The 54,514-nt window shown below is 67.2% G+C and carries 60 protein-coding genes and 1 tRNA gene (2 of these 61 only partly in view); 37 read left to right on the top strand and 24 right to left on the bottom strand.

The window, feature by feature from the left end; translation table 11 throughout:
• From ybgF to D6850_RS12065, 4 genes are all read left to right on the top strand, one after another.
• Positions 1–694 carry the 3' portion of a tol-pal system protein YbgF gene (ybgF, locus tag D6850_RS12080; RefSeq protein WP_121167265.1) on the top strand. The gene continues 140 nt to the left of window position 1, outside the view, so the window shows 694 of its 834 coding nt (coding positions 141–834); the start codon falls outside the window, past its left edge; the stop codon is at positions 692–694.
• Positions 681–1,928, top strand: coding sequence for a tRNA lysidine(34) synthetase TilS (tilS, locus tag D6850_RS12075; RefSeq protein WP_121167263.1), 1,248 nt, complete (start codon positions 681–683; stop codon positions 1,926–1,928). Before ybgF ends, tilS begins: the two co-directional genes overlap by 14 nt.
• A gap of 78 nt (positions 1,929–2,006) precedes the next feature.
• Positions 2,007–3,929 (top strand): ATP-dependent zinc metalloprotease FtsH, encoded by a 1,923-nt coding sequence (gene ftsH / locus D6850_RS12070; protein WP_121167261.1) that lies wholly within the window; start codon positions 2,007–2,009, stop codon positions 3,927–3,929.
• Positions 3,930–3,985: 56 nt separating this feature from the next.
• The gene (locus tag D6850_RS12065) at positions 3,986–4,711 is read left to right on the top strand and encodes a methyltransferase domain-containing protein (RefSeq protein WP_121167259.1); all 726 of its coding nucleotides are present in this window, start codon (positions 3,986–3,988) and stop codon (positions 4,709–4,711) included.
• A 60-nt stretch (positions 4,712–4,771) separates the two neighbouring features.
• Here the strand turns inward: D6850_RS12065 and D6850_RS12060 are convergent, their stop codons facing one another.
• On the bottom strand, positions 4,772–5,554 hold the full coding sequence (locus tag D6850_RS12060; RefSeq protein ID WP_121167257.1) for an EF-hand domain-containing protein: 783 nt from the start codon (positions 5,552–5,554) through the stop codon (positions 4,772–4,774).
• A 309-nt stretch (positions 5,555–5,863) separates the two neighbouring features.
• Here D6850_RS12060 and D6850_RS12055 point away from each other — a divergent pair, with 309 nt between their 5' ends.
• The 3 genes from D6850_RS12055 to D6850_RS12045 all read left to right on the top strand — a co-directional run bounded on the left by D6850_RS12055 (position 5,864) and on the right by D6850_RS12045 (position 8,970).
• Complete coding sequence (locus D6850_RS12055) at positions 5,864–7,540, top strand: formate--tetrahydrofolate ligase (RefSeq protein ID WP_121167255.1); 1,677 nt, start codon at positions 5,864–5,866, stop codon at positions 7,538–7,540.
• A 119-nt stretch (positions 7,541–7,659) separates the two neighbouring features.
• Complete coding sequence (gene folD, locus D6850_RS12050) at positions 7,660–8,550, top strand: bifunctional methylenetetrahydrofolate dehydrogenase/methenyltetrahydrofolate cyclohydrolase FolD (protein ID WP_121167253.1); 891 nt, start codon at positions 7,660–7,662, stop codon at positions 8,548–8,550.
• 105 nt (positions 8,551–8,655) lie between these two features.
• A complete protein-coding gene (locus D6850_RS12045; protein ID WP_121167251.1) occupies positions 8,656–8,970 on the top strand; it encodes a DUF1244 domain-containing protein in 315 nt (104 codons plus the stop codon).
• A gap of 1 nt (position 8,971) precedes the next feature.
• On the opposite strand, the gene D6850_RS12040 is transcribed toward D6850_RS12045, so the two are convergent.
• The 4 genes from D6850_RS12040 to D6850_RS12025 all read right to left on the bottom strand — a co-directional run bounded on the left by D6850_RS12040 (position 8,972) and on the right by D6850_RS12025 (position 13,235).
• A complete protein-coding gene (locus D6850_RS12040; protein ID WP_121167249.1) occupies positions 8,972–9,835 on the bottom strand; it encodes a D-amino-acid transaminase in 864 nt (287 codons plus the stop codon).
• A gap of 12 nt (positions 9,836–9,847) precedes the next feature.
• On the bottom strand, positions 9,848–10,813 hold the full coding sequence (gene dgcA / locus D6850_RS12035) for an N-acetyl-D-Glu racemase DgcA (protein ID WP_121167247.1): 966 nt from the start codon (positions 10,811–10,813) through the stop codon (positions 9,848–9,850).
• A 46-nt stretch (positions 10,814–10,859) separates the two neighbouring features.
• A complete protein-coding gene (gene dgcN, locus D6850_RS12030; RefSeq protein WP_121167245.1) occupies positions 10,860–11,861 on the bottom strand; it encodes an N-acetyltransferase DgcN in 1,002 nt (333 codons plus the stop codon).
• Positions 11,862–11,978: 117 nt separating this feature from the next.
• Entirely contained in the window at positions 11,979–13,235 is a 1,257-nt protein-coding gene (locus D6850_RS12025) for an MFS transporter (RefSeq protein WP_245964171.1), read from the bottom strand.
• Between the two features lie 191 nt (positions 13,236–13,426).
• Here D6850_RS12025 and D6850_RS12020 point away from each other — a divergent pair, with 191 nt between their 5' ends.
• The gene (locus D6850_RS12020) at positions 13,427–14,386 is read left to right on the top strand and encodes an L-malyl-CoA/beta-methylmalyl-CoA lyase (protein WP_121167241.1); all 960 of its coding nucleotides are present in this window, start codon (positions 13,427–13,429) and stop codon (positions 14,384–14,386) included.
• A 108-nt stretch (positions 14,387–14,494) separates the two neighbouring features.
• On the opposite strand, the gene D6850_RS12015 is transcribed toward D6850_RS12020, so the two are convergent.
• From D6850_RS12015 to D6850_RS11995, 5 genes are read right to left on the bottom strand one after another with little or no spacing between them, the layout of a single operon-like run.
• The gene (locus D6850_RS12015) at positions 14,495–15,427 is read right to left on the bottom strand and encodes an alpha/beta fold hydrolase (protein WP_121167239.1); all 933 of its coding nucleotides are present in this window, start codon (positions 15,425–15,427) and stop codon (positions 14,495–14,497) included.
• Positions 15,427–16,341, bottom strand: coding sequence for an ornithine cyclodeaminase family protein (locus D6850_RS12010; protein WP_121167237.1), 915 nt, complete (start codon positions 16,339–16,341; stop codon positions 15,427–15,429). The genes D6850_RS12015 and D6850_RS12010 overlap by 1 nt, the downstream gene beginning before the upstream one ends.
• Positions 16,338–16,958, bottom strand: coding sequence for an HAD family hydrolase (locus tag D6850_RS12005; RefSeq protein WP_121167235.1), 621 nt, complete (start codon positions 16,956–16,958; stop codon positions 16,338–16,340). The genes D6850_RS12010 and D6850_RS12005 overlap by 4 nt, the downstream gene beginning before the upstream one ends.
• Before the next feature lie 3 nt (positions 16,959–16,961).
• Positions 16,962–17,921 (bottom strand): DMT family transporter, encoded by a 960-nt coding sequence (locus tag D6850_RS12000; RefSeq protein WP_121167233.1) that lies wholly within the window; start codon positions 17,919–17,921, stop codon positions 16,962–16,964.
• 10 nt (positions 17,922–17,931) lie between these two features.
• Complete coding sequence (locus tag D6850_RS11995; RefSeq protein WP_121167231.1) at positions 17,932–18,378, bottom strand: YaiI/YqxD family protein; 447 nt, start codon at positions 18,376–18,378, stop codon at positions 17,932–17,934.
• Positions 18,379–18,774: 396 nt separating this feature from the next.
• Here D6850_RS11995 and D6850_RS19300 point away from each other — a divergent pair, with 396 nt between their 5' ends.
• The gene (locus D6850_RS19300; RefSeq protein WP_147438900.1) at positions 18,775–19,803 is read left to right on the top strand and encodes a gp17 family tail completion protein; all 1,029 of its coding nucleotides are present in this window, start codon (positions 18,775–18,777) and stop codon (positions 19,801–19,803) included.
• Positions 19,804–20,159: 356 nt separating this feature from the next.
• Here the strand turns inward: D6850_RS19300 and sthA are convergent, their stop codons facing one another.
• The 3 genes from sthA to D6850_RS11975 form a co-directional block, all read right to left on the bottom strand.
• Positions 20,160–21,584 (bottom strand): Si-specific NAD(P)(+) transhydrogenase, encoded by a 1,425-nt coding sequence (gene sthA, locus D6850_RS11985; protein WP_121167227.1) that lies wholly within the window; start codon positions 21,582–21,584, stop codon positions 20,160–20,162.
• A gap of 3 nt (positions 21,585–21,587) precedes the next feature.
• Positions 21,588–22,421, bottom strand: coding sequence for an S-formylglutathione hydrolase (gene fghA, locus D6850_RS11980; protein WP_121167225.1), 834 nt, complete (start codon positions 22,419–22,421; stop codon positions 21,588–21,590).
• A gap of 89 nt (positions 22,422–22,510) precedes the next feature.
• On the bottom strand, positions 22,511–23,443 hold the full coding sequence (locus D6850_RS11975; RefSeq protein ID WP_121167223.1) for an AEC family transporter: 933 nt from the start codon (positions 23,441–23,443) through the stop codon (positions 22,511–22,513).
• A 619-nt stretch (positions 23,444–24,062) separates the two neighbouring features.
• Between D6850_RS11975 and D6850_RS11970 the strand changes: the two genes are divergently transcribed.
• A complete protein-coding gene (locus D6850_RS11970) occupies positions 24,063–24,413 on the top strand; it encodes a hypothetical protein (protein WP_121167221.1) in 351 nt (116 codons plus the stop codon).
• Positions 24,414–24,423: 10 nt separating this feature from the next.
• On the opposite strand, the gene mbfA is transcribed toward D6850_RS11970, so the two are convergent.
• Positions 24,424–25,401 carry an iron exporter MbfA gene (gene mbfA / locus D6850_RS11965; protein ID WP_121167219.1) on the bottom strand — a complete coding sequence of 326 codons (978 nt, stop codon included), beginning with the start codon at positions 25,399–25,401 and terminating at the stop codon, positions 24,424–24,426.
• A gap of 176 nt (positions 25,402–25,577) precedes the next feature.
• Here mbfA and D6850_RS11960 point away from each other — a divergent pair, with 176 nt between their 5' ends.
• From D6850_RS11960 to D6850_RS11950, 3 genes are all read left to right on the top strand, one after another.
• The gene (locus D6850_RS11960; RefSeq protein ID WP_121167217.1) at positions 25,578–25,760 is read left to right on the top strand and encodes a hypothetical protein; all 183 of its coding nucleotides are present in this window, start codon (positions 25,578–25,580) and stop codon (positions 25,758–25,760) included.
• 73 nt (positions 25,761–25,833) lie between these two features.
• Positions 25,834–26,451 (top strand): TetR/AcrR family transcriptional regulator, encoded by a 618-nt coding sequence (locus tag D6850_RS11955; protein WP_121167215.1) that lies wholly within the window; start codon positions 25,834–25,836, stop codon positions 26,449–26,451.
• 38 nt (positions 26,452–26,489) lie between these two features.
• Complete coding sequence (locus D6850_RS11950; protein ID WP_121167213.1) at positions 26,490–27,137, top strand: pseudouridine synthase; 648 nt, start codon at positions 26,490–26,492, stop codon at positions 27,135–27,137.
• A 7-nt stretch (positions 27,138–27,144) separates the two neighbouring features.
• Here the strand turns inward: D6850_RS11950 and D6850_RS11945 are convergent, their stop codons facing one another.
• Entirely contained in the window at positions 27,145–27,885 is a 741-nt protein-coding gene (locus tag D6850_RS11945) for a glutamine amidotransferase (protein WP_121167211.1), read from the bottom strand.
• A gap of 212 nt (positions 27,886–28,097) precedes the next feature.
• Here D6850_RS11945 and D6850_RS11940 point away from each other — a divergent pair, with 212 nt between their 5' ends.
• From D6850_RS11940 to lpxK, 3 genes are read left to right on the top strand one after another with little or no spacing between them, the layout of a single operon-like run.
• A complete protein-coding gene (locus D6850_RS11940; protein ID WP_121167209.1) occupies positions 28,098–28,340 on the top strand; it encodes a DUF4170 domain-containing protein in 243 nt (80 codons plus the stop codon).
• Positions 28,341–28,350: 10 nt separating this feature from the next.
• Positions 28,351–29,544 carry a 3-deoxy-D-manno-octulosonic acid transferase gene (locus tag D6850_RS11935; RefSeq protein ID WP_121167207.1) on the top strand — a complete coding sequence of 398 codons (1,194 nt, stop codon included), beginning with the start codon at positions 28,351–28,353 and terminating at the stop codon, positions 29,542–29,544.
• Positions 29,544–30,560: a tetraacyldisaccharide 4'-kinase gene (gene lpxK / locus D6850_RS11930; protein WP_121167205.1), complete on the top strand. Its 1,017-nt coding sequence runs from the start codon at positions 29,544–29,546 to the stop codon at positions 30,558–30,560. Before D6850_RS11935 ends, lpxK begins: the two co-directional genes overlap by 1 nt.
• A gap of 12 nt (positions 30,561–30,572) precedes the next feature.
• On the opposite strand, the gene D6850_RS11925 is transcribed toward lpxK, so the two are convergent.
• From D6850_RS11925 to D6850_RS11915, 3 genes are read right to left on the bottom strand one after another with little or no spacing between them, the layout of a single operon-like run.
• Positions 30,573–31,694 (bottom strand): CaiB/BaiF CoA transferase family protein, encoded by a 1,122-nt coding sequence (locus tag D6850_RS11925; protein ID WP_121167203.1) that lies wholly within the window; start codon positions 31,692–31,694, stop codon positions 30,573–30,575.
• Positions 31,691–32,434, bottom strand: coding sequence for a DsbA family protein (locus tag D6850_RS11920; RefSeq protein ID WP_245964170.1), 744 nt, complete (start codon positions 32,432–32,434; stop codon positions 31,691–31,693). Before D6850_RS11920 ends, D6850_RS11925 begins: the two co-directional genes overlap by 4 nt.
• A gap of 20 nt (positions 32,435–32,454) precedes the next feature.
• Complete coding sequence (locus D6850_RS11915) at positions 32,455–32,964, bottom strand: DUF721 domain-containing protein (RefSeq protein ID WP_121167201.1); 510 nt, start codon at positions 32,962–32,964, stop codon at positions 32,455–32,457.
• Positions 32,965–33,045: 81 nt separating this feature from the next.
• On the opposite strand from D6850_RS11915, the gene mutY reads away from it, so the two are divergent.
• Both mutY and D6850_RS11905 read left to right on the top strand, forming a co-directional pair.
• Positions 33,046–34,122: an A/G-specific adenine glycosylase gene (gene mutY, locus D6850_RS11910; RefSeq protein ID WP_121167198.1), complete on the top strand. Its 1,077-nt coding sequence runs from the start codon at positions 33,046–33,048 to the stop codon at positions 34,120–34,122.
• Between the two features lie 37 nt (positions 34,123–34,159).
• Positions 34,160–35,293 carry an alkane 1-monooxygenase gene (locus D6850_RS11905; protein WP_121167196.1) on the top strand — a complete coding sequence of 378 codons (1,134 nt, stop codon included), beginning with the start codon at positions 34,160–34,162 and terminating at the stop codon, positions 35,291–35,293.
• A 17-nt stretch (positions 35,294–35,310) separates the two neighbouring features.
• Here the strand turns inward: D6850_RS11905 and D6850_RS11900 are convergent, their stop codons facing one another.
• The 4 genes from D6850_RS11900 to D6850_RS11885 all read right to left on the bottom strand — a co-directional run bounded on the left by D6850_RS11900 (position 35,311) and on the right by D6850_RS11885 (position 38,501).
• Positions 35,311–35,910, bottom strand: coding sequence for a hypothetical protein (locus D6850_RS11900; RefSeq protein WP_121167194.1), 600 nt, complete (start codon positions 35,908–35,910; stop codon positions 35,311–35,313).
• A gap of 268 nt (positions 35,911–36,178) precedes the next feature.
• Positions 36,179–37,294 carry a site-specific DNA-methyltransferase gene (locus D6850_RS11895; protein WP_121167192.1) on the bottom strand — a complete coding sequence of 372 codons (1,116 nt, stop codon included), beginning with the start codon at positions 37,292–37,294 and terminating at the stop codon, positions 36,179–36,181.
• A gap of 102 nt (positions 37,295–37,396) precedes the next feature.
• Positions 37,397–38,017 (bottom strand): ribonuclease HII, encoded by a 621-nt coding sequence (locus D6850_RS11890; RefSeq protein WP_121167190.1) that lies wholly within the window; start codon positions 38,015–38,017, stop codon positions 37,397–37,399.
• A 73-nt stretch (positions 38,018–38,090) separates the two neighbouring features.
• On the bottom strand, positions 38,091–38,501 hold the full coding sequence (locus D6850_RS11885; RefSeq protein WP_121167188.1) for a hypothetical protein: 411 nt from the start codon (positions 38,499–38,501) through the stop codon (positions 38,091–38,093).
• Positions 38,502–38,686: 185 nt separating this feature from the next.
• On the opposite strand from D6850_RS11885, the gene D6850_RS11880 reads away from it, so the two are divergent.
• The 3 genes from D6850_RS11880 to truA all read left to right on the top strand — a co-directional run bounded on the left by D6850_RS11880 (position 38,687) and on the right by truA (position 40,522).
• On the top strand, positions 38,687–38,926 hold the full coding sequence (locus D6850_RS11880) for a hypothetical protein (RefSeq protein WP_121167186.1): 240 nt from the start codon (positions 38,687–38,689) through the stop codon (positions 38,924–38,926).
• Positions 38,927–38,939: 13 nt separating this feature from the next.
• Entirely contained in the window at positions 38,940–39,644 is a 705-nt protein-coding gene (locus D6850_RS11875; RefSeq protein WP_121167184.1) for a hypothetical protein, read from the top strand.
• A 110-nt stretch (positions 39,645–39,754) separates the two neighbouring features.
• The gene (truA, locus tag D6850_RS11870) at positions 39,755–40,522 is read left to right on the top strand and encodes a tRNA pseudouridine(38-40) synthase TruA (protein ID WP_121167182.1); all 768 of its coding nucleotides are present in this window, start codon (positions 39,755–39,757) and stop codon (positions 40,520–40,522) included.
• Positions 40,523–40,570: 48 nt separating this feature from the next.
• Here the strand turns inward: truA and D6850_RS11865 are convergent.
• Positions 40,571–40,645 (bottom strand) — tRNA-Thr (locus tag D6850_RS11865).
• A gap of 83 nt (positions 40,646–40,728) precedes the next feature.
• Between D6850_RS11865 and D6850_RS19510 the strand changes: the two genes are divergently transcribed.
• From D6850_RS19510 to D6850_RS11800, 14 genes are all read left to right on the top strand, one after another.
• Positions 40,729–40,884: a hypothetical protein gene (locus tag D6850_RS19510; protein ID WP_166434059.1), complete on the top strand. Its 156-nt coding sequence runs from the start codon at positions 40,729–40,731 to the stop codon at positions 40,882–40,884.
• A 5-nt stretch (positions 40,885–40,889) separates the two neighbouring features.
• Positions 40,890–42,161, top strand: a complete 1,272-nt coding sequence (gene murA / locus D6850_RS11860; protein WP_121167180.1) for a UDP-N-acetylglucosamine 1-carboxyvinyltransferase — start codon at positions 40,890–40,892, stop codon at positions 42,159–42,161.
• The gene (locus tag D6850_RS11855; RefSeq protein ID WP_121167178.1) at positions 42,158–42,631 is read left to right on the top strand and encodes a DUF2948 family protein; all 474 of its coding nucleotides are present in this window, start codon (positions 42,158–42,160) and stop codon (positions 42,629–42,631) included. The genes murA and D6850_RS11855 overlap by 4 nt, the downstream gene beginning before the upstream one ends.
• 43 nt (positions 42,632–42,674) lie before the next feature.
• On the top strand, positions 42,675–43,976 hold the full coding sequence (gene hisD, locus D6850_RS11850; protein ID WP_121167176.1) for a histidinol dehydrogenase: 1,302 nt from the start codon (positions 42,675–42,677) through the stop codon (positions 43,974–43,976).
• A gap of 174 nt (positions 43,977–44,150) precedes the next feature.
• Positions 44,151–44,630, top strand: coding sequence for a UPF0262 family protein (locus D6850_RS11845; protein WP_121167174.1), 480 nt, complete (start codon positions 44,151–44,153; stop codon positions 44,628–44,630).
• Positions 44,631–44,634: 4 nt separating this feature from the next.
• Positions 44,635–45,099 carry an arsenate-mycothiol transferase ArsC gene (locus D6850_RS11840; protein WP_206019254.1) on the top strand — a complete coding sequence of 155 codons (465 nt, stop codon included), beginning with the start codon at positions 44,635–44,637 and terminating at the stop codon, positions 45,097–45,099.
• Entirely contained in the window at positions 45,096–45,488 is a 393-nt protein-coding gene (locus tag D6850_RS11835) for a ketosteroid isomerase-related protein (protein WP_121167172.1), read from the top strand. Before D6850_RS11840 ends, D6850_RS11835 begins: the two co-directional genes overlap by 4 nt.
• On the top strand, positions 45,485–46,087 hold the full coding sequence (locus D6850_RS11830) for a GNAT family N-acetyltransferase (protein ID WP_206019252.1): 603 nt from the start codon (positions 45,485–45,487) through the stop codon (positions 46,085–46,087). Before D6850_RS11835 ends, D6850_RS11830 begins: the two co-directional genes overlap by 4 nt.
• A 198-nt stretch (positions 46,088–46,285) precedes the next feature.
• On the top strand, positions 46,286–47,203 hold the full coding sequence (locus D6850_RS11825) for a lipid A-modifier LpxR family protein (RefSeq protein ID WP_121167170.1): 918 nt from the start codon (positions 46,286–46,288) through the stop codon (positions 47,201–47,203).
• An 88-nt stretch (positions 47,204–47,291) separates the two neighbouring features.
• Complete coding sequence (locus D6850_RS11820) at positions 47,292–48,356, top strand: Hint domain-containing protein (RefSeq protein WP_121167168.1); 1,065 nt, start codon at positions 47,292–47,294, stop codon at positions 48,354–48,356.
• Positions 48,357–48,590: 234 nt separating this feature from the next.
• Complete coding sequence (gene rpsD / locus D6850_RS11815) at positions 48,591–49,211, top strand: 30S ribosomal protein S4 (RefSeq protein ID WP_121167166.1); 621 nt, start codon at positions 48,591–48,593, stop codon at positions 49,209–49,211.
• Between the two features lie 124 nt (positions 49,212–49,335).
• On the top strand, positions 49,336–50,421 hold the full coding sequence (gene hisC / locus D6850_RS11810) for a histidinol-phosphate transaminase (RefSeq protein WP_121167165.1): 1,086 nt from the start codon (positions 49,336–49,338) through the stop codon (positions 50,419–50,421).
• Positions 50,418–51,335: a prephenate/arogenate dehydrogenase family protein gene (locus D6850_RS11805; protein WP_121167163.1), complete on the top strand. Its 918-nt coding sequence runs from the start codon at positions 50,418–50,420 to the stop codon at positions 51,333–51,335. The genes hisC and D6850_RS11805 overlap by 4 nt, the downstream gene beginning before the upstream one ends.
• Complete coding sequence (locus D6850_RS11800; RefSeq protein ID WP_245964169.1) at positions 51,332–52,297, top strand: extensin-like domain-containing protein; 966 nt, start codon at positions 51,332–51,334, stop codon at positions 52,295–52,297. Before D6850_RS11805 ends, D6850_RS11800 begins: the two co-directional genes overlap by 4 nt.
• Before the next feature lie 7 nt (positions 52,298–52,304).
• Here D6850_RS11800 and D6850_RS11795 read toward each other — a convergent pair whose 3' ends face one another.
• Positions 52,305–53,312 (bottom strand): DUF2125 domain-containing protein, encoded by a 1,008-nt coding sequence (locus D6850_RS11795; RefSeq protein ID WP_121167161.1) that lies wholly within the window; start codon positions 53,310–53,312, stop codon positions 52,305–52,307.
• A gap of 142 nt (positions 53,313–53,454) precedes the next feature.
• Between D6850_RS11795 and D6850_RS11790 the strand changes: the two genes are divergently transcribed.
• A complete protein-coding gene (locus tag D6850_RS11790) occupies positions 53,455–53,985 on the top strand; it encodes a gamma-glutamylcyclotransferase (protein ID WP_206019251.1) in 531 nt (176 codons plus the stop codon).
• A 79-nt stretch (positions 53,986–54,064) separates the two neighbouring features.
• A protein-coding gene (locus D6850_RS11785; RefSeq protein WP_121167159.1) for an AAA family ATPase crosses the window boundary here: on the top strand, positions 54,065–54,514 show its beginning. The gene runs 765 nt beyond the window's last position; only the first 450 of its 1,215 coding nucleotides appear in the window; it begins with the start codon at positions 54,065–54,067; its stop codon lies off the right edge, out of view.

Here is a 54,514-nt window from a genome sequence, read left to right as displayed (position 1 = left end):
GAGCACCACCGGCGGGGCGGGCGAGCTTTCGACAGCCGGATCGGTTCTCGAGCGGGTGGCGGCGATCGAGAGCGAATTGCAGCACCTGACCGCCAAGACCGAGGAGCTCGAGCTGCGAATCGACCGGATCGTCACCGATGGCACCAACCGGATCGGCGATCTCGAATTCCGTCTCGTCGAGCTCGAGGGCGGCGACGTGAGCAAGCTTGGCGAGACCAGCACGCTGGGCGGCGGCGAGCTGCCGCAGACGGGCGGCGTCTCGGCGGTGCCGGGCACCACCTCGCCCGAACCGGACGACGGCCCCGAAATGGCCGAGCAGGAGCGCGCCGATTTCGAGGCGGCCGAGGCGGCGATGGCGGCGGGCGATCACGTCGAGGCGGCCGAGAAATTCGCCCGTTTCCGCGAAGCCTATCCCGGCGGGCCGCTCACCGATCGCGCCGGTCTGAAACAGGGCGAGGCGTATGAGGCCGCGGGCGACATGGCCAAGGCCGCGCGCGCCTACCTGGACCTGTTCTCGGCCGCGCCCGAGGGGCCGCTCGCCGCGGATGCGCTGTTCCGTCTCGGACGCGCGCTGGGCGAACTGGGCCAGACCGAAGAGGCCTGTCTGACGCTGGCCGAGGTCGAGACGCGCTATCCCGGCGCGTCCGCCGTGGCTGAGGCGAAGGGCGCGATGCAGACCATTGGATGCCAGTGATCCGCGCCTCGCGGAAGGCGTCGCCGGCCATTTTGCTGCACAGGCGCCGGCCCGGCTGGGCGTCGCCGTATCCGGGGGCAGCGATTCGCTGGCCCTGCTTCACCTTCTGCATGACTGGAACGGCGCCGCGCTGCATGCGGTGACGGTGGACCACGGGCTGCGCCCCGAGGCGCCAGCCGAGGCCGTGGAGGTCGCGCGCATCTGCGCCAGCCTGAACGTGCCGCATGCCACCTTGCGCTGGGAGGGCTGGGACGGGCGGGGCAACCTGTCGGACCGCGCCCGGCGCGCGCGCTATGCGTTGATGGCGGATTGGGCGCGGGGGCAGGGCATCGGCGACATCGCGCTGGGCCATACGGCGAACGATCAGGCGGAAACGCTGCTGATGCGGCTGGCGCGCGCTTCCGGCATCGACGGGCTGGCCGCGATGACGCCGCGCCGCATCGTGGAGGGCGTGACCTTTCACCGCCCGCTGCTGGACATGACGCGGGCCGATCTGCGCGCCGACCTCGCGCGGCGGGGCGTGGCCTGGATCGACGATCCGACCAACGTGGACACTGCTTATCGCCGGGCGCGGGCGCGTGAGGCGCTGGCGCAGCTTGCGCCGCTGGGGCTGGACGCCGAAGGGCTGGCCCGTTCCGCCCGGCATCTGGCAGAGGCGCGCGCGACCCTGGCGCATTACGCCGCGCAGGAGGCCGCCCGCGCGGTGACGTTCCAGGCGGGCGACATCCTGCTCGACCGGACCCGCATGGACAGCCTGCGCCCCGACATCGCGCGGCGCATCCTTCAGGCGGCCCTGCACTGGATTGCCGGGCCGGGCTACGGCGCGCGCGGCCGCGAGGTGGATCGCGCGCTGGAGGCGATCCGCACGGGCGGGAAGACCACGCTTTTCGGCTGCGTGATCCTGCCCGAGCGGGAGGTTGCGCGCGTCACGCGCGAATACGCCGCAGTGCGCGATCTGCGCGCGACGCCGGGCGAGGCATGGGACGCGCGCTGGACCCTGACCGGCCCGCGACGCGCGGACGGGGCCGAGGTGCGCGCGCTCGGGCCGGAAGGGCGGGCGGCCTGCCCCGATTGGCGCGAAACGGGTTTGCCGCTTGCCTCGATCGAGGCCGGCCCGGCGGTCTGGCGGGGCGCCTCGCTGGTCGCCGCGCCGCTGGCGGGGCTGGCGAACGGGTGGTCGGCGGCGCTGACCCGCGACGCGGATGATTTCCGCGCATTCCTATTATCGCATTGAAGTGGGGGTCATGATCTCTATTTAAGACAGGTGATCGCTGTGATAGGCAGCAGCGACCGGATTTTTGGGAGAACTTCCTTGGGCAACGCACGCAACATCGCATTCTGGCTGGTCCTGTTCCTGCTGATCCTCGCGCTGTTCAACCTGTTCAGCGGGGCTGGCAACACGCTCCAGAGCAAGCAGGTCAGCTATTCCGATTTCGTGGCGGCCGTGCAGGATGACAGCGTCGCCAAGGTGACGCTTGACGGGGAAAACGTGCGTTTCCGCGGCACGGACGGGCAGGATTACGTCGCGATCAAGCCCGAGGACGCCGAGATCACCCAGACCCTGATCGACAAGGGCATTCCCGTCAGCGCCGAGAGCCAGCAGCAATCCGGCTTCCAGACCTTCCTGGTGTCGCTGTTGCCGTTCCTGCTGCTGATCGGGGTGTGGATCTACTTCATGAACCGCATGCAGGGCGGCGGTAAGGGCGGCGCTATGGGCTTTGGCAAGTCCAAGGCCAAGATGCTCACCGAGAAATCGGGCCGCGTGACCTTTGACGACGTGGCCGGCATCGACGAGGCCAAGGAAGAGCTTGAGGAAATCGTCGAATTCCTGCGCAACCCTCAGAAATTCTCGCGCCTCGGCGGGCAGATTCCGAAGGGCGCGCTGCTGGTCGGCCCTCCGGGCACCGGCAAGACGCTTCTGGCGCGCGCCATCGCCGGTGAGGCGGGCGTGCCGTTCTTCACCATTTCGGGGTCGGACTTCGTCGAGATGTTCGTCGGCGTCGGCGCGAGCCGCGTGCGCGACATGTTCGAGCAGGCCAAGAAAAACGCGCCCTGCATCGTCTTCATCGACGAGATCGACGCCGTGGGCCGTCACCGCGGCGCGGGCTATGGCGGCGGCAATGACGAACGCGAACAGACCCTGAACCAGCTTTTGGTCGAGATGGACGGGTTCGAGGCCAACGAGGGCGTGATCATCGTCGCGGCCACGAACCGCAAGGACGTGCTCGACCCCGCCTTGTTGCGCCCCGGCCGGTTTGACCGTCAGGTGACGGTGCCCAATCCCGACATCAAGGGCCGCGAGAAGATCCTCGCCGTTCACGCCCGCAAGACGCCGCTCGGACCGGACGTGGACCTGCGCATCATCGCGCGCGGCACGCCGGGTTTCTCTGGCGCGGACCTCGCCAACCTCGTCAACGAGGCCGCGCTCATGGCGGCGCGCGTGGGCCGGCGGTTCGTGACGATGGAGGATTTCGAGCAGGCCAAGGACAAGGTGATGATGGGGGCCGAGCGCCGCTCGATGGTGCTCACCCCCGAGCAGAAGGAGAAGACCGCCTACCACGAGGCCGGGCACGCCATCGTCGGCCTCGCGCTGCCGAAATGCGATCCCGTCTACAAGGCGACGATCATCCCGCGCGGCGGCGCGCTCGGCATGGTGGTGTCGCTGCCCGAGATCGACCGGCTCAACTGGCACAAGTCCGAATGCGAGCAGAAGCTCGCCATGACGATGGCGGGCAAGGCCGCCGAGATCATCAAGTACGGCCCCGACGAGGTCAGCAACGGCCCCGCCGGCGACATCCAGCAGGCCAGCGGCCTTGCGCGGGCGATGGTGCTGCGCTGGGGCATGTCCGAGAAGGTCGGCAACATCGACTACGAACAGGCGCACGAGGGCTACATGGGCAACGCCGCCGGCGGGCTGTCGGTGTCGGCCAGCACCAAGGAGCTGATCGAGGAAGAGGTGAAGCGCCTGATCGACGAAGCCTACGAAACCGCCCACAAGATCCTCATCGAGAGAAAAGAGGAATGGGAGCGGCTCGCGCAGGGCTTGCTGGAATACGAGACGCTGACCGGCGACGAAATCGACCGGGTGGCGCGCGGAGAGGCGCCGCGCCCGGATGACGACGACAGCAGCGATCCGGGCGAGGGCAGCGCGCCCTCGGTCACCGCGATCCCGAAAACCAAGCCCAAGCCGCCGCGCGCGGGGGACGGCGGGATGGAGCCCGAACCCTCGACGTGACGACCGAAATGCGAAAGACGGACTGGAACCCCGGAGCCTATAACAGGTTCCGGGATATGCGTTTGCGCCCCGCGATGGACCTGCTGAACGCGGTCGGGCAGATGGGGGCCGGCGATGTCGTCGACCTCGGCTGCGGCGCCGGGCAGATGGCGCAGGCGCTGACGGCCCGCGCCGCCGGGCGTGCGCTGATCGGCGTGGACGCCTCGCCCGCCATGCTGGAGAAGGCGCGCCAGGCCAAGAGCTACGACAGCCTGCAACAGGGCGATATCCGCGACTGGCACCCGCGCCGCGCGCCGGGGTTGATCTATTCCAACGCGGCGCTGCACTGGCTGGGCGACCACGCCACGCTGATGCCGCGGCTGGCGTCGATGCTGGGCCAGGGCGGCACGCTGGCCGTACAGATGCCGCACCAGAACAATGCGCCCTCGCACCGGGTCTGGCTGACCCTTGCCGAGGAACTGCTGCCCGAACGGGCGGACGCCTTTGGCACGCCGGGTATCCTGACCCCGATCGAGTATGATGAACTGCTGGCCCCGCTGGGCAATTTTCGCATGTGGGAAACCGAGTATTACCAGCGCCTGACCGCCGAGGCCGGAAGCCATCCGGTGCGCCGCTACACCGAAAGCACCTATGCCCGGCCCATCCTGTCAGCGCTTGAGCCTTCGCAGAAGGCCAGGCTGATCGAGCGCTACGAGGACGTGATGCACAAGGCCTATCCGGTGCGCGACGACGGCACCGTGCTGTTTCCCTTCCGCCGGCTGTTCTTTACCCTGACGGTCTGAACCCGCAAGGGGCGTCGTCGCGGGTCCCGGCCCCTTGCGGGGCCGGGCGCCGGTGATGGATCAGTAGGTCAGGATATAGTAGCGGATGACCGGGATTCCGCCGTTCGCGGCCGCTTCGTCATCCGTTTGGGACGCCGTGTTACCGGTGCTCGTGCCGGTTTCGCCGCCATCCGTGTCCGCGCCCATCGCGCTCGTGCTCCAGGCCGCGGCGCCGCTGTACTCCATCGGCGAGACCGCGCCCGAATTGTCCGCATCCATTTCCTGGAACTGCGCGTCGAGGCCCTTGGGATCGAACTCTTCCTTGCGCGCGGGCGTCTCGAACTCCTCCTGCGAGAGGACGCCGTCGCCATCGGTGTCGGTCGCCTGGAAGCGGTTCACCGCCGCCTGCGCGAAACGCTCATGCGCGCTCGGGCCGCCCTCGGCCTCATCCTCGGCGGCGGCGCCGTCGGCCTTGTCGCTGCCGCCCCTGTCCCAGACCTCCTGCGCCCAGGCGGCATAGTCCTCGCGCGTCATCTCGGTCTGGCCTTCGCGAGCCACGTCCTCCCATTTGGCGGACATGTCATCCTCTCCGTCCGCGACCGCCTGGTTGGCCGCCTTGCGCTGGCTCGCCATGCAGGTCGCGAATTCCTCGCGGTCGATCGAGCCGTCCTCGTTCAGGTCGAGGTTGGCGAACTCGGCGTCGCGGGTCTTTTCGATCTCGGCCTGCGAAAGCCGGCCATCGCCGTCCTGGTCGCCGTGGTAGAAGGCGTTGTTGCAGATGCCCTGCATGTCGCCCTCGGCGGCCAGGGCCGTCGTGGCGGTCAGCGCCGTGGTGGTCAGGATCGCGGTGAAAATGCGTCTCATGGTATTCTCCCTTATCAATCGAGTCGGCCGTCGCGCTCTGCGGCTTGTGCACCCTTGCGGGCGTCACCGGGCGCGCGCCGCGTGATGCCGATTCAACCGAACCCCCCGACCACAGGTTCCGGGCTTTCCAGGATAACGCCGCCGAGCGCGCTTCACGGTTTCGCGACTGGGGTGGCCACCTGAATTCGACAAAGCGCCGCACGCCGCAACACGGGCGGAAAATGTCGGATTCACTTGCCGTTTGTTCTGCCGAACCCGATAAGACCAAGTGAGTGAAATCGTGACCGGCATCTCGGGGAGAGGGAATTCATGGGTTATAAATCCGACATCGAAATCGCGCGCGAAGCTAAGAAGAAACCGATCCAGGAAATCGGCGACAAGCTGGGCATCCCGCACGAGCACCTTCTGCCCTACGGTCATGACAAGGCCAAGGTGAGTCAGGATTACATCAACTCGGTCCAAGGCAACAAGGACGGCAAACTGATCCTCGTGACCGCGATCAACCCGACCCCGGCGGGCGAAGGCAAGACGACCACGACCGTGGGTCTTGGCGACGGTCTGAACCGGATCGGCAAGAAGGCGATGGTCTGCATCCGCGAGGCTTCGTTGGGGCCGAACTTCGGGATGAAGGGCGGGGCCGCGGGCGGCGGTTACGCGCAGGTCGTCCCGATGGAAGACATGAACCTGCATTTTACCGGCGATTTCCACGCGATCACGAGCGCGCATTCGCTGCTCGCGGCGATGATCGACAACCATATCTACTGGGGCAACGAGCTCGAGATCGATATCCGCCGCGTGGTGTGGCGCCGCGTGGTGGACATGAACGACCGCGCGCTGCGCCAGATCACCGCGTCGCTGGGCGGCGTGTCCAACGGGTTCCCGCGCGAAACCGGGTATGACATCACCGTCGCCTCCGAGGTCATGGCGATCCTGTGCCTCGCGACGGATCTGAAGGATCTGCAACGGCGTCTCGGCGACATGATCGTGGCCTATCGCCGCGACAAATCCCCGGTGTTCGCCCGCGACATCAAGGCCGATGGCGCGATGACCGTGCTGCTGAAGGATGCGATGCAGCCGAACCTGGTGCAGACGCTGGAAAACAACCCGGCCTTCGTGCATGGCGGCCCCTTCGCCAACATCGCGCATGGCTGCAACTCGGTGATGGCGACCTCCACGGCGCTGAAACTGTCGGATTACGTGGTGACGGAGGCCGGATTCGGGGCCGACCTCGGCGCCGAGAAATTCATGAACATCAAGTGCCGCAAGGCCGGGCTCGCCCCGTCGGTGATCGTGGTCGTCGCCACCGTGCGCGCGATGAAGATGAACGGCGGCGTCGCCAAGGCCGACCTTGGCCCCGAGAACGTGGAGGCGGTCCGGAAGGGCTGCCCCAACCTCGGCCGACATATCGAGAACATGAAGGGTTTCGGCGTGCCGGTGGTCGTCGCGATCAACCATTTCGTCCACGACACGGATGCCGAGGTGGAGGCGGTCAAGGCCTATGTCCGCGAACTGGGATCCGAGGCGATCGTGTCGCGGCACTGGGAACTTGGCTCGGAAGGGGCGGTCGATCTCGCGACCCGCGTGGCCGAGGTCGCGGATGGCGATTCGGCCAACTTCTCGCCGATCTATCCCGACGACATGCCGCTCTTCGAGAAGATCGAAACCATCGCCAAGCGCATTTACCGCGCCGACGAGGTGCTGGCAGATCAGAAAATCCGCACCCAGTTGAAGGAATGGGAGGCCGGCGGTTACGGCAACCTGCCGATCTGCATGGCCAAGACGCAATACAGCTTCACCACCGATCCCACCCGCCGGGGCGCGCCCACCGGTTTCGGCGTGCCGGTGCGCGAAGTGCGGCTGAGCGCCGGCGCCGGGTTCGTCGTGGTGATCTGCGGCGAGGTCATGACCATGCCCGGCCTGCCGAGCGTGCCGTCGGCCGAGAACATCCGGCTCAATGACGCGGGCGAGATCGAAGGCCTGTCCTGACGGGCGCGGCGGCTTGCGCCCCCGTCCGGCGCGTGGTTCACAGGGCGGGGTTCCCCTCGCCGCCCCGCCTGCCGCGGCGCACGGATTGAGTATTTGCAGAAAGATGAAAGGGCCAGGGCATGAGTGCGACGATAATTGACGGCAAGGCCTTCGCGGCGCGCGTGCGCGAGAAGGTCGCGCAGCACGTGACGCGCCTCAAGGAAGAGCACGGCGTCACCCCCGGTCTCGCCGTGGTGCTGGTGGGCGAGGACCCGGCGAGCCAGGTCTACGTGCGCTCCAAGGGCAAGCAGACCGTCGAGGTCGGCATGAAATCGGTCGAGCACAAGCTCGACGCCGACACCTCCGAGGCCGATCTGCTCGCACTGGTCGATCAGTTGAACGACGACCCCGAGATCCACGGCATCCTGGTGCAGTTGCCGCTGCCGGATCATATCGACGAAGACCTGGTCATCAACTCCATCAGCCCGGCCAAGGATGTGGACGGGTTCCACATCTCGAACGTGGGCCTGCTCAGCACCGGGCAGAAAAGCATGGTGCCCTGCACGCCGCTTGGCTGCCTGATGATGCTGCGCGACCATCACGGGAGCCTGTCGGGCAAGGACGCGGTGGTGATCGGGCGCTCCAACATCGTGGGCAAGCCGATGGCGCAGCTTCTGCTGGGCGACAGCTGCACCGTGACCATCGCGCACAGCCGCACCAAGGACATCGAAGAGGTCGTGCGCCGCGCGGACATCGTCGTCGCCGCCGTGGGCCGCCCCGAAATGGTGCCCGGCGACTGGATCAAGCCCGGCGCGACGGTGATCGACGTGGGCATCAACCGGATCGAGCGGGACGGCAAGAACAAGCTCGTCGGCGATGTCGATTTCGGCAGCGCGAGCGAGGTCGCGGGCGCGATCACGCCGGTGCCGGGCGGCGTTGGGCCGATGACCATCGCCTGCCTGTTGGCCAACACCCTGACCGCCTGCGCGCGTGCGAACGGCCTGCCCGAGCCCGAGGGGCTCACCGCCTGACAGGTGCGCAGCGATCGGGGGCGCGTGCGGGGCGACGGGCTTAAAACCCAGGGGGCGGGGTGTTATCTTGCGCCTTGAATGCAGTGCAATTCGAGGAGAGCGCAGATGGACGAGCAGACACGAACCGAACTCGAGGCGGCCGCCTTTCGCGCGCTGCGCGAACACCTGATGGAAAAGCGCACGGATGTGCAGAACATCGACATGATGAACCTTGCCGGGTTCTGCCGCAACTGCCTGAGCCGCTGGTACCAGGAAGCGGCGAACGCGCGCGGCATCGAGATGGGCAAGGAAGAGGCGCGCGAGATCTTCTACGGCATGACGATGGACGAGTGGAAGGCCAACCACCAGACCGAGGCGAGCGCGGAGAAGCAGGCGGCGTTCCAGACCGCGTTCAACGAGAACGTGGGCGACAAGGGCTGAGTCAGACCGCCGTTTTCAGGCTTTCGTCGATGTAGATCTCGCGCAGGCGACGGGCGACGGGGCCGGGCGCGCCGTCGCCCAGCGTCACGCCGTCGATCTCGACCACCGGCATGACGAAGGCGCTTGCCGAGGTGACGAAGGCCTCGTCCGCGCCCTGCGCTTCGGCGATGGTGAAGCTGCGCTCCTCGACCTCCATCTGCGCCTCGCGGGCGAACCGCAGCACGGCGGCGCGGGTGATCCCGTGCAGGATGTCGGCGCCGAGCGCGCGGGTGACGATGCGCCCGTTCAGGACGATGTAGGCGTTGTTGGACGTGCCTTCGGTCACGCACCCGTCCTCGACCAGCCAGGCGTCGTCGGCGCCGGCCTTCTTCGCCATCATCTTGCCCATCGACGGATAGAGTAGCTGAACCGTCTTGATGTCGCGCCGGCCCCAGCGGATATCCTCGACCGAAATCACCTTCAGGCCCGTTTTGGCCTGCGCCGAGTCGGCGAGGCCGGGCTTGGACTGGGTGAAGAGCACGACGGTCGGCTCGGTTGCATCCGGGTCGGGAAAGACGAAATCGCGGTCGCCGGGGCTGCCGCGCGTCACCTGGAGATAGATCAGCCCGTCCTCCAGGCCGTTGCGCGCGACAAGTTCGCGGTGAATGTCGAGCAGCGCGTCGAAACAGGCGGGTTTGCGCATGTCCAGTTCGGCCAGCGAGCGTTCGAGCCGCGCACAGTGGCCTGCGAAATCGATCAACCTGCCGCCCAGCACGCTGGTGACCTCGTAAACCGCGTCAGCCATGAGGAAGCCGCGATCGAAGACCGAGACCACGGCCTCGGTCTCGGGGAGGTAGGCGCCATTCACGTAAACGGTGCGGGTCATGTCAGCTTCTCCTCAGCCCCAGAGCGCGGAATCGGGCGGGTGCACGCCCTTGTCGTCGAATTTCAGCGGCGTGTCACGGTCCTCGGCCAGCAGGAGCGGGCCGTCAAGGTCGGTCACCAGCGCGCCTTGCGCCACCAGCGTCGCGGGCGCCATCGCGAGCGAGGAGCCGATCATGCAGCCCACCATCACGTCATAGCCTTCGGCAAGGGCCGCAGCGCGCAGTTCCAGCGCCTCGGTCAGCCCGCCGGTCTTGTCGAGCTTGATGTTGACCACGTCGTACTTTCCCCTGAGCGCGGGCAGGCTGGCGCGGTCGTGGCAGCTCTCATCAGCGCAGACGGGCACCGGGCGGTCCATGCCGATCAGCGCGTCGTCATCGGCGGCGGGCAGCGGCTGTTCCACCAGAGCGACGCCGAGGCGCAGAAGATGCGGCGCGAGGTCGGCGTAGACCTCGGCCGACCAGCCTTCGTTCGCGTCCACGATGATGCGCGCGTCAGGCGCCCCGGCGCGCACCGCCTCGAGCCGGGGCATGTCGTCGGGTGTGCCGAGCTTGATCTTGAGCAGGGGGCGATGCGCGTTTCTGGCGGCTTGCGCCTGCATCGCCTCGGGCGTGTCGAGCGACAGGGTGTAGGCGGTGATTTCGGGGTGTGGCGCCGGCAGTCCGGCAAGCTCCCAGGCGCGTTTGCCGCTGCGCTTGGCCTCGAGATCCGAGAGCGCGCAGTCGAGCGCATTACGCGCCGCCCCGGCGGGCAGCGCCGCCTGCAACGTCGCGCGATCCACCGGCAGCGCGACGCTTTCGATCTGCGCGGTTACGCTCTCAAGCGTTTCGCCATAGCGCGCGTAGGGCACGCATTCGCCCCGGCCGACATGGGCGCCGTCGGTGACGCGCACGGTCAGCACCTCGGCCTGCGTGCGCGACCCGCGCGAGATCGTGAAGACCTGCGCCAGCGCGAACGTATCCTTCGTGATCTCGATCTTCACGCGCCCGTCCTTCTTCTTGCTCCAAATATCCCCGTTGGAGGCGTCCTCACATCGCCGCGAGCGCGTCCACCAGCGGCTTTGATCCGAACCGATAAGGGTCCGTCGCCGGCAGGTCCATCCGTTTCGATGTCTTCTCGAGGTAGTCGCGCGCGTCCGCCTCATCCATGTGTTGCGTGTTGACGGATATGCCGACCACCTTGCAGGCGGGGTTGGCCACCTGCGCAAGCGGCAGAGCGGTGTCGCGCAGCGTCTCCAGCGAGGGCGGCGTGTAGTCCGGCAGGCCGCGCATGTGGGCGCGCGTCGGTTCATGGCAGAGAATCAGCGCGTCGGGCTGACCGCCATGGATCAGCGCCATCGTGACGCCCGAGTAGGAGACGTGAAAGAGACTGCCCTGCCCCTCGATCAAGTCCCAATGATCGGCGTCATTGTCCGGCGACAGGTATTCGATTGAACCGGCCATGAAATCCGCGATCACCGCGTCAAGCGGCACGCCGCCGCCGGTAATGAGGATGCCGGTCTGCCCGGTGGCGCGGAAGGTGGCCTTCATGCCGCGCGCAACCATGTCGCGCTCCATCGCCATGGCGGTATACATCTTGCCGACCGAACAGTCGGTGCCGACGGCAAGGCATCGCTTGCCCGTGCGCTTTACGCCGTTGGCGATGGGGTATTGCACCGACGGCACCCGCACGTCATGCAGCGCCCGGCCATGTTCATTCGCGGCCGCGACGAGTTCGGGTTCGTCGCGCAGGAGGTTGTGCAGCCCCGAGGCGATGTCGTAGCCCATCCCGAGCGCCTCGATCAGCACGTCCTTCCAGGCGGCGCTGATGACGCCGCCGCGGTTGGCGACGCCGATGACCAGCGTTTTCGCTCCCGCCTCGCGCCCTGCGCGCAGGTCCATCTCGGCAAGCCCGAGATCGGCTCCGCAGCCGGCAAGCCGCAACTGTCCGACGGCGTGATCGGGCCGCCAATCGCGGATGCCGATGGCCACCTTCGCGGCGAGCATGTCGGGCGCGTCGCCCAGGAAAAGCAGGTAGGGGGTTTCGATCATTTCCGGGAGTCCTTGGCGGGAATCAACGTTTTGGCAAGTTTGCAAGGTCTTCTATGCGAAGTCCTGTCGAATCCGAAGAGGATAAGGAAGAGCGCGCAAGAATATTCGATGAAAATTCTAGGTGGCGGGTGAATCTTCCGGGCGCGCTTCGGCAGAGGCTTGCGCATCCGCGCGCGAGGCTTCGGCGTGCAGCACGCTTGGCTGCGACAGGCTCGCTGGGCCCATCGGCAGAGCCGCGCCAGTGGTCTCGGGGGCGCTGCGGCTGAGGCGCCGCGCGACGGCGATCGCGGCCACCGCGCCGCCGATCAGCGCTATGGCGAGTTGAAGCCCGCGCCCGTTCGCCATGCCGATCAGGTTCGGTCCCAGCAGCATGCCGAAGACCTGGCCAAACTGCATCAGGAAGGCCATCGTCCCGCTGGCCGGGACGACCTGCCCGGGGGCGAGCAGGTCGTTGGCATGCGCCGTGAGGATCGAGTAGACCGGCAGCGTCGCCGCCGCGATCACCGCAAATCCGAGCACGAGCCGCCCCGGCCCGGGATCGAGCGTGAGCCAGACCCCCGCGCAGACCGAGACGAGCGCGAGCCCGATCACCACGTGACGCCGGTCGGTATTGTCCGATATCCAGCCCACGGGATATTGCACCACGCCGGCGGCGATCATCGCGACCACCAGCGCGCCCGACGCCTGCGCTGCGCTGAAGCCCTGTTGCAGCGCCAAGAGCGGCAGGCCGATGAACCAGGTCGAAACACCGACCGACATCAAGGTGATGCCGGTCACCGCCATCGGCGAGACGCGATAGAGACGGCGCACGGTCATCCGGTCGGGCGCGGAATAATCCGGCGCGCGATTGCCCGACAGCAGAAGCGGCACGATCGCCACCGACATCAGCACCGACACGATCCCGAACATCAGCGTGCCGCGCGGGTCGGGAATGGCGATCATCGCGGTGCCGAGCGCGGGGCCGACCGTCTGGATGATGAAATAGACCGACAGCACCTGCGCGCGGATGTTGTTGCTGGTCTTGGCGTTGAGCCAGCTTTCGGTGACCACGTAGAGTCCGGGAAAGCAGACTCCGGCGAGGAACCGCATCGCGCTCCAGCTGACGGGATCGCTGGTCAGGAGGTGGATGATCGCCGCGACCGACACCATCGAGGCCAGCGCCGAGAAGACCCGGATATGGCCGACCTTCTCGATCAGGCTCGGCACCGTGAGCGTGCCGATCAGCGCGCCCAGAGGGTAGCAGGCCTGCATCAGCGAAATGGTCAGCGCATCGAACCCGAGCCCCGCGCCACGGATCGACAGCAGCGTGACCAGCAGCCCGTTGGCCACCATCAGCAGGAGCATCCCGAGGAACAGGGCCCAGTTATCCGTCAACGCGCGCCGCATGAGCGAGCCTTGGCGCGCCCGGTACGGGTCTGCGCGCCCGTTTCCGACCGGGAGGTCGCGAACGCGCAAGATCTGCGCGCGAGAGCGGCGATTTGGCGAAAGCGCCTTGCGCGCGGGGGTGCAATCCCCTAGCCCTTCTGGTGAATTCTCCGACACGCAACCTGATGAGAGGCCCCGACATGAGCTTCCGCCTGCAACCCGCCGCCCCCAGCCGCCCTAACCGCTGCCAGCTCTTTGGCCCCGGTTCGAACGCGAAGCTGTTCGAGAAGATGGCCGCCTCGGACGCCGATGTGGTCAATATCGACCTCGAAGATTCGGTTTCGCCGACCGACAAGGACCGTGCGCGCGCCCAGACAATTGAAGCGATCAACGACGTCGACTGGGGCAGCAAGGTGCTCAGCGTGCGGATCAACGGCCTCGATTCCGGCTGGTGGTATCGCGACGTGGTGGACCTGCTGGAACAGGCGGGCGATCGGCTCGACCAGATCATGATCCCCAAGGCGGGCTGCGCTGCCGACATCTACGCGGTCGACGCGCTGGTCACGGCGGTCGAGCGGGCGCGCGGGCGCACCAAGCCGATCAGCTTCGAGGTCATCATCGAGAGCGCGGCCGGAATCGCCCATGTCGAAGAGATCGCGGCCGCCTCGCCCCGGCTTCAGGCGATGAGCCTTGGAGCGGCTGATTTCGCCGCCTCGATGGGCATGGCCACGACCGGGATCGGCGGGACGCAGGAAAACTACTACATGCTGCACGACGGCGCGAAGCACTGGTCGGACCCGTGGCACTGGGCGCAGGCCGCCATCGTCGCCGCCTGCCGCACGCATGGGCTGTTGCCGGTGGACGGCCCGTTCGGGGATTTCTCGGACGACGACGGGTTCCGCGCGCAGGCGCGCCGGTCGGCCACGCTCGGCATGGTGGGAAAATGGGCCATTCATCCCAAGCAGATCGCGCTGGCGAACGAGATCTTCACCCCCACCGAGGAGGCCGTGACCGAAGCGCGCGAGATCCTCGCAGCGATGGAAGAGGCCAAGGCCCGCGGCGAGGGCGCGACGACCTACAAGGGACGGCTCGTGGACATCGCCTCGATCAAGCAGGCCGAGAACATCGTCAAGCAGGCGGAGATGATCGCGGCGCGCTGAGCCTGGGCCTGGCGGTGCGCAGGGCGCGCGCTGCCCGGTTTGCGTTCAGGCCGCGAAGGCCCTGGGGACCCCCAGGATACCTGGGGCAAGAAGAAGTGCGGGGCAGGGTCATGTTCGGGGCGACGCGTGTGGGAGATGCGCGTCAACCGCGGCGATCACGGCCGCATCATGCGTGTAGGGCAGGGTGTGGCCGGCGCCTTCGATCACGGTGCTGACTGCGCCGGAGTTGAGCGCGGCGAGCCTCTCCTTGCCCGCAATCGGGATCACCTCGTCCGTTTCGCCCCAGATCGCGAGAACCGGGATGCCCGCCACGGCCACGGCGCGGTGCGCGTCGTCCAATGGTTCGTCGAGGACGCCGCGCAGCGAGGCGAGCACGGCGGGCAGGAAGCCGCGGTCGCGCAACTGGCCGACCTGCGCGTCGACGACGCCGGGCGCCAGCGCCGGCAGGCCGCGCTCGGCCTCGCAGGCGCGGCGGAAGGAGCGGGCGTAGACCGTCAGCATCAGCCAGTTCCCCAACAGTCCGCTATTGGCGATCAGGCGCGAGGCGGGGCCGAGATCGTGGCCAAGGCCGGCAGGGGCGATCAGCACCAGCTGGCGCAGTTTCTCGGGGTGGGCGGCGGCGAAGGCGGGTGCGATGGCGCCGCCCATCGAGTAGCCGAAGAGCGTGATGTCGTCCCCGACGCCCAGCGCATCCAGCAGGTCGGCGAGCTGGCGGGTGAAGAACGCGGCGTCCTGCTCGCCGCGCACCCGGTCCGACAGGCCGCGGCCGAAGAGGTCATAGGTCAGCACGCGATAGCCGCGCGCCGCCAGCGCGTCGGCGATCCGATCCCAGACGATCCCGGGCGTGGTGAGCCCGTGGACGCAGACCGCGACCGCGCCGTCCTCGGGGCCGCGCCAGCGGTAATGGGTGACGCCCTGCGGTAGTTTCGCGACGCTGGCCGAGTGGCCGGCGCGCCGCCGGGCCGCAACCGGGCGGCGCAGCGCCTCGCGCGCGAAGGGGGCGAGGGCGAGCGCGGCCAGCAGCCCCGCCAGCCACTCCATCAGGCGGCGTTCCAGGCGTCGAGGATGTAGCGGCTGGTCATCAGGTCGAGATGCGCGCCGCCGCCGTTCTTGAAGAGCGTGATATCGTCGTCGCTGTCGCGTGTGAACGCTTCGGGGTGATAATGGTCGGCCAAGAGGTCGTCGCGCGTGACGACCCCGGCGTCGAGCGGGATCTGGACCTCGCCGATATGGCCGATGGTGGTGTCGAAGCTGTCGACGAAAAGGCGCGCGCGCCGCAGGGCGGTATCGTCCGCCTCGCGCATGTCGGGGCGGAAGGCGCCGATCAGGTCGACATGCTGGCCGGGTTGCAGCCAGTCGCCGCAAAGCAGCGGCTTGGTGCTCATGGTGGCGGAGGTGACGATGTCGGCGGCGCGCACCGCCGCTTCGAGGTTGTCCGCGACGGTAAGGCCGGGACAGTCCGCCGTCATCGATTCCGCATTGGCGCGGGTGCGGTTCCAGACGGTGAATTCGGCGTCGGGAAACCCCGCGCGGTAGGCATGCCACAGGCTGCGCCCAACGGCGCCCGCGCCGACGATCAGGATGCGCTTGCTGTCGGGACGCGCGAGGCGGCGCGCGGCATAGAGGCTGTCGCCGGCGGTCTTCCACTTGGTCACGAGGTGGAAATCGACGATCGCCTCGAGCGTGCCGGTCGCGTCGTCAAAGAGGCTGACCGCGCCGTTGATCATCGGCGCGCCGCGACCCGGGTTGCCCGGAAAGATGGTGGCGGATTTCACCGCGAGCCCCATGCCGTCGATCCAGGCCGAGCGGCTGAGCAGCGTGTCGGGATCGCGATAGAGGAAGGTATCGCCGATCTCGGCCTTGGGCAGCGCGTGGCCGCGTTCGAACGCGGCGCAGAGGTCGAGCCAGTCGAGATTGGCCTCGCCTTTTTCGAAGGGGATCATGGTGACGGTCATCGCGCTTCCTCTCGGCTCAGTAATCCGGCGTCGACGAGACACTGCGCGAAGCCGGCGGGGCTGTCAAAGCGGTGTGTTTGCCAGCCGCGCGCGCGGGCGGCCTCGATGTTGTCGGCCCGGTCGTCGGTGAAAAGCAATCGTTCGGGCGGGATGGCGCAATCGGCCTCGACCGCGGCATAGATTTCCGGGTCGGGTTTGCGCATCGCCATCTCGCCCGAGATGTAGCGTTGGTCGAACGCGTCGAGGAACGGGAATTGCGCGGCGCTCAGCGGAAAATTCGCGGCGCCGAAATTCGACAGGGCGAAGACCGGCACGCCCCTCGCGCGCAGGGCGTGCAACAGGCGCACCGAATGCGGGATTTCGGGCTGGGCGAGGGCGCACCAGTTATCGCGGAAGTGTCTGATTTCCGCCGTCCAGCCGGGATGCGCCAGCGCCGTGCGCTCGACCTCCGCGGCGAAATCCGCGCCCGCGTCGATGCGGTTCATCATCTCGTGCAGATCCACCGCGTCGAACAGCGCGCGGCGGCGATCCGCGCCGATCATGCGGTCGAAATAGCGCTCGGGGCGCCATTCGATCAGCACGTTGCCGATGTCGAATATGACCGCCTCGATGGGCATTCGCTATCTCCTCTGGGTGGGCGGGGTCGGCGTGCCGCGAATGGATTCGCGCCAGAGCATGTAGAGACCCGAGCCGAGGATCAACGCGATCCCGGCCCAGGCGTTCGGGGCGGGCCACGTGCCAAAGACTGTGACGCCCCACATGATCGCCAGCGGCATCGCGACATATTCGAAGGGCGCGGCGAAGGCGGCCTCGCTCAGCCGGTAGGTTTGGCTGACGAGCAGGCTGCTCAGCACGCTGAGCGCGCCGAGCGTGACGATGATCGCGACATCCCCGCGCGCGATCGGCCCCCAGGCCCGCAGCAGGAATTCGAGCGACGGATGCATGCCCCCGGCGAACCGCCCGTCGCCGAAGACGAGGCCGAAGGCGGCGCTGGCCACGGCAAAGCTCAGCATGGTGTAAAAGCTCATCGTCGGCGCGCTTTCGGTCGCGCGGATGCGGCGGGTGACCATGTGCATCGAACTGTAGAGCAACGCGGCGAGCGCGGGCAGCAACGACGCCGCCTGGAACGCCGCCGTGCCGGGCTGCACGATCACCAGAACGCCCGCGAAGCCCACGATGATGGCGGCCCAGCGGCGCGGGCCGACGGTTTCATTGAGGAAAATGACCGACATCACCGCGATCAGCAGCGGCGAGATGAAGGTGATCGCCACCGCCTCGGCCAGCGGCATGGCGGCGAGGCCGAGAAAAAGCGCCATGTTGGCGCAGACCACGAAACAGCCGCGCAAGAGATGCGCCCAGGGTCGGCGTGTGCGGATGACGCGCAAGCCCCCGTTGAGGGGCATCACGACCACGGCGAAGACCACAAGCCCGATCGTCGCGCGCAGGAACACGATCTGGTGGAGCGCGTAGCCGCCGCTCAGGAACTTGAACGCCATATCGTTGAACGAGACGCAGACCATCGCCGAGAACGCGCAGAGCGCGCCGAGGAGGTTGTTGCGTTTGAGCGTGTCGGTGGTCATGCGGGTCGCCTTAGGCGCCCGCCGCGCGGAGCGCCCGCTCGAGCGCGTCGAGGAAGCGCGAGCGGTCCGCCCTTGTAAATCCCTTGCCGCCGCCTTGGCGGAACGGATCGGCGGCGCGGATATCGGCCATCAGGTCGCGCGTGGCGAGGATGTTGCCGATATTGGCGGCGGTCAGCGCGGACCCGTCATGCCTGAGTACCTGCGCCCCCGCCTCCATGCAACGCGCGGCGAGCGGGATGTCGGAGGTGACGACGATGTCGCCCGGCCCGGCGCGCTCGGCGATCCACTTGTCCGCCACGTCCGGTCCGTCGGGGACGATCACGGTCTCGACCAGCGGGTTGTCCGACGGGCGCAGCCCGCCATTGGAGACGATGAACATGCGCGCCTTGTGGCGGGTGCCGACCCGTTCGACCTCGGCCTTGACCGGGCAGGCATCTGCATCGACATAGATCGGCATGGGCGGGCCTCGGACGCGGGAGAAAATTCATGCGAGTTCTCTTGGTCGCATTTTCTTCGTGCAAAGAAAACAGGGTGCGAGGCCGTGAGTGCGCGGGAAGTTGGTTTTTGCGGATCTGGCGGTCAGAGGGGGGAAATCCGCCTCAGCCGCCTGAGGCGTTCGGACACTGTAGACGTCAACCGTCGCCGGTGCAGCGGAGGTCGGGAGTGGAGCCCATTTGCCCAGATGCTGCTGACGAGACGAATGGCTAGAATGCCGACTGTTGCGGCCATTCGCTGCGTACTCCTGAAGGTTCACAACGCCAAACATGAATCGCTTCAGATTGCGTAGCTTCTGTGATACCGTCAACTACGCTTGAAGTATCTCCGGAACCACTTCTTTGAGGAGGGTCACAAGTTGAAAAGTGTGTTTTGCAGCATCGTGCTGGGTGGAATCGCAATTGCCTCACCATCATTTTCACAAGAAGCAAAGGATCTACATACAGCGATTGCTTACTACGCTTTTCGCGAGTTGAAAGCGATGCCTGTCCTGACAAACAGGACGGTTGTGGTCGGGGACGTCATAAGCGTGAGTCCCTACGAAGAGGTGCTCGCACCAGCGGCTGATTGCTACCTGTCGCTCCGAACCAAACCTGAGCAAGAGGATGGGGCACGCAGCGGGAGAACACATCACGTCAAGATTTCAGTCGACATTGTCGGTGCAATTGCCGGCTCGGCCGACGTAAGGCGTATTGTTACAGCCGAAGCTGCACTCGAAGCCCTCTTCAAGAATAGCTCAGCAGTGGTTTTTTCTGGCGTCACAGGTTCTGTTCCCGATCCCAGCATTCAGGAGCTCTTTCCGCGCAAGGTCGAGAATATCGAAGATTGCCGACCAACCCTAGAAACCTTGGCACAACATCGGTACGATCGACTGCTGGTGACAAGAACCTACAGTGGATCGATCGATGCAGGGTTCGTATTTGAGCGCGGAACAAGTACCGAGATATCAGCGGCCACAGATGTGATTGGGAGATTCTTCTCCGATGCGTCCGTAACCGTCCGTGGCGAAACAAATTCTAATCATGTACTTCTCGGGAAATGGGAAAACGGTGTGATAGCGGTGCAATCCTCGCGCCTCAATCTCAGCCGCCTCGCCGAAGCTTGGCTGGTTATGAACGAGAACATCGATACAGTCATCGGTTTGGAGGGGCTCGTTCAGGAATACCTGCAGAATGAGAGCTTTGAGATCAGGGAAGGCATCAGGGGGGCCATCAGGAATCAATTAGAAGAATGGGGTTTCTATGGTCAGGATTTCGAGAATTATCGTCGCCAAATCTTTGCTGGCGAAGAGGGGTCAGAGTACTCGCCAGAAGATATTCCAGAAGAGCACTGGCGTGCTGCGGCAGCATTGGCCGCTGCAATTTTGATTGCTTCTGAAAATGTTTGATCAGGAGTGCGCAGTCAAATGTTTGATCGCCGCTCTCGATCAGAGGCACAATTCTCGCGATAGTTGAAACGCAGCCGGGACAGATTGCCTTGTTCGGGTAGCGCAGCGCGAAAAAACTGTCCGCTGCGCATCCTCAAGTGATTGCGTTGGGCTGCTAACATCATGCTACACTTGCGGAACCGCGAATTCCGACCAACGGCGGCTCTGCGCAGGACGCGGCCGGAAGGGCAGAGCAGAAGAACGACCGCTTCGTCCCGCAATACGGACGGAATACGCCCCCACTGAAAGTCCCCTCCGAAGCGGATTGCGTGCAGCCGGAGGGCGTCCGTGTGGACGGCACCCCCGGTCAGCCGGCGTCATTCCTGACCCTTGCGTCCGACCTTGTATTCCTCAGGGATCGGCATCCGGTTGAACGCATCCAGCCCGGCGATCTTGTAAGCCTCGGCCAGCGTCGGGTAGTTGAACGTGTTCTGCACGAAATAATCCACGGTGCCCTTCAGGTTCAGCACCGCCTGCGCGATGTGGATCAGCTCGGTCGCGCCTTCGCCCACGATCTGCACGCCGAGGACGCGCCGCGTCTTGAGTGAAAAGAGCATCTTGAGCATGCCATGCTCCAGCCCCATGATATGCCCGCGCGAGGTTTCGCGGAACCGCGCGACGCCGACCTCGTAGGGGATGCCGCGGTCCTGCATTTCCTCCTCGGACATGCCGCAGGTGGAAATCTCGGGCACGGAATAGATGCCGTAGGGGAACCACGGGCTTTCGGGCAGGGTGGGCGTTTCGAGCGCGTGGCAGGCCGCGACGCGGCCCTGCTGGATCGACGTGGAGGCAAGCGAGGGATGGCCGATCACATCGCCCGCGGCGTAGATATGGGGCGCGCTGGTCTGGTAGGTCTTGCGATCCACCTCGATCCGCCCGCGGTGGTCGGTCTCGATCCCCGCGGCGTCGAGGTTGAGCCGCGCGGTCGCCCCCATGCGCCCGGCGGCGAAAAGCAGCATTTCCGAGCGCACGTGGCGGCCGTTGGCAAGGCTCACCTCGACATGCTCGCCCTTGTCCTCGACGCTCTCGATTGCAGAGCCGAGGCGCAGATCGAGCCCGTTCTCGCGGATCTGGTGGGTGAAGTCGTGGATGATCGTGCGGTCGATGAAGTCGAGAAAGCTGTCGCGCGGCTCGATCAGGGTCACGCGCACGTCGAGCGCGGAGAACATCGTCGCATATTCCACGCCGATCACGCCGGCGCCCACCACGGTGAGGCTGCGCGGGATCGTCGCGAGGTCGAGGAATTCGTCGCTGTCCACGATGGTGGCGCCGTTGAAGGGGATGCTGTCGGGCCGGTGGGTGCGCGTGCCGGTCGCGATCAAGAAGCGGTCGGCGGTGAGGCGTGTCACGTCGCCGGCCTCGGTCGCGGCCTCGACCTCGTGCGGGCCGGTAAAGCGCGCCAGCCCGTGCAGCGTGTCCACGTGGTTGCGGTTGAACTGGTGTTCCAGCACGTCGACCTCGTAATCGAGCGTCTTGTGCAGCCGCGCCTTGAGATCGGCCGCGTCGATGTCCTCCTTCACCCGGTAGGAGCGCCCGTAGAAGCTGCGCTCGCGCCAGCCCGACAGGTTGAGCACGGTTTCGCGCAGCGTCTTGGACGGGATGGTCCCGGTATGCACGCTCACCCCGCCGAGCCGGTCCTTGCGGTCGATGACCAGCACACGCCGCTTGAGCTTGCCCGCCTGAATGGCGGCGGAACGCCCGGCGGGACCCGAGCCGATGACGATCAGGTCATAATGGCTCATGCCTCAGAGCCCATAGAGCGCCTCGGCGTGAAAGGCGACGTGATCCTCCATGAAGGTGGAAACGAAGAAATAGCTGTGGTCATAGCCCGGCTGCATCCGGATCGTGGCCTCCTGCCGGCGCGCGGCGGCGGCCTCGGCCAGTGTCTCGGGGCGCAGCAGGTCGATGAACTGGTCCTTGGTGCCGGTATCGACGAGCACCGGCCCGTCCACTCCGCGCTCGCGCATAAGTAGGCTCGCGTCGTGCCTGGCCCATTCGCCGTCATCCTCGCCGAGGTAGGCGGTGAACTGCTTGCGGCCCCAGTCGCTTTGCGTCGGGTTGCAGATCGGCGAGAAGGCCGAGACCGACGCGAACCGTCCCGGCAGTCGCATCGCCAGAGTCAGCGCGCCGTGCCCGCCCATCGAATGGCCGGTGATCGCCTGGCGCGCGCCGTCGATCTCGAAATTCTCGGTCAGCAGCGCGGGCAGCTCGGTCGCGATATAGTCCCACATGTGATAATGCGCGGCCCAGGGATCCTGCGTCGCGTTGAGGTAGAAACCCGCGCCCTTGCCGAGATCGAAGGCGTCGTCGTCGGCAACGTCATCGCCGCGCGGGGAGGTGTCGGGAAAGACCAGTGCGATCCCGTGCTCAGCCGCCCAGCCCTGCGCGCCCGCCTTGGTCATGGCGTTCTCATGCGTGCAGGTCAGCCCCGAGAGATACCAGAGCACCGGCACGGGGCCGTCGCGCGCCTCGGCCGGCATGAAGAGGCCGAAGGTCATGTCGCATTTGCAGGCCTCGGATTTGTGGCTGTAGACACCCTGCACCCCGCCGAAGCAGGCGTTCTCGGAAACGGTTTCCATCGTGGCACCTCCTATCTCGATTGCCTTGAGAGGGGTGTATCAGCGACGGCGCAGGCTTGAAACGTCAAAAGCGGCGCTTTGCGGCGCGCTCAGTAAAGCGCGCTCACCCAGCCGATCACCAGCGACACCGTCAGCACCGCCGCCGTGGTCGAGATCAGGATCGAGGCCGAGGCGCGGTGCGGCGCGACCCGGTAATGCTGGGCGAGGATATAGACGTTGCCCGCCACCGGCAGCGCGGCGGTGGCGATCATTACCGCGGCGGCGTAAGGGTCGACGTGGAACAACAGCAGCGCCGAGATGGCGACCGCGCCGGGGTGCAGGATCAGCTTGCACACCGACAGCCAGCCCGAGATCGCCAGCCGCTCGGCCGACTTGCTCGCCAGCGACGCGCCGATGGCGAAAAGCGCGCCGGGCGTGGCGGCGCCGCCCAGCAGCGACAGGAATTCGTTCATCACCTGGGGGATCGGCAGCCGCAGGCCCGACCAGGCGAGGCCGAGCACGATGGACACGATCATCGGGTTTTTCAGCAGGCCGAGACCCACCGAGCGCAATACCGCGGGCCGCAGCCGCCCGTCGCGCGACCCGGTGATCAGGATCACGATGAGCGAACTGAACACGATCAAATCCACCGCGAGCACCATCATCACTGGCGCGACCGCAGCCTCGCCCATCAGCAGCGACAGCATCGGGATGCCGATGAAGCCCACGTTGCCGATCACCGCGCATTGCGCCTCGACCGCGGCCACCTCGACCCCGGCGCCGCGCAAGAGGGCGACCAGCGTGGCAATCGCGTAGACGCAGGCGCTGGCGCAGAGATAGGCGAGCACGAAACGCCCGTCGAAGATCTCGGCCAGGCTGAGATTGGCGGCGAACTTGAACAGCATCGCCGAAAGGGCGAAGTAGAACACGAACTTGGTCAGCCACGCGGTCGCCTCTTTCGAGAAGAAACTGGTGCGCCCGGCGCCGTAGCCCAGCCCGATCAGCAGGAAAAACGGAAGCGTCTGGAGGAAGATGGCGAGCATGCGGCTTCGTAGCAGGTCCGCCGGGGGCGTCAATCGCATCCGCGGACGCGCCGCCGCCGGGAGGCTATTCTTTGACAGCCCGCGGTATGTCATGTAACATAATCTACGTTTCCTGTGAGTTTGCAGTTTGGTTCAGGCGCCGTTCCCGCGGGGGACGGCAGGAACCGGGAATTCCGGATCGGCCCCTGCCTGGCCCGGCCCTGATCGCCGCGTGGATTGCAGCGGCAGCGCGCCGGACTCTCCTGCGATGCAACGGCGGTATTGTCGCGTCGGAGAAATTTTTCCGTGGAGAGATTTGCATACCTTGCCGGTACCCCCGCCGTCCTGCCCCTTGCGGGCTGCGGGGACAGCGCCGGAACCCATAATGTCCGGATCGATGCGCGGGAATGCTCCGTTGTTCCGCGATGCCGGTTCAAGCAGGAGCGTCGCGCCGCCGCTGAGCAGGCGTCCCCGCATGTCGCCGCCATCCAAGACAGCCGCGCCGGCGGGCGCGCCTATGAAGCCCCAGCGCGACGATTGAGCGACGCGGAGCGATCCCGAATGGCTCGCTCAGGCATCACCCCACTCTTTCTGGCGAAATACTATTATACTTCAACAATTTATAGGGAAGGAGAGAGATATGCGTATTGTTCATGTTTTTGCGACCTGTATAGCAGTGACGACGATCCTGAGCGGGTGCGCGACGACAACGACGGAAGGCACGGGCGTGCATAGGGGCATCCCCTATACATACACCCGCACGACGACGCCCGGTTCGTTCGGCCCCGATGAAGAGAGTTATACGGTCTATTTTAAAGGCCGGAGCTTTTACTGTGGAAGCGACCTGTTCCATTGCATCCCGATGTTGGAACGTCACGTGAAGGAACTGCAGCGGAGAGGCCCGCCGGAAAATCCCGACGAGGCGCCGCGAGTCCGCGAAGATGCAAGCAACCCGGTCCAGATGCTCGAGGACAGGCAGTTCGGTGACTGACGCGGCTGCGCTACCCGCTGCCGATCAGCACCCCCGCGGCAAAGACCAGCGCGCCGCCCAGCACCACCTGAAAGGCGGCGCGGAAGAACGGGGTTTCCATGAAACGGTTCTGAATCCACGCGATCGCCCAGAGTTCGACAAAGACGATCGCGATGGCGATCCCGGTCGCGGTCCAGAAATCGGGGATGAGATAGGGCAGCGCATGGCCCAGCCCGCCCAGCGTGGTCATGATCCCGCTGGCCAGCCCGCGTTTGACCGGGCTGCCGCGTCCCGACAGCGCGCCGTCGTCGCTCGCCGCCTCGGTGAAGCCCATCGAGATGCCCGCGCCCACCGACGCGGCCAGCCCGACAAGAAACGTGGTCCAGGTGTCATGCGTGGCGAAGGCCACGGCAAAGATCGGGGCGAGCGTGCTGACCGATCCGTCCATGAGGCCGGCAAGGCCGGGTTGCACCCACGTCAAAATGAACTGCCGCCTTGCGGTATCCGCCTCGGCGGCGCGGGCGTCGTGGTCGAGATGCTCCGCCTCGAGCGTCTCGGCCGCGGTCTGGTGGTCCGCCTCGGCGGCGGCGAGATCGCCCAGCAATTGCCGCGTGGCCGCATCGGTGCTGCGCCTGGCCGCGGCGAGGTAGAAACGTTCGGCGTCGCGCTCCATCGCGGCGGCCTCGGCGCGGATGCGTTCGATGCCGAGGTTTTCGACCAGCCAGACGGGGCGGCGGGCATGGGCGCCGGCGACGTGCTCGCGCCGGATGAGCGGGATCACGTCGCCAAAGCGCGCGCGGTGCCGCTCGATCAGCCGCTGACGATGCGTGTCCTCCTCGGCGGCCATCCCGTCGAACATCGCGGCGCTGGCCGGGAAATCGGCGCGCAGACGTTCGGCGTAGGTCCGGTAGATGCGCGCGTCGTCCTCTTCGGAAGATATCGCGAGCGCGAGAACTTCCTGTTCGCTGAGGTCGCCAAAGCGGCGGCGGTTGGGCAGGCCCGGGATCATGTCGAGGCTTCCAAGGATTAGAATCGTTCTAATGTAGCGCATCGGAGTTTGGATTATCAAGAGGGGGAGATGCATCGCAAAAAAAAAGTAAACAGAACGGTTCAGATTGTTCTTGCAAATTCGAACTGATCGGTTCACTTATTATCTATACCGTTTAGTTCAGATGGAGACATCCCATGAAACACCGGACCTTCACCGCCGCGCTGATCGTCAGCGCAACCCTCGCCGCGACGCTGGCGCCGCTGCCGGTCGCCGCATTCGAAATCGGCGGCCTGACGCCCGTCCTGACCTTTCCCGAGGGCGACGTTAGCCCCACGCCGGACACCACCACTCGCGGGGCGACGACGCTCAACGATTGAAGCGTCTCGTGAACCGCTTGCGACCCCGGGGGAAGCGCCGCTAAGGTGGCGCAGCCCCGGGGAGAGGAAGCGGATGACGATGACGGCCGCGCAAATCAAGAGAGGCCGCAAGTTCGGCCAGGTGCTGAGCGGCGCGCGCGACGTCTTCATGCGCGACGGCTATGAAGGCGCCAGCGTGGACGAGATCGCCCGACAGGCAGGCGTCTCCAAGGCGACGCTATATTCCTATTTCCCCGACAAGCGGCTGCTCTTCTCCGAGGTGGCCCGCATCGAGTGCAACCGCCAGGCCGAGGCGGCGATGGAGGTGATCGACGTCAATGCCCCGGTCGAAGACGCCCTGCACGAGGCGGTGGACCGGATCGTACGGTTTTTCCTGACGGATTTCGGCTGCCAGATCTATCGCACCTGCGTGGCCGAATCGCATCGCTTCCCCGAACTGGGCGCGCGGTTCTACGAATCCGGCCCCGAACTGGTGCGCGAACGGGTCGGCGCGGTGCTGCGGATCTATGTCGAGCGCGGCGCGCTGCGGATCGAGGACATCGACCTCGCCGCGATGCAACTGGCCGAGCTCTGCAAGAGCGATCTCTTCACCCGCAAGCTCTGCGGCATCCAGCGCGAATTCGACGAGGCCGAGATCGCCCGCGTGGTCGACGGCGCCGTCGAGATGTTCATGGCGCGCTACGCGGCCTGACCGCTTTCCAAGCCAGACCTGGGGCGCTAAGCGGGGGCATGGATGACGCCTACCGCCCGCCCGACACACCGCTTCGCGTGCTGCACGCCGATCACGAGATCGTCCTGCTGGACAAGCCCGCGGGCCTGTTGTCGGTGCCCGGCAAGGGGCCGCATCTCGCCGATTGCCTGCTGGCGCGGGTGACCGAGGCGTTTCCGACCGCGCTCCTCGTGCATCGGCTGGACCGGGACACGTCGGGCGTCATGGTCTTTGCGCTGACGCCCCACGCGCAGCGCCACCTTGGCCTGCAATTCGAGAAAAGGCAGGTGAAAAAGACCTACGTTGCGCGGGTCGCCGGGCGGCTCGCGCCAAAGACCGGCACGGTGGATTTGCCGCTGACCGTAGATTGGTCGAACCGGCCGCGGCAGATGGTCTGCCATGAAACGGGACGCGCGGCGCTCACGGACTGGCGCGTGCTGCGCAGCTCGGACGCCGAAAGCCGGGTGCGCCTGATGCCCCGCACGGGGCGCAGCCACCAGTTGCGCGTTCACATGCTCGCTCTGGGTCACCCGATCCTGGGCGATCCGCTCTATGCGGAAGGGGCCGCGCGGAACTGGCCCCGCCTCATGCTCCATTCCGAGGAGCTGCGCCTGCGCCACCCCGACGGCGGCGCGGGGATGAAGTTCCGCGCCGAGGCGCCGTTCTGAAGGCCGCTCAGCGCGCGTAGCGCGCGACGAAGTTCCGCAGGATCAACTCGGGCGCATGCACGTCCGCCGCGCGCGCCATGCGGATCAGGTCCTCGGCCTCCTCGGGCGCGAAATAGCCCCGGTCCTTGTAGACATGGATGCGCGTCTCGAACCCCGCGCCGTCGGCCTCGGGGTGGAACTGCGTCGCATAGACGTTCCGCCCATGCCGCACCATCTGGTAGGGGCAGGGGGCCGAGCGCACGAGGTGCGCGCACCCCGGCGGCAGCGCCTCGAGCGCCTCCTTATGGCCGACGAAGGCGTCGAACCTCTCGGGCAGGCCCGCCAGCAGCGGATCGGCGCGCCCCTCTTGCGTCACCTCGCAGGCGCTGGTGCCCACCGGCTCGCCATGCGCGCCCTTGCCCACGACCCCGCCGAGATGCCTGCCGAGGATGCCTATCCCGTAACAGCAGCCGAGGAAGGGGAAATCCCGCGCGGTGATCCGCGGCATGAGCGACAGCACCGCGTCCTCGATCCGGGCCTCCATCGCGGTCTTGTCCTGAGGCGCGTCGCTCACGCAGCCCGGCCCGCCGCCGACGATCACCCCGCTCAGCGCGTCAAGGTCGAGCGCGTCGGGCAGCCCCTCGCGATCCAGCCGCACCCGCCATGCCTGCGCCTCGTCGAGACCGCCCTTGCGCAGGATCGCGGCGTATTCGTCGTCCGAGGCCTCGGTCTCGGGGCGCAGTTGCAGGATCAGGAAAGGTCTGCTCATCGTCGCGCGCCCTCTTTGCAATGGACGACTGCCTGCCGCATGGCGCACGGGGCGTCAAGATAACGCGTTCACTTTCAATGTTCCCCAAATACTCGAATCCCCAGCCACCTCTGCCGCGCAACGCGGCCGGGGCGGCGCACCGCTTGACCCCGCGCGCAATTGCAATACCCTGCGCGCCACCGCGACGGAACTGACCGCACAAGGACCGATACATGACGCAACGCCTGCACCTCGTCTTCGGCGGCGAACTGGCCGACCCTTCGAAAAACGTCTTCAAGAACGTCGACGACCTGCACATCGTCGGCATCTTTCCGAACTACGCCAGCGCCTACGACGCCTGGAAGCACGAGGCGCAGCGCACCGTGGACAACGCTCATATGCGCTATTTCATCGCCCACCTGCACAAGCTGCGCGACGAGGAAAGCGCCGCCTCGCCCACCGAGGAGCTGGGCTGAGGGGCCGGACATGTCGCGCGCCCCGGGCGGGGGACAATCCGGCCCCGATCCGGCAAGGGACGCGCCACGCCCCGACGGCGCGCTGGTCTGGGGGCATGCGACGCAGCCCGATCACGTGGACGCGATGGCGCAACTGGCCGGGCGGCTCCGGGCGCAGCGGCCGGGGGTGACCCTGTTGCTGACCGCGACCCCCGAGGCGCCGCTGCCGGAGACGCCCCGCGCCGGCGTGATCCACGCCGCGCTGCCCGCCGACCGCGCCCCGGCGGTCGAGGCGTTCCTGGCGCACTGGCGTCCCGATCTCTGCCTCTGGGCGGGGGGCGATCTGCGCCCCGTGCTGATCGCCGGCGCCGACCGTCGCGGCGTGCCGCTTTATCTGATCGATGCGGATGAGGGCGCGCTCGGGCGCAGCGGCTGGCGCTGGCTGCCGGACGCGCAGCGTAGCGCGCTGGGGCGGTTCATGGCGATCCACGCGCGTTCGGACGCCGCCGCGCGCCACGTGCGCCGCATGGGCGTCCCCGAACGCGACGTGACGGTTTCCGGCGTCTTCCGCGAAGGCGCCGTTGCGCTGCCCCATGACGAGGGCCTGCGCGCCGAGATGGCCGAGGGGCTGCGCGGACGCCCGGTCTGGCTCGCCGCGATGGTGCAGCCCGACGAGATCGGCCTCGTGCTCGACGCGCACCGCGCGGTGAGCCGGCTGGCGCACCGGCTGTTTCTGGTGCTGGTCCCGGACGACGTGGCCGACGCGCCCGATTTCATTGCCGCGCTGGATGCGGGCGGCTGGCGTTACACGGTCTGGTCCGGCGGCGCCATGCCCGAGGAGACGACGCAGGTGTTGCTGGCCGACACGCGCGGGGAGATGGGACTCTGGTATCGGCTGGCGACGATCACGCTGATGGCCAGTTCCTTCGGCGCGGGGCGGCAGGGGCGCGACCCGAACGAACCCGCGGCACATGGCTCGGCGATCATGTATGGCCCGAACGTGCGGCGCTACCTCGACAGTTACCGCCGCTACGCCGAAGCGGGGGGCGCGCGCATCGTGCGCGACAGCGAAACGCTCGCCGCAGCGCTCGGCCAGCTGATCGCGCCGGACCGCTCGGCGCTGATGGCGCATGCGGCCTGGGACGTGGCGACGACGGGCGCGCGCGTGACCGATCAGATCGTGGACCTGGTGCAGGACACGCTCGACCTTCTCGAGGCGGGCTGATGCGCGCGCCCGCCTTCTGGCAGAACCCGCCCGCGCGCCCCGGATTGCGCGCGCGGCTGCTGGCCCCGTTGGGCGCGCTCTACGCGCGGGCGACGGCGCGGCGGCTGGCGCGCGGGCCGCGCCGGCGCATGGGCGCACCGGTGATCTGCGTGGGCAACATCAACGCCGGCGGCACGGGCAAGACACCCACCGTGATCGCGCTGCTGTCCCGGCTGGCCGAGGCTGGCCGCGCCGCGCATGTGGTCAGCCGCGGCCACGGCGGAACGCTTGCCGGGCCGGTGCGCGTCGACCCCGCGCGCCATTCCGCGGCGGAGGTCGGAGACGAGCCGCTGCTGATCGCCGCCTTCGCCCCGGTCTGGGTGGCGCGCGACCGCGCGGCGGGCGCCGCGGCGGCAGAGGCGGCGGGCGCGCAGGCGATCCTGCTCGACGACGGGTTCCAGAACCCTTCGCTGGCGCATGATCTCGCCCTCGTCGTGGTCGACGCCGCCGCCGGCTTCGGCAATGGGCGCTGCATTCCCGCCGGCCCCCTGCGCGAGCCGGTGGATGCCGGCCTCGCCCGCGCCGATCTGCTCCTGTCGATCGGCCCCGAGCGGGCGCAGGCTGCGTTCGAGGCGATCTGGGGCGCGCGGATCACGGTTCCGCATCTGCGCGGGGCGCTTGCGCCGCTGAAAACGGGCATGGACTGGCAGGGCGCGCGCGTCTTCGCCTTCGCGGGGATCGGTCATCCCGAGAAATTATTCGCAACGCTCGCGGCCCTCGGCGCCGATCTCGCCGGGACCGAGGCGCTGGAGGATCACCAGCCGCTCACGCCCGCGTTGCTGTCCCGGCTCGAGACGGACGCGGCCCGTCTCGGCGCGCAACTGGTGACGACCGAGAAGGACGCCGTGCGCCTGCCTGAGGCGTTCCGGTCCAAGGTGCTCACGCTGCCGGTGCGCCTCGGGATCGAGGACTGGAGCGCGATCGAGGCCGCGCTGAAGCGCATCGGCGCCCTCCCGCAAGACCCGCCCCCGGCCTGAGCCGGGATCGGATCATCCGGGGTTGCCGTCCCCCAGCTTGGGCGAGGCCTTTTCGAGCACGAGTTCCGCGTCCGAGAACCGGAACGGGCTGCGCACGCCGGGAACGCCGCCGGGCGCGATCTGCATGCCCCGCGCCCTGACCTGCGGGTCGGCGAAGACCTCGTTCATCTCGTTGATCTGCCCCGCCGGAATCCCCGCGCCCTCGCAGGCCGTCAGCAGGTCGGCCTTGGTGAACGTGAGCGTGCGTTCGGTCAGCAGCCCGGTCAGCCGCTCGCGATTGGCGATCCGGTCCGCGTTGGACGCGAACTCCGCCGCTTCGGCGAGGTCCGGCAGGCCCAGCACCGCGCAGAGCCGCTGGAACTGCGCGTCGTTTCCGACCGCGATGATGATGTAGCCATCGGCGCAGTCGAACACCTGGTAAGGGGTGAGGTTGGGGTGGTAGTTGCCTGTCCGCCCCGGCGGCGTCCCGGTCGAGAGGTAGTTCATCGCCTGGTTCGCGGTGACCGACACCGCCACGTCGAGAAGCGCCATGTCGATATGCTGCCCCTTGCCGGTCGCGTGACGCTGGTGCAGCGCGGCGAGGATCGCGGTTGTCGCATAGACGCCGCTGAACACATCGGTGATCGCCACGCCGGCGCGGGTGGGCTGGCCGTCCGGCGCGCCGGTGATCGACATCAGCCCGGACATGCCCTGGATGATGTAATCATACCCGGCGCGGTGGGCATAGGGCCCGTCCTGCCCGAAACCGGTGATCGAGCAATAGATCAGGCCGGGGTTCAGGTTGGACAGGCTGGCGTAGTCCAGCCCGTATTTCGCAAGGCCGCCGACCTTGAAGTTCTCGATCACGATGTCGGCGCCGCGCACCAGGTCGCGCACCTGTTCCTGACCCTCGGGCGTGCGGAAATCGATGGTGACGCTGGTCTTGCCCCGGTTGCAGCTGTGGAAATAGGCGGCGCTGCGGTCGCCCTCGCGCTCGACGAAGGGCGGGCCCCAGCGACGGGTGTCGTCGCCCTCCGGGCTTTCCACCTTGATGACCTCCGCGCCGAGATCGCCCAGCGTCTGTCCGGCCCAGGGGCCGGCCAGGATGCGCGCCAGTTCGATGACCTTCAACCCGGCAAGGGGGGCGGCGCTCATTTGGCGAGTTCCTCCTCGATGATGGCCTTGAGGTCGTCATAGGGCAGGTTGCCCTGCTTCGCGCCGTTGACGATCACAGTCGGGGTGGAATCGATCTCGTCGGCTTCGGCGTTGGACCGGAACCAGTCATAGAGCGCCTCGGCCTTGGCCTGGTCGGTCAGGCAGGCGTCGAGCTGATCGTTCGACAGCCCGGCGACACGGCCGATCTTGCGCAGCGCCTCCGAGATGCCGACGGGGTCGCCGCTGGACAGCCAGTCGCGCTGTTGGTCGAAGATCATGTCCGAAACGCCGAAGAAGCGGTCCGGATCGCAGCGCGCCACCATCGCGGCCCAGAGGCCGGGGCGGTCGAAATAGACGTCGCGATAGACGAACCGGACCTTGCCGGTGTCGATGTAGTCGGCCTTGAGCTTCTCGAAGGTCGTGGCGTGGAACGTCGCGCAATGCGGGCAGGTGAACGACGCGTATTCCGTCACCGTGACCGGCGCGTCTTCCGACCCGAGGGTCATTTCGCGAACTGCGACGTCCTCCGCCTCGGCGTCGGGCGCTTCGGCCTCCGCCGCGTCGGCGTCTTCGGCGTCGGTCGCCGAGGATTTGTCCGCCGCACCGTTCTGCGTCGCCTCCGTCGCAGAGGATTCTTCGGTGACGGCGCTGCCCTGGGCTGCGTCGTCGTCGGTCTGGGCCAGAGCGCCGCCGCCAAGCAGGGCGAGCGCGAGGGCCGCGATCAGTGTCGTTCGCATCATACTTCCATCCAGTTCCGTGTTCAGTGTTTCGCTTTCAAAAGCACGTTGCACGCCAGTGTCTCGAGCGCGGCGCGCAGCCCCGCATCGCTGACCGGCGCCGCGCATTCCGCCGCGTGGGCGCGCGTCGCCGGATCGGGCGCAGCGGGGGCGGGTTCGGCGGGGCGGTGGGCAAAGCTCGCCTGTCCTTCGGCGAATCCGGTCGGCGCGGTCTGCGTCACCCGCACGCGCGAAATGGCGTTGTAGCCATAGACCGCGTTCACCTTTTCGCGCAACTGTTCCTTCTGCATCTCGAGCATCGGCGCCTGCGGGCCGGTGGTCAGCACCGTCAGCGTCGCGCCGAATCCGCCGTGCCCATAAGACACGTTGACCGGCCGGGCGATGGCGGCGATGGCGTCGCCGACGATCTCGGGCCAGTGGGTCAGAAGGCGAGACTGCGCGAACCCACGGCTTTCCGAGGCGCGCTTGATCCGCTCCTGAAGCAGCGTCGAGGTGCGTTTGAAGCCGCGTGTCGTGGTGTTGCGGGGTGGCATTGGTTGACCTCTTCCTTGCAAGGCGCATTCTAGGGCAATGAATCGGGCATGCCAGCCCCCAAAAACCGTGGACCATAAAGAATGCGTGAGGCCGCCGACACCGCCCGCCTCTCCGGCGCGCTGCTGGAGTGGTATGACCGACATGCGCGCGTGATGCCCTGGCGCGTCGCCCCGCGCGACGGGCGTTCGGGCCTGCGCGCCGACCCTTACGCCGTCTGGCTGTCCGAGGTGATGCTGCAACAGACCACCGTCGCCGCCGTGCGCCCCTATTTCGAGACGTTCACGCGCCGCTGGCCCACGGTGCGCGCCCTGGCCGCCGCCGAGGACGCGGAGGTGATGGGCGCATGGGCCGGCCTCGGCTACTATGCCCGCGCGCGCAACCTGCTGAAATGCGCGCGGGTTGTGACGGACGACCATGACGGGCGGTTCCCCGACAGCTACGCCGCGCTGCTGAAACTGCCCGGCGTCGGCCCCTATACCGCCGCCGCGATCGCGGCCATCGCCTTCGATCGGCCCGAGGTGGTGGTCGACGGCAACGTGGAGCGCGTGATGGCGCGCCTGCATGACATCCGCGCGCCGCTGCCCACGGCCAAGCCCGAGCTGACCGCGCTGGCGGCCAGGCTCACCCCGCGCAAGCGGCCGGGCGATTACGCGCAGGCGGTGATGGATCTCGGCGCGACGGTCTGCACCCCGCGCAGCCCGGCCTGCGGGATCTGCCCGTGGATGCAGGATTGCGCCGCTCGCGCCGCCGGGGCCGCCGCCGAGCTGCCCCGCAAGCTGCCGAAGAAGGCCAAGCCGGTGCGCCTTGGCATCGCCTATGTCGCGCAGCGCACGGACGGGGCGCTCCTGCTTGAGCGGCGCGCGGCGCGCGGACTGCTGGGCGGGATGCTCGGCTGGCCCGGGAGCGACTGGGCCGAGACAGCGCCCGATCCCGCCCCGCCGCTTGACGCGCAATGGGAGGAACTGGACGCGGAGGCGCGCCATACCTTCACCCATTTCCATCTGCGCCTGCGCATCCATATCGCCACCGCGCCCCCGGGTGCGACGCCTTCACGCGGGCAATTCGTCGAAAGAACGCGGTTCAGGCCCGCCGAATTGCCTACTGTGATGCGCAAGGTTTTCGATCTGGCGCATGGCAGGCTGGATGAAATACGATAGACCGCACGCCACCAACTGCCCGAGGACGCCAAGCCAGATGATCCCCGCCGCCACCGTCGCCCGGTTCCACAACGCCCTGCCGTTCTGGATGTCGTTGCTCCTTATTCCGCTGGCGGTGATCGGCGCGCTCCAGGGTGGCTGGACGGTGATCCTGCTGCCGCTCTTCACCTGGTATTTCTTCTCGATCCTCGACGCGTTCATTGGGCTCAACCTTGAGAATGCCGATCTTGAGGCGACCGAGGAAGATCTCAAATGGTATCGCGTCATCACCGCGATCTGGGCGCCGCTGCAATTCGTGCTGCTTTTCTGGATGATCTGGTATGTCCCGCAGGCCGCGCATCTGGGGGCGCTGGAAAAGGTCGTGCTTTTCTTCGGCGTGGGCGTCATCACCGGCACGGTGGGGATCAACTACAGCCACGAATTGATGCATCAGAAGAACAAGGCCGAGCGCTGGATGGGTGATATCCTCTTGGCGATGGTGCTTTATTCGCACTTCCGCTCGGAGCACCTGCTGGTGCACCACCGCCATGTCGGCACGCCGCGCGACCCGGTGACAGCGCGCTATAACGAGGGCTTCTTCCGCTTCTTCGCCCGGGTGCTGCCGGGATCGTGGAAATCCGCGTTCGAGGCCGAAAAGGCGATGCAGGCGCGCCGCGACCGCCCCTGGACCCATCCGAGCAATCCGTTCTTCCGCTACTGGGCCTTGCAGGGCGGGATGCTGCTGCTGGCGCTGGTCCTGGGCGGCTGGATCGGCCTGCTGCTCTTTGCCTGGCAGGCGTTCATCGCCGTGTGGCAGCTCGAACTGGTGAACTACGTGGAGCATTACGGGCTGACCCGCGCGCATCTGGGGGGCGGCAAGTACGAGCACGTCAAGCCGCAGCACAGCTGGAACGCCGCGCACAAGGCGAGCAACTGGCTGCTCATCAACCTGCAGCGCCATTCGGACCACCATTACAAGCCCGACCGGCGCTTTCCGCTGCTGCAAAACTACACCGAGGCCGAGGCGCCCCAGATGCCCTATGGCTATCCGATCATGACCATGGCGGCGATGGTCCCGCCGCTCTGGCGTCGCGTGATGAACCGCCGCGTTCGCCGCTGGCGCGAGATGTATTATCCCGAGATCACCGATTGGAAGCCCTACAACAAGGCGACCAACCCGCTGCCGAGATAAGGATACCGTTGGCCCGTCTAGTCTTTTCGATCCGGGTTCGAGATGAACGCGAAATAGGAACAGATCATCTGACGAGACGCGGTTTTGTCCGCAAGAATACCGACCACGTATAGCGGCGGCACACCGGCCCGCGACGCGGGCTCGCATCTTCTGTTACCGTTGGAGCTCAGGCAGAGCCGCTTTGCCTGAGCCTCGTAGAAACCACCGGCTGGAAAGCTCTTCCAGACCGGCTCCTCGAAGTCGATGGTCTGCATACCTGTACCGGCATGTCGGATGTAGCTGGCTTCGGCTTCACCTTCGGCTTCGAGTTCGAAGGTGATCTTGCGGCCTTCGATTTTCGCCTCGAGAAGCTCCCACTGGCCACGGATGGAATATTTGGCGTTCCGTTCGAAGATGACGTTATCGCAAATAGCGAGTTCCTTCCCGACGGGAAACACGACCAGCACTTCCCGGAACGGGGCTTTGACATTCCCCTGTAGCCATTTCGACAGGTGTTTGCCCTCCCAGACGCGATAGTTGGGCTCCTTCAGGGGCTTGTAAGTAAACTCGGCATGGGCTGGTGAAAGCAGGCACCAGGTAAGGATCAGTGCAATTACGCCAGGCCGCAATACTCGCATGACAATACTCCAACGTCTCAATGAACGATATTCAAAATACAGGTCCGAGAACTGTAGTGTAGTTTCCCGAACCTGGTCAGGCAATGCAAGCGTCTGACCGATGCGGCCTGCGAAGCGGTTTGAGCGAATTGCAGACGTTGACCCAGTAGCATCCACCCCCACGCATATTGCTGGTCCACGAAAAAAAGCCCCGCCATGAGCGGCGGGGCAGGTGAGCGCCCGCAGGCGGCTGGCCGCGGGCGCTGGCGGTGTTTCGTGTGCGTTTGTCTCAGTTCGGGCGTTCGGCCATCTCGGCGCGGATCTGCTGGCGCAGGATGTCGATAGGGACGCGCTTGCCGTCCTTCTTGTAGCACCAGTACGTCCAGCCGTTGCAGGAGGGCGCGCCCTCGCACGCCGCGCCGACCTGGTGGATGGAACCCTTCGCGTCGCTGCCGATGAGCGTGCCGTCGGCGCGCACCTTGGCCTTGTGCCGCCCGTTCATGGAGTAAAGCTCCTCGCCCGGGCGCAGCATCCCGCGTTCGACCAGCTGGCCGAAAGGCACGCGCGGCTCCGCGCGCTTGGACGCGCTGACCTCGAGCGCGGCCTTATCGAACTTGCGGACGTTTTTCAGCCGCTTCTCGGCGACGGCGCGGTAAGCCTCTTCTCGTTCGATTCCGATATAGTCGCGGCCCAGCATCTTGGCGACCGCGCCGGTGGTGCCGGTGCCGAAGAACGGGTCGAGCACCACGTCGCCGGGATTGGTGCTGCCCACCAGCACGCGATGCAGCAGGCTTTCGGGTTTCTGCGTGGGATGCGCCTTGTCGCCCTGATCGTCCTTGAGCCGCTCATGCCCTGTGCAGATCGGCAACACCCAGTCGCTGCGCATCTGGATGCCCTCGTTCAGGGCCTTCAGCGCCTCGTAGTTGAAGGTGTACTTGCCGCCCTCGTCGCGGCTGGCCCAGATCATCGTCTCATGCGCGTTGGTGAACCGCTTGCCGCGGAAATTCGGCATCGGGTTGGACTTGCGCCAGACCACGTCGTTGAGGATCCAGAAGCCCGCGTCCTGCAGCGCGGCGCCCACGCGAAAGATGTTGTGATAGCTGCCGATCACCCAGATCGCCCCGCCCGGTTTCAGCAGGCGGCGCGCGGCGGCGAGCCAGTCGCGCGTGAACCGGTCATAGGCGGCGAAGCTGTCGAAGCGGTCCCAGGCGTCGTCGACCGCGTCCACCTGGCTGTTGTCGGGGCGGTGCAGCTCGCCCTTCAATTGGAGGTTGTAGGGCGGATCGGCGAAGATCAGGTCCGCGGACGCCTCGGGCAGCCCGTTCATCACCTCGATGCAATCACCGGCAAGGATCGTGTTGAGGGGTAGCGCGGACGCGCCCCCGATCTGTGTCATCTTCGTCATTTTCTGCCTCTGTCCCCGGCGCATTGCGCGCTCTGGTCGTTGGAGACAAGGATGATTCAAACCTGATTCGACGTCAATTTCTTTTTTGAATCAAAAGGTTAGTTATTTATCTTGATACAAGATATTGTGCACCGGCTTGAACGAACGCCTATGGTGTGGGGTCACACCAAGATCTCGGAGCGCGTCCCGGTGGATTTTGCAGGGATACCCGACGTTGGTTTCCCAGCCATAGCCGGGCCAGTGTTGCGCCAAATCCCACATGACACGGTCCCGACATATTTTCGCCACGATCGAGGCCGCGGCGATGGACAGCGACAGCGCGTCGCCGCGCACGATCGTGCGCGCCGGGACCGTGAGGCCGGCCGGCGCCATGTTGCCGTCGATCAGCGCCATGTCGGGCGCGCGGGCCAGCCCCGCCACCGCGCGTTCCATCGCCAGATGCGAGGCGCGCAGGATGTTGAGCCGGTCGATCTCCTCGACGCTGGCGTGTCCGATGCTCACCTCGGCCACGGCGAGGATCGCGGCGTTGAGCGTGGCGCGGCGCGCAGGCGTCAGTTTCTTGGAATCGTTCAGCCCCTCGGGGAGCCGCGCGGGATCGAGGATCACCGCGGCGGCCGTCACCGGCCCGGCGAGCGGGCCACGCCCGACCTCGTCCACGCCGGCGACGATCCGCGCGCCGCCGGACATGACCGCATCTTCGTGAAAGAAATCTGGGCCGTTCATGGCGCCAGCATGAAGCACAGCCCGAACGCAAAGGGAAGGGCGCGATGGCCCTTCCCCTTCGGTTCCCGTCCGCTCAGTGCGCGTAGCGCGGACGGGCGTGGTAGCGGCGCTGATCGTCGCGATACCCCTGGCGATAGCCCTGCCGGTAGGCCCGGCGTTCCGCGCGGTGATGACGGCGTTCCGCGCGGTGATGACGGCGTTGGGCCTTGCGGTGCTGACGGTGCGCCTTGCGGTGCTGACGGACGGCTTTCCTGCGCTGCTGCTGGTAATGACCGTGCTGGTTGTAGCCGCGGCTCGACGCGTAGGGGTCGTGGCGGCGCTTGCTCTTGTTGCGGTCGTTGATGGCGGCGCCGATGATGGCGATGCCGGCGATGGCGGCCAGCGCGCGGGCGATGTCCTTGTCGCCTGCCTGCGCGGGCGCGGCAGTGAGGCCGGTCACGGCGAGCGAGGCGGCCATGATGAGGGCGATGAAGCTGCGGGACATGAGGCAATTCCTTTCGGGTTGATGTGAAACGTACCACCCGGTCGGGCGGAGACGATGGGAAAAGGCTGACCCCGGCCCGCGAAACAGGCAATAACGGCGCGCCGTTATCCGATAACATGCGCAGTCCGGCCGCGCGGGCGCCCGGGGATATTGAATAGCCGCGCGGGCTCGGTCATGTTGCCGGCATGAAACAGCGCATCCTGATCCTTGCCGTCGCGGCGCTCGTGTCGCTCGCGGCGGGGACGGCCCACGCCGCCTGCACCGCCGAGTACAAGGCCAAGCGCGACAGGCCGTTCAAGCTCATCTACAACGTGGCGGCGATCGAGGCCCCCTGCACCCGCGCCTCGGCCCGCGCGCAGCTCAGCGCGCGACTTTCCGCGCGGGGGCTGACGCTGCTCAAGGTGCTATCGGTGTCGAAACAGTGACCGGAGGCCGCGTTTGAACGATGTGACCCATTCCGTGGCCGACAGCCGCCGCTCGGGCAGCCGGGTGGTGGCGCTGGGCGTGGCCGCGATCGTGGGCATCCTCGTGCTGGCCGCCGTGTTCCTGTTCCTGTCGCTGCCGGACGCCGGCGCCTTCAACGCGCGGGTCGAGCGGATCTTCGTCGAGCACGACGCGCTGACCAGCGACGCGGAGATCAAGCTGCTGGAGATCCTCGCCCTGTCCGGCACCGCGTTTTCGGAGACGCTGGTGAGCTACCGGATGGTGATCTTCGTCCTGCTGGTCTTCGCCACCGCGCTGCTGATCGCGGCCCTGGTGTTCCTGGTGATGCTGATCACCCTCAACCGCCGCATGGCCCAGATCGAGCGGTCGGGGATACAGGTCAGTTCGCTGCTCATCAGCCGGGCGGAGAAATCCGTCTATCTCAACAACATGGGGTTCAAGCTGACCGATGCGGCGATGGAGACGCTTTCGGTCCTGGCCGAGGCGCGGATGGATGGCGACATCCTGAGCGGAGCCGAGATCGAGGGTATGATATCGGGGCGAAACGCCGCCGATTGCGACGAGGCGGCCGGCGCCACCCGCATCAAGCGCCTGCGCGACACGCTGGGCAACCAGATGGTGAGCGAACTGCTGGTCCGCAACATCGCGCGCAAGGGCTATGTGCTGGCCATCGACAAGGATGTGATTCGCGTGATCTGAACGTCGCGCCGAAAGGGTCTTCATGCCTTCGGCGAGGATATTTTCTGCAAGAAGAAGCATGGGGCGCGCCGCGGCTTTCCGAGCGCGCGCTTATGCGCTAAGCGCGGGCCATGCCACGTTATGCGCTCAAGGTCGAATATCACGGCGCGCCCTTCGCCGGGTGGCAGCGCCAGCGCGACCAACCGTCGGTGCAGGGCGCCATCGAGGCGGCGCTGGCGCGGCTCGAACCGGGGGCGCATACGATCGCGGCGGCCGGGCGCACGGATGCCGGCGTGCATGCGCTGGCGCAGGTGGCCCATTGCGACCTTGCGCGGGACTGGACGCCGTTCCGTCTGATGGAGGCGCTGAACCATCATCTGAAGCCGGCGCCGGTCGCCATCGTCGATTGCGCCGTGGTGGATGGCGACTGGAATGCGCGATTCTCGGCGCGCGAGCGGCGGTATCTCTTTCGTCTGCTTGCGCGCAGGGCGCCGGCGACGCACCAGGCGGGCCTGGTCTGGCAGGTGCGCCATTCGCTCGACGTGGAGCGGATGCGCGCGGGCGCGGCGCACCTGGTCGGGCATCACGACTTCACCACCTTCCGCTCATCCATCTGCCAGGCGGCCAGTCCGGTGAAGACGCTCGACGCGATCGAGATCGCGACCGTCGAGACCGGCTGGGGGCCCGAGATCGCCTTTCGCCTGCGGGCGCGGTCGTTCCTGCACAACCAGGTGCGCAGCATCGTCGGCACGCTTGAACGGGTGGGCAGCGGCGCATGGGAGCCTGCGCGCGTGCGCGAGGCGCTCGAGGCGCGGGACCGCGCTGCATGCGGTCCGGTCTGCCCGCCCGAGGGGCTGTACCTGGCCGGCGTGGACTACGGACGCGACCCGTTCGCGTGAGGTCCGGCGCGGGCGATGCGGCCGCGGCGAGGATATTGGCGGGAAAGCTGGTGCTGTGAGGGAGGATTGAACTCCCGACCTCACCCTTACCAAGGGTGCGCTCTACCACTGAGCTACCACAGCCTGCGTCGCGGGGATTAGACGGTTCCGCGCTTTGGCGCAACCCTAATCTGGACCCCCGCGGACGCCTCATGTAGAGATGCGCAATGACCCGCGACACCCCTCCGAAAAAGCCCGCCAAGACGGGCGAGACGCGCGAAGACCGGCTCAAGGCGGCGCTCAAGGCCAACCTGGCCCGGCGCAAGGCACAGGGGCGCAAGCGGGGCGCCAGGGGCGCGGATGACGGGCAGAGCGAAGGATAGGCGGCATGGATTCGATTTTGGTGACGGGCAACGGCCCGCTGAGCGGGACGATCCCGATCGCGGGGGCCAAGAACGCCTGCCTGACGCTGATGCCCGCGACGCTGCTCAGCGACGAACCGCTGACTCTGACCAACGCGCCGCGCCTCAGCGACATCCGCACCATGTCCGAACTCCTAGCGTCATTGGGGGCCGAGGTGACGTCGATGCAGGGCGGCAAGGTGCTGGCGATGTCGTGTCACGGCGACATCAACACGCGCGCCGATTACGACATCGTGCGCAAGATGCGCGCGTCCAACCTCGTCCTCGGCCCGCTACTCGCGCGCGAGGGGCATGCGGAGGTGTCGCTGCCCGGCGGTTGCGCGATCGGCGCGCGCCCGATGGATATCCATACGGATGGCCTCGCGCGGATGGGCGCCGAGATCGAGCTGCGCGACGGCTACCTGCATGCGCGCGCGGCCGGCGGCAAGCTGAAGGGGGCGGTGATCGATTTTCCCTTCGCCTCCGTGGGCGCGACCGAGAATATCATGATGGCCGCGACGTTGGCCCGCGGCTCCACGGTGATCAACAACGCCGCGCGCGAACCCGAGATCGTCGATCTGGCCACCTGTCTGCGCAAGATGGGCGCAAGGATCGAGGGCGACGGGACCGGCACGATCACGATCGAAGGGGTCGAAAGCCTGCACGGTGCGACCCATCCGGTCGTCGCGGACCGGATCGAGCTTGGCACCTACATGCTGGCCCCCGCGATCTGCGGTGGCGAGGTGGAGTGCCTCGGCGGGCGGATCGACCTTGTCCGCGCCTTCTGCGAAAAGCTCGACGCGGCCGGTATCGGCGTCGAGGAGACCAAGACCGGCCTCAAGGTCGCGCGCCGCAACGGGCGCATCCACGCGGTCGACGTCGCGACCGAGCCGTTCCCGGGCTTCCCGACCGACCTTCAGGCGCAGTTCATGGCGCTGATGTGCACCGCCGACGGGACTTCCGTGCTTGAGGAGACAATCTTTGAAAACCGTTTCATGCACGCGCCCGAACTGATGCGCATGGGTGCGGAAATTGAGGTGCATGGCGGGACCGCGACCGTGACCGGGGTCGAGCGGCTCAGGGGCGCGCCGGTGATGGCGACCGATCTGCGCGCCTCCGTGTCGCTGATCCTCGCCGGGCTCGCGGCGGAGGGCGAAACGGTGGTCAGCCGGGTCTATCATCTTGACCGCGGTTATGAACACGTGGTCCGCAAGCTGAGCGATGTGGGCGCGAAGATCGAGAGGATCAAGGGAAAATGACGCGAACAGACGCCAGTTTCGAGGATGGCCGCGAGGGGCCGCTGAACCTCGGGGCGCTCGACCCGGAGGATCTGGGCGTGCTGTCGAGCCTCGCGCAGGACGCGGTGTTTCCGATCACGGAAATGACCTGGCGCGCGGGCGAGCGGCGCTTCGCGCTGCTGATCAACCGGTTCCGCTGGGAGGACGCCGGGCAGGAGCGCCACGGGGCCGAGCGGGTGCGCGCGCTGCTGGTCGTCGACAACGTGCTGCGCGTGGCGAGCCAAGGAATCGACCGGCGCGATCCCGATCTCGTGCTGTCGCTCCTGTCGGTCACGTTCGAGCCGGGCGAAGAGGGCAGCGGCCATGTTCTGCTGACGCTCGCGGGGGATGGCGCGATCCGCCTTGAGGTGGAGGCTTTGGAGGTCACGTTGAAGGACGTGACGCGTCCCTATCGCGCGCCCTCGGGCAAGACGCCGAAGCATTCCGACTGACGTCGCCGCCGCGTCGCCATTCGCCACGGAACAGGACCGCCACATGCCCCGCTTTCTCGACCATGCCAGCCCCGATTTTGAAGCCGCGTTCGCCGCGCTTCTTGCCGCCAAGCGCGAGGATAGCCCCGACGTCGACGCGACCGTCGCCGCCATCATCGCGGATGTGCGCGCGCGCGGCGACGCGGCGCTGATCGAACTGACCGCGCGCTTCGACCGGGTGACGCTGACGCTGCAGACATTGCGCCTGCGCCCCGAAGAGGTTGCGCAAGCGGCCGATGAGGTGCCCGATCGGGTTCGCGAGGCTCTGGAACTGGCCGCGGCGCGCATCCGCGCCTATCACGCGCGCCAGATCCCCGACGACGCAGAGTGGACCGATGACGCGGGCGCGACGCTCGGCTGGCGCTGGACGCCGGTGGGCGCGGCGGGGCTTTACGTCCCCGGCGGGCTGGCGACCTATCCCTCGTCGGTGCTGATGAACGCGATCCCGGCGAAGGTCGCCGGGGTGGAGCGACTGGCGATGGTCGTGCCGACGCCGGACGGCGCGCTCAACCCTGCCGTTCTGGCGGCGGCGCGGATCGCGGGCGTGGACGAAATCTACCGCATCGGCGGCGCGCAAGCGGTGGCGGCGCTGGCCTTTGGCACCGACACGATCGCGCCGGTGGACAAGATCACCGGGCCGGGCAACGCTTATGTCGCGGCGGCCAAGCGCCGGGTGTTCGGCAAGGTCGGGATCGACATGATCGCCGGGCCATCGGAAATCCTGGTGATCGCGGATTCGGACAACGATCCCGACTGGATCGCGCTCGACATGCTGAGCCAGGCGGAACATGACGAAAGCGCGCAGGCGATCCTTGTCACCGACGACGCGCAGTTCGGCCGCGCCGTGGCCCGCGCCATCGAGGCGCGGCTGGAAACGCTCGACCGGCGGGCCATCGCCGGGGCGAGCTGGCGTGATTTCGGCGCGATCATCACCGTGCCGGACCTAGCTGTCGCGGCCCAACTGTCGAATCGCGTCGCGCCCGAGCACCTCGAGATCTGCGTGGCCGACGCGGAGGCGGTCGCCGCGCGGATCACCCATGCCGGCGCGATCTTTCTCGGGCAGTGGACGCCCGAGGCGATCGGCGATTATGTCGGCGGGCCGAACCACGTGCTGCCCACGGCGCGCTCGGCGCGGTTTTCGTCGGGGCTTTCGGTGCTCGACTTCATGAAGCGCACGACGATCGCGCGGATGACGCCCGCCGCGCTGCGCGTCATCGGCCCTGCCGCGGAGACATTGGCCAACTCCGAGAGCCTGGGCGCGCATGGCTTGTCGGTGCGCGCGCGGCTCGACCGGCTGAACGACTGACGGGGGCCAAGTCCATTGCAATGGTCTTGGCGAAACTCCTGGCGAAGAGCTTGGCGCGCCCGCCACTGGCGCGAATATGAAACAGCCGGCGCGGGCGCGCTGATGCCGATTGACACCGGCGCGCAAAATCCTGACTGATATCGCCCGACGCCGCTACCCAAGGAAGGCCCGACCATGAGCCGCATCAGCCATATCGCGCTTGACGACGCGAACCTGCCGCCGCCCACGCCCGAGATCGAGCAGGAGCGCAAGGTGGCGATGTTTGACCTGATGGAGGAAAACACCTTCGACCTGCCCAAGCGGGACGACCGGCAGGTGCCTGACGGCCCCTACCGGGTGGGCCTGTCGATCCGCGAGAAGCGGCTGGTCTTCGCGGTCGCGACCGAAAGCGACGATCCGGCGGCCGAGTTTCACCTGTCGCTCAGCCCGTTCCGGCAGGTGGTCAAGGATTACTGGGCGATCTGCGAGAGCTACTTCGACGCCGTGAAGAACATGCCGCCCAGCCAGATCGAGACCATCGACATGGCTCGTCGCGGCATCCACAACGAAGGCGCGCGCATCCTCGAGGAGCGGCTTCAGGGCAAGGCGGTGATCGACACCGACACCGCGCGCCGCCTCTTCACCCTTGTCTGCGTGCTGCATTTCGGTACCTGACGGAATGGTGGCCGAGCTTCCGCAATCCGTCCTGTTCTGCTGCGATTACAACGCGGTGCGCTCGCCGATGGCGGAAGGCATCATGAAGAAGCTGTACGGCGCGGGCACCTATGTGCAGTCCGCCGGCGTCAAGAGCGACCAGGAGATCGACGGATTTTCCATCGCCGTCTGCGAAGAGGTCGGCGTGGAACTGTCCCGCCACCGGGTGCGCAGTTTCGACGAGATGGCCGAATGGGGCGACGACCTTGGGTCCTTCGACCTCGTGGTCGCGCTCAGCCCGGCGAGCCAGCGCCGCGCGCTGGAACTGACGAGGGTCTATCACCTCGAAGTGGCCTATTGGCCGATCATGGACCCGACCGGCCTGGGCGAAACCCGGGCCGCCAAGCTTGACGCCTATCGCCAGTCGCGCGACCAGATCCGCGCCCACATGATCGAACGCTGGGGAGAGCCTGAAGGAGAGCCTGAATGACCGACACCGTGAAACGCTATTTCGACGCCTTCAACGCCGGCGATACCGCCGGGATGCTCGATTGCCTGTCCGACGACGTGGCCCATCACGTCAACCAGGGCGGTGTGCGCCGCGGCAAGGCGGCGTTCGAGGAATTCTGCGCCCACATGAGCCGCTGCTACCGCGAGGAGCTGACCGACATGGTGCTGTTCGAGGCCGAGGGCGGAACCCGCGCGGCGGCCGAGTTCACCGTGAACGGCACATATCTGCAAAGCGACGAGGGGCTTCCCGAAGCGCGCGGCCAGGAATACCGGCTGCCCGCCGGGTCGTTCTTCTCGCTGAAGGACGGCAGGATCACCCGCATCGTGACCTATTACAACCTCGAGGACTGGATGGCGCAGGTCTCGTGACGGAGATACGCGTTCTGCGCGGCGCCGATCTCGAGGCGGCGCTCGACGACGTGGCGTTGCTGCGGATCGCCGTGTTCCGCGCCTATCCCTATCTCTACGACGGCGACGCCGCTTATGAGCGGGAGTATTTGCAGGCCTATCGCGACAGCGACGAGGCCATCCTCGTCGGCGCCTTCGATGGCCCGCGCCTTGTCGGGGCGGCGACCGGTGCTCCGATGGAGGACCACGCGGATGATTTCGCCCGCGCCTTCGCGGGGCAGGGGATCACGCTTGGCGAGGTGTTCTACTGCGCCGAATCGGTGCTGCTGCCCGCCTACCGGAGGCGGGGGCTGGGGCATGCGTTTTTCGATGCGCGCGAGGCCCATGCGCGCGCGCTGGGGCGGCGCTACTCGGCCTTCTGCGCAGTGGAGCGCCCCGGGGATCACCCGGCCCGCCCCGAGGGTTACGCCCCGCTCGACCCGTTCTGGCGCAAGCGCGGCTACGCCCCGCTGCCCGGGGCGGTGGCGCATTTCGCGTGGAAGGAGGTCGGGCAGAGCGCCGAAAGCGATCACGCCCTCCAGTTCTGGATCCGCGCGCTCGGGGACGACGCGGAGGGCTGAGCGCCCCGCCCGCGGAGTTGCGCGCGCCGCAAGGTTGGCATTAGGTGTTTTCGCCAAGAAAGGGTCCGGGTGGCGCGAAAGCCACTTCTGCGCCCCGATATCGTCGCGGGGGCGCCATCTGCGCAGTCGATGCTGGCCTTCCCCGTCGCACCAGTGCCATGACCGCCCCGCCGGGGGGCGACAGACAGGAAATTACCGATGATCCGCATTCTCGCGCTGGCGCTGTGCGCCGTCTTGACATTCACCGGTTCCGCCGCGACCGCCGAGCGGGTGCGTTTGGGCTATGGTCGGCTGGTGACCAACGACCTCCTGGGCGACGGGGCCGACCGATGGCGCAGCGGTTCGGTCGCATCGAGCCGGGTCTGGGGGCCGGGCTGGACCGGCGGTTTGCCCTCGGGGTTCGGCGAATTGCTGGAACTGCGCCTGGGGGCCGAGGCGATCGCGCCGGAAGACCTCGCACGGCCCGGGGCGACGGACCGTCCCTATGCCGGGCTGCTGACGGTCGGCCTGCATACGCATTTCGACCTGGGCGGAGCGGAAATGTCGCTCGGGGGTGATCTGGTCTTTACCGGGCCGCAGACCGGGATCGACGACTTCCAGGACTTTTTCCACGACGCGCTGGGCGGTCAGAACCTGTCATCCGCCACCCGGCGAGCGCAGATCGGGGACGATATCCACCCGACCGCCGTTCTTGAGCTGGGCCGCACCTACACCATCGGGCAGACGGGGCGGCTGCGTCCCTTCGTCGAGGCGCGCGCGGGGATCGAGACGCTCGCGCGGGTCGGGGCCGACCTGACGTTCGGCCCGGTCGGGCGGGGGGAGTTGCTGTTGCGCGACCCTGTGTCGGGCCATCGCTATCGCGCGATCACCAACCATGAGACCGGGTTCGCATGGGTGGTAGGCGGCGACATCGCCCATGTCGAGAGCAGTGCGTTGCTTCCCGCCAGTCGGGGCTTCGCCCTTGCCGATACCCGCAATCGCCTGCGCGCGGGGCTGCACTGGAGCGGACAGGGCGGGCATCGCGCGTTCTACGGGCTGACCTGGCTTGACCGCGAATTCAAGGGGCAGCGCGAACGCCAGGTGATCGGGTCACTGCGGATACATGTGGATTTTTGAACACAGCGCCCTGGCGGTATCTTTCCAGAGCGATTCGTTTTTGCTAGGCTCCACATAATAAAAAGAACAAGAGGCAGGCAGAGCAGGTATGGGAACGGGCTTTCGGGGCACGTTCGTCATCTCCTGGTCGCAAACGGAAGTGGACGGTTTTCAAACCGGCGCGAAACGGTCGATCTCGGTCGGGGCCACCTGGTCCTGGCGCGGAGAAGCCGTGCGCGTGGACGGGCCGAGCGAGCTTTTGCGGCTGGAGCAGACGGACGGGGACAGGATTAACCGCAAGAGCGCGGCGCGGATGGTCAGACGCCTGGTGGGCGCGGCCATGAGCGGGGCGCGCGATATCGATGATGTCGACATGGACGAACCGCTCGCCGACAGCAGCTTTGTCGTGACCGATGGCGCGCAGAGCCACACCGTCACGGTGATCGAGACCGGGCGCGATACGCCGCCGCTCCTCATGTTCACCGACGGGTTCCCGCCCAGGAACACCGAAATGTGGGTCGTGCATCACACGCTCGAAGGGCCGCAGCGCGCCTCGACCGGGCCGGGTGCGGGCGGGGTGATCTGTTTCACCCCCGGCACGCGGATCGAGACCCCCGAAGGCCCGCGCCTGGTCGAGGAGTTGCGCGAGGGCGACCGGGTGATGACCAAGGACAACGGCGCGGAAGAGATCCAGTGGATCGGCAGCCGCCGCATGACCGGCGCGCGCCTCTTCGCCATGCCGAAGTTGCGCCCGATCCGCATCCGCGCGCACGCGCTGGGCTCGGACCGCCCGGACGAGGAACTGCTGGTTTCGCCCGAACACCGGATGCTGGTGCAGGGCGATGTCGCCCGCGCGCTCTTCAACACGCCCGAGGTGCTGGTTTCGGCCAAGGACCTGGTCGACGGCGGGAATGTGCGCGTCGATCTCGCGGTGCGCGAGGTGACCTATATCCACCTGCTCCTGCCGCGCCACCAGATCCTCTGGGCCAACGGGGTGGAAACCGAAAGCTTCCACCCCGCAAGCGCGGCGCTGTCGGCCTTGCAGGACGAGGACCGCCTGCGGCTGCTGGCGCGTCACCCCGCGCTCGAGCATGAGCCGGACAGCTATGGCGGCTTCGCCCGACGCAGCCTGAGCGGCCCCGAGGCGGCGATCCTCGCGCACGAGGCGGCCTGACCCCCCGGCCAAGGTCTTTCTTCTTGCCGGAAATATCCCCGCCGGAGGCATGAAGACTCTTTGGGCGCGTCGGTGGTTGACACGGCGCGCCGCCCGCGTATAAGCGCGCTTCATTGGTGTTGGCGGCCCCCGCAAGGGGATGCCTGTCGGGAGAAATCCAGAGGACAACGCCCTTCACTGCCGCGAGGACGCCCGCACGGGCGGAGGAGCGGCCACATCCGAAGGAGATCAGCCGTGACCAAACGCACGTCTGCCAAGTACAAGATCGACCGCCGCATGGGCGAAAACATCTGGGGCCGCCCGAAATCCCCGGTCAACCGCCGCGAATACGGGCCCGGCCAGCACGGCCAGCGCCGCAAGGCCAAGATTTCGGACTTCGGCCTGCAGCTGCGCGCCAAGCAGAAGCTCAAGGGCTACTACGGCGACCTCACCGAAAAACAATTCAAGCGCATCTATTCCGAAGCCGCGCGCGTCAGCGGCGACACCGGCGAGAACCTGATCGGCCTGCTCGAGCGCCGGCTCGACGCGGTGGTCTACCGCGCGAAATTCGTGCCCACCATGTTCGCCGCGCGCCAGTTCGTGAACCACGGCCACGTGAAGGTGAACGGCAAGCGCGTCAACATCCCCTCCTACCGCGTGAGCGAGGGCGACGTGATCGAGGTGCGCGACCGCTCCAAGCAGCTGGCGGTGCTGCTCGAGGCGACCCAACTCGCCGAGCGCGACGTGCCCGACTACATCGACGCCGATCATTCCAAGATGACCGCGACCTTCGTGCGCACGCCGAGCCTCGGCGACGTGCCCTACGCGGTGATGATGGAACCGAACCTCGTCATCGAATTCTACGCGCAGAACTAGGGTCCGCCCGTTCTGCCCGGAAAGTTTGTTCAGGGCCGTGGCGGGGAACCGCCGCGGCCCTTTTTTCTGGTTCTGGTCAATCGCGCCGACCGCGTCTAGAACCGCGTGAAGGGGAATCTGCCACATGACGAAGATCGCGCCGCAACCCGGCATCATGGATATCGCGCCTTACCAGGGCGGAGCCGCGCATGTGGAAGGGATCGCGAACGCGGTCAAGCTCAGCTCGAACGAGAACCCCTACGGGCCGAGCGACGCGGCGCGGGACGCGTTCCGCAAGGCGGCCTTCGATCTGCACCGCTACCCGTCCCCAGATCACGGCGCGCTGCGCCGCGCCATCGCCGACGTGCACGGGCTCGACCCCGACCGCATCATCTGCGGCGCCGGCAGCGACGAGATCATCTCGTTTCTCTGCCAGGCCTATGCCGGCCCCGGCGAGGATGTGGTCCATACCGAGCACGGCTTCGGCATGTACCGCATCAGCGCGCTGGCCAACGGCGCTAACCCCGTGGAGGCGCCCGAGCGGGAGCGCGTGACCGACGTGGACGCGATCCTCGCCGCCTGCACGGATGCGACGCGGCTGGTCTTCGTCGCCAACCCGAACAACCCCACCGGCACGATGGTCGGCGAGGCCGAGCTGGCGCGGCTGGCCGACAACCTGCCCGACCGCGCGCTGCTGGTGCTCGACGGAGCTTACGCCGAGTATGTCGAGGGCTATGACGGCGGCGCGGCGCTGGTCGAGGCGCGCGAGAACGTGGTGATGACGCGCACCTTCTCCAAGCTCTACGGGCTTGGCGGGCTGCGCATCGGCTGGGGCTATGGCCCGGCGCATGTGCTGGACGCGCTGAACCGGGTGCGCGGGCCCTTCAACCTCTCGACCGCAGCGCTCGCCGCCGCCGAGGCGGCAGTGCGCGACACCGCCTGGGTCGAGAAATGCCGCGCCGACAACACCCGCCTGCGCGCCTGGCTGGCCGAGGCGCTGGCCGAGCACGGCGTGCCCTCGGACACCTCCACCGCGAATTTCATCCTCGCGCGCTTTGCCAGTCAGGCCGAGGCCGAGGCCTGCGACGAGCACCTGAAATCCGAGGGGCTGATCGTGCGCCGGGTGGCGGGATACAACCTGCCCAACTGCCTGCGCATCACCGTGGGCGACGAGTCCTCGTGCCGCCGCGTCGCGCACGCGGTGGGCCAGTTCATGAAGGTGGCGCGATGAGCGCGCCTTACAATCGCGTCGCGCTGATCGGGCTGGGCCTGATCGCCGGGTCGATGGCCCTGGCGATCCGGCGCGCGGGGCTGGCGGGCGAAGTCACGGGATTCGCCCGCTCGGCCGAAACCCGCGACGTCGCGCGCGAAATCGGCCTCTGCGACCGGATCTGCGACAGTCTCGCGGAGGTGGTCGAGGGCGCGGACCTCGTGGTGCTTTGCGTACCCGTCGGCGCGATGGAGGGCGTCGCGCGCGAGATCGGACCGCACCTGAAACCCGGCGCGACGGTGAGCGATGTCGGTTCGGTCAAGCGCGCGGTGATCGAGGCGGTGGGCCCGCACCTGCCGGACGCCGTGCATTTCGTCCCCGCGCACCCGCTGGCGGGGACCGAGCATTCCGGGCCGCGTTCGGGCTTTGCGGAACTGTTCGAGGGGCGCTGGACCCTCATCGTGCCGCCCGAGGGCGCCGATGAGGACGCGGTCCAGAGGCTCGAAACGCTCTGGCAGGGCATCGGCGCGCATACCGACCGGATGGAGGCTGATCATCACGACCTCGTCCTCGCGGTGACGAGCCACGCGCCGCACCTCATCGCCTACACGATGGTGGGTGTTGCGGACGACCTGCGCCGGGTGACCGACAGCGAGGTCATCAAGTATTCCGCCGCGGGTTTCCGCGATTTCACCCGCATCGCGGCAAGCGATCCGACCATGTGGCGCGACGTGTTCCTCAACAACCGCGACGCCACGCTCGAGATCCTCGGGCGTTTCACCGAGGAACTCTTCGCGCTGCAACGCGCGATCCGCACTGGCGACGGCGATCACCTGCACGCCTATTTCACGCGCACCCGCGCGATCCGGCGCGGCATCATCGAGGCCGGGCAGGACACCGACGCCCCCGATTTCGGCAGGGGAAAGAAGACGTGAAGCGCCTGGTCATCGCCACCATGCTGGTCTGTTGCGCCGGGATGGCGTGGGCCACGGCGCCCAAGACATCGCTGCGCCCGGTCGCGCGGCCCGGATCGGTCGCTGTCGCCGCCGTCGTCCCGCCGCCGCCGCAAGCCACGGCATCAAGCCTGGGCGCCATCCGCCCGGTCGAGCGACCCGGCGCGAAGAACGACGCCGCGCAGGCGGCCGCAAGCGCCGCGCAACCGTCCGCGCCCTCCAGACAGGACGCCGCCGCGTCCCTTTCCGTTGGCGAACGCGAACAGCGCCGCGGCGCGGCCATTGCGACGCCCCAAGACGCGAGCGCCGCGAGTGTTACGGCCACGTCCGAACGGCGCGGGCTCTTCAGTTCGCTGCGTCCGCTGCTGCGGCCCCGCGGCGTCACCAAGAAGGCGGTCGCGCGCAAGCAGCAGCGCGCCCGCGGCGCGGTCTGCGGCGATCTCTCGATCCAGGGAGCCGAGATCGGTCGCGTTCCCGGTCGGCTGAACGGCTGCGGCGTGGAGAACGCCGTGCGCGTGCATGAAATCAGCGGCGTCGCGCTCAGCCAGAAGGCGGTGATGGACTGCGTCACCGCCAAGAGCGTCAAGCGATGGATAGACGGCGGCATGAAGCCCGCGGTCGGCAATTACGGCGGCGGAGTGCGGGCGCTGCATGTCGTGGCGCATTACGCCTGCCGGACGCGTAACAACCAGAGGGGCGCCAAGATCTCCGAACATGGGCGCGGTCGGGCCATCGACATCGCCGGTTTCGTTCTGCGTGACGGCAACGAGATCACCGTGCTGTCGGACTGGAACAGCGGCGCGGAGGGGCGCATCCTGCGCCGGATGCACCGCGCCGCCTGCGGCCCGTTCGGCACGGTTCTGGGGCCGGATGCGAACCGGTTTCACCGCGATCACTTCCATTTCGACACGGCGCGGTATCGCAGCGGATCCTACTGCCGCTGAGCCGACCTTACCGGATCCGCAGCACGGGCGCCGCGGCGATCGGCGCGAGCCCGAGCCAGACGCGCCCGCCCGAGAACTTCAGCGGAATATCGAGCGTCTTCGGGTTGCCGGCCAGCCGCGACAGCATGGTGAGCCCGTCCTCGAGCGGTCCGGCCAGCGTTTCCGGCAATGCGCCGGACTGCCGCGCAAGCCTCAGCATTTCGCGCCAGTTCCGCGCCTTGACCATGATCTCGCCGGTCGGCGTTCCGGCCTCGTCGACGGTGACTTCGCCCGCCGCCGCGAGCGACAACCGCCCCCACATCGCCTCGGCAAGCTTGAGCCTGATGCGGCGCGGTTGCGGGCGGGCCTCCTCGATGGCGCTGCGGTTCCACGGTTTGTCGAATATGACGCTGAGATCGGCGCGCAGCAGCCCGAACGTGTCGGGCAGCGATCCTTCGGGATCGAAGCGAGACAGCCATTCGCCCGGCGGCGTCAGCGCCTCGGCGAGAAAGCCGAGGTGGTAGTCGGGCCGCGCATCCGCGGGAACCCGGTCCGCGGCGAGCCGCAGTTCCGCGGCGCGCCACGGTGCGCTTTGGCCTTCAGGCGTGACGCGCAGCCCTTTGGAGGTAAAATGCGCGCGCTCGAGCGTCAGGCCGAGCCGCGGTTCGAGCACGAGGCTCGCGCGCATGTCGTCGCTGGCCACTTGGTACTTCTCCAGCGGTGTCGCGATAAGCTGGGTGTCGGGCCAGATGGCGATCACGTGGTTGGGCCGGTAGCTGAGCGCCAGGATCTGGAAGAACGGCGCCTCCCACGCCAGCCCTGTGCCCGGATCGGCCAGCGCGATGTCGCCGAAGCTGGCGTCAAAGCGGTTGGGAAAGCCCGAGATCGAGAGATCGGCGTAATCGGCGACCCAGCCCTCGGCGCGCCGGTCGTCGAACCAGGCGGTGAACCCGGCCCTGGCCGCGCCCGCGCCGACGAACCAGTAGCCGGCCCAGCCGAGCGCGGCCAACACGATGATCGCCAGTAACGTTCGCATGTTCGGCCCCTTCGGTTATCGCGGCCTTTGACGCGCAGACCCGATGGTGTTTATAGGGCAGCCATCGGCCGCCACAATCCGTTTCACGGGATCTTGGGGTGACGGCTGCGAAAACGGGCTCGCTCGGGAGGAAGGTGACGGAATGACGATGTGGGTGTTCGGTTATGGCTCGCTGGTGTGGAACCCGGGTTTCGAGACCGAGGAACAGGTGATCGCGACGCTTCCGGGCTATGCCCGCAGCTTTTGCATGCGCAGCATTCACCATCGCGGCACGGACGAGAATCCGGGCCTCGTGCTCGCGCTCGACGCGGCGCCGGGGGCGAGTTGCCTCGGCGTGGCGCTGTCGGTGGGCGAGGCCGCGCAGGACCGGGTGCTGGCCTACCTGCGGGAACGCGAATTGATCTCCTCGGCCTATCTTGAGCGGATGCTCGATGTCGACCTGGTCGACGGGCGCAGGGTGCGGGCGGTGACCTACGTGGTGGACAAGGATCACGTGCAATATTGCGGCGGTCTGCCGCTAGAGGATCAGGCGGAAATCATCGCCCGCGCGGTCGGCGGGCGCGGCCCGAACACCGAGTATCTCTACAACACCGCGAGCCATCTCGGCGCGCTGGGCATCACCGATCCCGACCTCGACTGGCTGTCGGCCCGCGTGCGTGAGATGGCGCCATGAGCCCTTGGCTAAGGCGCCGTGACCGCGTAGGGTTTGCGCAGTGAAGGCGCCTAGTAAACAAAGTGTCGGGAGCGTCCTGATGGACAAGCCGGGCCGTAAGGTCGAGCATTACTTCTCGCAGCCCGTGCGTCAGATCGTGATGATGATGATCGTGCTGGGCCTGTCGGGCTTCGGCGCGGTCGTGGCGTTGCCGCGCGTGTTGCCCGTGTTCGAGGCGAACCCCTACCTGAACGGGGTGATCCTGTTCGTCTTCGCGATCGGGGCGGTGGCCTGTTTCTGGCAGATGTTCCAGCTGATCGGGTCAGTGCGCTGGCTCGAGGGATTCGCCGGCGAGCGGCCGGGAACCGAGATGACCAAGGCGCCGCCGCTGCTGAAGCCGCTGGCGACCCTGCTGCGCCAGCGCGGCAAGCGGATGCAGATCGCCCAGACCTCGGCGCGCTCGATCCTCGATTCCGTCGCGCAGCGCATCGACGAGGCGCGCGAGATCACCCGATACATCGTCAACATGCTGATCTTTCTCGGTCTTCTG

Origin of the sequence: Roseovarius spongiae, from assembly GCF_003651245.1 — a bacterium.
Classification (GTDB): domain Bacteria; phylum Pseudomonadota; class Alphaproteobacteria; order Rhodobacterales; family Rhodobacteraceae; genus Roseovarius; species Roseovarius spongiae.
The sequence above is the reverse complement of the archived record's forward strand: the minus strand, read 5'-3'. Positions and strand labels throughout refer to the sequence as shown.

Coding starts and splice junctions, on each gene's coding strand:
- D6850_RS12065 (WP_121167259.1), top strand. CDS start 3,986: ATGCGTTTGCGCCCCGCGATGGACCTGCTGAACGCGGTCGGGCAGATG.
- D6850_RS12060 (WP_121167257.1), bottom strand. CDS start 5,554: ATGAGACGCATTTTCACCGCGATCCTGACCACCACGGCGCTGACCGCC.
- D6850_RS12055 (WP_121167255.1), top strand. CDS start 5,864: ATGGGTTATAAATCCGACATCGAAATCGCGCGCGAAGCTAAGAAGAAA.
- folD (WP_121167253.1), top strand. CDS start 7,660: ATGAGTGCGACGATAATTGACGGCAAGGCCTTCGCGGCGCGCGTGCGC.
- D6850_RS12045 (WP_121167251.1), top strand. CDS start 8,656: ATGGACGAGCAGACACGAACCGAACTCGAGGCGGCCGCCTTTCGCGCG.
- D6850_RS12040 (WP_121167249.1), bottom strand. CDS start 9,835: ATGACCCGCACCGTTTACGTGAATGGCGCCTACCTCCCCGAGACCGAG.
- dgcN (WP_121167245.1), bottom strand. CDS start 11,861: ATGATCGAAACCCCCTACCTGCTTTTCCTGGGCGACGCGCCCGACATG.
- D6850_RS12020 (WP_121167241.1), top strand. CDS start 13,427: ATGAGCTTCCGCCTGCAACCCGCCGCCCCCAGCCGCCCTAACCGCTGC.
- D6850_RS12015 (WP_121167239.1), bottom strand. CDS start 15,427: ATGGAGTGGCTGGCGGGGCTGCTGGCCGCGCTCGCCCTCGCCCCCTTC.
- D6850_RS12010 (WP_121167237.1), bottom strand. CDS start 16,341: ATGACCGTCACCATGATCCCCTTCGAAAAAGGCGAGGCCAATCTCGAC.
- D6850_RS12005 (WP_121167235.1), bottom strand. CDS start 16,958: ATGCCCATCGAGGCGGTCATATTCGACATCGGCAACGTGCTGATCGAA.
- D6850_RS12000 (WP_121167233.1), bottom strand. CDS start 17,921: ATGACCACCGACACGCTCAAACGCAACAACCTCCTCGGCGCGCTCTGC.
- D6850_RS11995 (WP_121167231.1), bottom strand. CDS start 18,378: ATGCCGATCTATGTCGATGCAGATGCCTGCCCGGTCAAGGCCGAGGTC.
- sthA (WP_121167227.1), bottom strand. CDS start 21,584: ATGAGCCATTATGACCTGATCGTCATCGGCTCGGGTCCCGCCGGGCGT.
- fghA (WP_121167225.1), bottom strand. CDS start 22,421: ATGGAAACCGTTTCCGAGAACGCCTGCTTCGGCGGGGTGCAGGGTGTC.
- D6850_RS11975 (WP_121167223.1), bottom strand. CDS start 23,443: ATGCTCGCCATCTTCCTCCAGACGCTTCCGTTTTTCCTGCTGATCGGG.
- D6850_RS11970 (WP_121167221.1), top strand. CDS start 24,063: ATGCGTATTGTTCATGTTTTTGCGACCTGTATAGCAGTGACGACGATC.
- mbfA (WP_121167219.1), bottom strand. CDS start 25,401: ATGATCCCGGGCCTGCCCAACCGCCGCCGCTTTGGCGACCTCAGCGAA.
- D6850_RS11960 (WP_121167217.1), top strand. CDS start 25,578: ATGAAACACCGGACCTTCACCGCCGCGCTGATCGTCAGCGCAACCCTC.
- D6850_RS11955 (WP_121167215.1), top strand. CDS start 25,834: ATGACGATGACGGCCGCGCAAATCAAGAGAGGCCGCAAGTTCGGCCAG.
- D6850_RS11950 (WP_121167213.1), top strand. CDS start 26,490: ATGGATGACGCCTACCGCCCGCCCGACACACCGCTTCGCGTGCTGCAC.
- D6850_RS11945 (WP_121167211.1), bottom strand. CDS start 27,885: ATGAGCAGACCTTTCCTGATCCTGCAACTGCGCCCCGAGACCGAGGCC.
- D6850_RS11940 (WP_121167209.1), top strand. CDS start 28,098: ATGACGCAACGCCTGCACCTCGTCTTCGGCGGCGAACTGGCCGACCCT.
- D6850_RS11935 (WP_121167207.1), top strand. CDS start 28,351: ATGTCGCGCGCCCCGGGCGGGGGACAATCCGGCCCCGATCCGGCAAGG.
- lpxK (WP_121167205.1), top strand. CDS start 29,544: ATGCGCGCGCCCGCCTTCTGGCAGAACCCGCCCGCGCGCCCCGGATTG.
- D6850_RS11925 (WP_121167203.1), bottom strand. CDS start 31,694: ATGAGCGCCGCCCCCCTTGCCGGGTTGAAGGTCATCGAACTGGCGCGC.
- D6850_RS11920 (WP_245964170.1), bottom strand. CDS start 32,434: ATGATGCGAACGACACTGATCGCGGCCCTCGCGCTCGCCCTGCTTGGC.
- D6850_RS11915 (WP_121167201.1), bottom strand. CDS start 32,964: ATGCCACCCCGCAACACCACGACACGCGGCTTCAAACGCACCTCGACG.
- mutY (WP_121167198.1), top strand. CDS start 33,046: ATGCGTGAGGCCGCCGACACCGCCCGCCTCTCCGGCGCGCTGCTGGAG.
- D6850_RS11905 (WP_121167196.1), top strand. CDS start 34,160: ATGATCCCCGCCGCCACCGTCGCCCGGTTCCACAACGCCCTGCCGTTC.
- D6850_RS11900 (WP_121167194.1), bottom strand. CDS start 35,910: ATGCGAGTATTGCGGCCTGGCGTAATTGCACTGATCCTTACCTGGTGC.
- D6850_RS11895 (WP_121167192.1), bottom strand. CDS start 37,294: ATGACGAAGATGACACAGATCGGGGGCGCGTCCGCGCTACCCCTCAAC.
- D6850_RS11890 (WP_121167190.1), bottom strand. CDS start 38,017: ATGAACGGCCCAGATTTCTTTCACGAAGATGCGGTCATGTCCGGCGGC.
- D6850_RS11885 (WP_121167188.1), bottom strand. CDS start 38,501: ATGTCCCGCAGCTTCATCGCCCTCATCATGGCCGCCTCGCTCGCCGTG.
- D6850_RS11880 (WP_121167186.1), top strand. CDS start 38,687: ATGAAACAGCGCATCCTGATCCTTGCCGTCGCGGCGCTCGTGTCGCTC.
- truA (WP_121167182.1), top strand. CDS start 39,755: ATGCCACGTTATGCGCTCAAGGTCGAATATCACGGCGCGCCCTTCGCC.
- D6850_RS19510 (WP_166434059.1), top strand. CDS start 40,729: ATGACCCGCGACACCCCTCCGAAAAAGCCCGCCAAGACGGGCGAGACG.
- murA (WP_121167180.1), top strand. CDS start 40,890: ATGGATTCGATTTTGGTGACGGGCAACGGCCCGCTGAGCGGGACGATC.
- D6850_RS11855 (WP_121167178.1), top strand. CDS start 42,158: ATGACGCGAACAGACGCCAGTTTCGAGGATGGCCGCGAGGGGCCGCTG.
- hisD (WP_121167176.1), top strand. CDS start 42,675: ATGCCCCGCTTTCTCGACCATGCCAGCCCCGATTTTGAAGCCGCGTTC.
- D6850_RS11845 (WP_121167174.1), top strand. CDS start 44,151: ATGAGCCGCATCAGCCATATCGCGCTTGACGACGCGAACCTGCCGCCG.
- D6850_RS11840 (WP_206019254.1), top strand. CDS start 44,635: ATGGTGGCCGAGCTTCCGCAATCCGTCCTGTTCTGCTGCGATTACAAC.
- D6850_RS11835 (WP_121167172.1), top strand. CDS start 45,096: ATGACCGACACCGTGAAACGCTATTTCGACGCCTTCAACGCCGGCGAT.
- D6850_RS11825 (WP_121167170.1), top strand. CDS start 46,286: ATGATCCGCATTCTCGCGCTGGCGCTGTGCGCCGTCTTGACATTCACC.
- D6850_RS11820 (WP_121167168.1), top strand. CDS start 47,292: ATGGGAACGGGCTTTCGGGGCACGTTCGTCATCTCCTGGTCGCAAACG.
- hisC (WP_121167165.1), top strand. CDS start 49,336: ATGACGAAGATCGCGCCGCAACCCGGCATCATGGATATCGCGCCTTAC.
- D6850_RS11805 (WP_121167163.1), top strand. CDS start 50,418: ATGAGCGCGCCTTACAATCGCGTCGCGCTGATCGGGCTGGGCCTGATC.
- D6850_RS11795 (WP_121167161.1), bottom strand. CDS start 53,312: ATGCGAACGTTACTGGCGATCATCGTGTTGGCCGCGCTCGGCTGGGCC.
- D6850_RS11790 (WP_206019251.1), top strand. CDS start 53,455: ATGACGATGTGGGTGTTCGGTTATGGCTCGCTGGTGTGGAACCCGGGT.